Source organism: Sunxiuqinia dokdonensis, assembly GCF_001270965.1.
Lineage (GTDB): Bacteria > Bacteroidota > Bacteroidia > Bacteroidales > Prolixibacteraceae > Sunxiuqinia > Sunxiuqinia dokdonensis.
Genome location: NZ_LGIA01000182.1, coordinates 1 through 57,671 on the forward strand (window position 1 = coordinate 1; position 57,671 = coordinate 57,671).

At 44.5% G+C, this 57,671-nt stretch carries 55 protein-coding genes, 3 tRNA genes and 2 pseudogenes (1 of these 60 running past the window's edge); 28 read left to right on the forward strand and 32 right to left on the reverse strand.

The genetic code is table 11. From position 1 onward, the window contains the following. Positions 1–159: 159 nt before the first annotated feature. The 10 genes and pseudogenes from NC99_RS16545 (at position 160) to NC99_RS16585 (ending at position 10,208) form a co-directional block, all read left to right on the forward strand. Positions 160–630, forward strand: coding sequence for a DUF6448 family protein (locus tag NC99_RS16545; protein ID WP_262509316.1), 471 nt, complete (start codon positions 160–162; stop codon positions 628–630). Positions 631–738: 108 nt separating this feature from the next. Beyond that, positions 739–3,525 (forward strand): aconitate hydratase AcnA, encoded by a 2,787-nt coding sequence (gene acnA / locus NC99_RS16550; RefSeq protein WP_053186247.1) that lies wholly within the window; start codon positions 739–741, stop codon positions 3,523–3,525. A gap of 15 nt (positions 3,526–3,540) precedes the next feature. Beyond that, entirely contained in the window at positions 3,541–3,867 is a 327-nt protein-coding gene (locus tag NC99_RS16555) for a carboxymuconolactone decarboxylase family protein (protein WP_053186250.1), read from the forward strand. Positions 3,868–4,201: 334 nt separating this feature from the next. After that, a pseudogene (locus tag NC99_RS22725) lies at positions 4,202–4,354 on the forward strand (DUF488 family protein, N3 subclade); the annotation flags it as partial. Between the two features lie 285 nt (positions 4,355–4,639). After that, positions 4,640–5,860, forward strand: coding sequence for a hypothetical protein (locus NC99_RS16560; protein ID WP_053186256.1), 1,221 nt, complete (start codon positions 4,640–4,642; stop codon positions 5,858–5,860). A 1-nt stretch (position 5,861) separates the two neighbouring features. Further along, positions 5,862–7,016, forward strand: coding sequence for an acyl-CoA dehydrogenase family protein (locus tag NC99_RS16565; protein ID WP_053186259.1), 1,155 nt, complete (start codon positions 5,862–5,864; stop codon positions 7,014–7,016). A gap of 330 nt (positions 7,017–7,346) precedes the next feature. Further along, complete coding sequence (locus NC99_RS16570; RefSeq protein WP_053186262.1) at positions 7,347–7,577, forward strand: DUF2249 domain-containing protein; 231 nt, start codon at positions 7,347–7,349, stop codon at positions 7,575–7,577. A gap of 221 nt (positions 7,578–7,798) precedes the next feature. Beyond that, entirely contained in the window at positions 7,799–8,614 is an 816-nt protein-coding gene (locus NC99_RS16575; RefSeq protein ID WP_053186265.1) for a DUF2249 domain-containing protein, read from the forward strand. Continuing rightward, complete coding sequence (locus tag NC99_RS16580; RefSeq protein ID WP_053186268.1) at positions 8,615–9,892, forward strand: heme-copper oxidase family protein; 1,278 nt, start codon at positions 8,615–8,617, stop codon at positions 9,890–9,892. Between the two features lie 7 nt (positions 9,893–9,899). After that, entirely contained in the window at positions 9,900–10,208 is a 309-nt protein-coding gene (locus NC99_RS16585) for a metal-sulfur cluster assembly factor (protein WP_053186426.1), read from the forward strand. On the opposite strand, the gene NC99_RS16590 is transcribed toward NC99_RS16585, so the two are convergent. From NC99_RS16590 to NC99_RS16615, 6 genes are all read right to left on the reverse strand, one after another. Continuing rightward, positions 10,205–10,615, reverse strand: a complete 411-nt coding sequence (locus tag NC99_RS16590; protein ID WP_053186271.1) for a hypothetical protein — start codon at positions 10,613–10,615, stop codon at positions 10,205–10,207. The genes NC99_RS16585 and NC99_RS16590 overlap by 4 nt on opposite strands. Before the next feature lie 10 nt (positions 10,616–10,625). After that, a complete protein-coding gene (locus tag NC99_RS16595; RefSeq protein WP_204375036.1) occupies positions 10,626–11,072 on the reverse strand; it encodes a c-type cytochrome in 447 nt (148 codons plus the stop codon). 42 nt (positions 11,073–11,114) lie between these two features. After that, on the reverse strand, positions 11,115–12,050 hold the full coding sequence (nadA, locus tag NC99_RS16600; protein WP_053186274.1) for a quinolinate synthase NadA: 936 nt from the start codon (positions 12,048–12,050) through the stop codon (positions 11,115–11,117). 71 nt (positions 12,051–12,121) lie between these two features. Next, complete coding sequence (locus NC99_RS16605; protein ID WP_053186277.1) at positions 12,122–12,418, reverse strand: hypothetical protein; 297 nt, start codon at positions 12,416–12,418, stop codon at positions 12,122–12,124. 45 nt (positions 12,419–12,463) lie between these two features. Next, a complete protein-coding gene (nirK, locus tag NC99_RS16610; RefSeq protein WP_204375037.1) occupies positions 12,464–13,603 on the reverse strand; it encodes a copper-containing nitrite reductase in 1,140 nt (379 codons plus the stop codon). Between the two features lie 87 nt (positions 13,604–13,690). Then, positions 13,691–14,149: an RrF2 family transcriptional regulator gene (locus NC99_RS16615; RefSeq protein ID WP_053186284.1), complete on the reverse strand. Its 459-nt coding sequence runs from the start codon at positions 14,147–14,149 to the stop codon at positions 13,691–13,693. Between the two features lie 134 nt (positions 14,150–14,283). Here NC99_RS16615 and NC99_RS16620 point away from each other — a divergent pair, with 134 nt between their 5' ends. Next, positions 14,284–15,033: an acyl-[acyl-carrier-protein] thioesterase gene (locus NC99_RS16620; RefSeq protein ID WP_053186287.1), complete on the forward strand. Its 750-nt coding sequence runs from the start codon at positions 14,284–14,286 to the stop codon at positions 15,031–15,033. Beyond that, complete coding sequence (locus NC99_RS16625) at positions 15,015–15,194, forward strand: hypothetical protein (protein WP_053186291.1); 180 nt, start codon at positions 15,015–15,017, stop codon at positions 15,192–15,194. Before NC99_RS16620 ends, NC99_RS16625 begins: the two co-directional genes overlap by 19 nt. 561 nt (positions 15,195–15,755) lie before the next feature. Here NC99_RS16625 and NC99_RS16630 read toward each other — a convergent pair. The 3 genes from NC99_RS16630 to NC99_RS16640 form a co-directional block, all read right to left on the reverse strand. After that, positions 15,756–15,829 (reverse strand) — tRNA-Arg (locus NC99_RS16630). 63 nt (positions 15,830–15,892) lie between these two features. Beyond that, positions 15,893–16,192, reverse strand: coding sequence for a thiamine-binding protein (locus NC99_RS16635; RefSeq protein ID WP_053186294.1), 300 nt, complete (start codon positions 16,190–16,192; stop codon positions 15,893–15,895). Next, complete coding sequence (locus NC99_RS16640; RefSeq protein ID WP_053186297.1) at positions 16,173–16,919, reverse strand: hypothetical protein; 747 nt, start codon at positions 16,917–16,919, stop codon at positions 16,173–16,175. The genes NC99_RS16635 and NC99_RS16640 overlap by 20 nt, the downstream gene beginning before the upstream one ends. Positions 16,920–17,063: 144 nt before the next feature. Here NC99_RS16640 and feoB point away from each other — a divergent pair, with 144 nt between their 5' ends. After that, the gene (gene feoB / locus NC99_RS16645) at positions 17,064–19,520 is read left to right on the forward strand and encodes a ferrous iron transport protein B (protein WP_053186300.1); all 2,457 of its coding nucleotides are present in this window, start codon (positions 17,064–17,066) and stop codon (positions 19,518–19,520) included. A gap of 251 nt (positions 19,521–19,771) precedes the next feature. On the opposite strand, the gene rpe is transcribed toward feoB, so the two are convergent. Both rpe and NC99_RS16655 read right to left on the reverse strand, forming a co-directional pair. Further along, positions 19,772–20,425, reverse strand: a complete 654-nt coding sequence (rpe, locus tag NC99_RS16650) for a ribulose-phosphate 3-epimerase (RefSeq protein WP_053186306.1) — start codon at positions 20,423–20,425, stop codon at positions 19,772–19,774. A 73-nt stretch (positions 20,426–20,498) separates the two neighbouring features. Continuing rightward, positions 20,499–21,365 carry a sigma-70 family RNA polymerase sigma factor gene (locus NC99_RS16655; protein WP_053186309.1) on the reverse strand — a complete coding sequence of 289 codons (867 nt, stop codon included), beginning with the start codon at positions 21,363–21,365 and terminating at the stop codon, positions 20,499–20,501. A gap of 364 nt (positions 21,366–21,729) precedes the next feature. On the opposite strand from NC99_RS16655, the gene rho reads away from it, so the two are divergent. Beyond that, on the forward strand, positions 21,730–23,454 hold the full coding sequence (gene rho, locus NC99_RS16660) for a transcription termination factor Rho (RefSeq protein ID WP_053186312.1): 1,725 nt from the start codon (positions 21,730–21,732) through the stop codon (positions 23,452–23,454). Between the two features lie 57 nt (positions 23,455–23,511). Here the strand turns inward: rho and NC99_RS16665 are convergent, their stop codons facing one another. The 3 genes from NC99_RS16665 to NC99_RS16675 are packed head-to-tail and all read right to left on the reverse strand — an operon-like array spanning position 23,512 to position 26,733. Continuing rightward, complete coding sequence (locus tag NC99_RS16665) at positions 23,512–25,305, reverse strand: aminopeptidase P family protein (RefSeq protein ID WP_053186315.1); 1,794 nt, start codon at positions 25,303–25,305, stop codon at positions 23,512–23,514. Then, the gene (locus NC99_RS16670) at positions 25,292–25,822 is read right to left on the reverse strand and encodes an NUDIX domain-containing protein (protein WP_053186317.1); all 531 of its coding nucleotides are present in this window, start codon (positions 25,820–25,822) and stop codon (positions 25,292–25,294) included. Before NC99_RS16670 ends, NC99_RS16665 begins: the two co-directional genes overlap by 14 nt. Continuing rightward, the gene (locus NC99_RS16675; protein WP_157624987.1) at positions 25,822–26,733 is read right to left on the reverse strand and encodes an alpha/beta hydrolase; all 912 of its coding nucleotides are present in this window, start codon (positions 26,731–26,733) and stop codon (positions 25,822–25,824) included. Before NC99_RS16675 ends, NC99_RS16670 begins: the two co-directional genes overlap by 1 nt. 109 nt (positions 26,734–26,842) lie before the next feature. On the opposite strand from NC99_RS16675, the gene NC99_RS16680 reads away from it, so the two are divergent. Continuing rightward, positions 26,843–27,481: a LysE family translocator gene (locus tag NC99_RS16680; protein ID WP_053186324.1), complete on the forward strand. Its 639-nt coding sequence runs from the start codon at positions 26,843–26,845 to the stop codon at positions 27,479–27,481. Here NC99_RS16680 and NC99_RS16685 read toward each other — a convergent pair. Both NC99_RS16685 and NC99_RS16690 read right to left on the reverse strand, forming a co-directional pair. Beyond that, the gene (locus NC99_RS16685) at positions 27,471–27,881 is read right to left on the reverse strand and encodes an acyl-CoA thioesterase (RefSeq protein ID WP_053186327.1); all 411 of its coding nucleotides are present in this window, start codon (positions 27,879–27,881) and stop codon (positions 27,471–27,473) included. The two genes, NC99_RS16680 and NC99_RS16685, sit on opposite strands and share 11 nt — an antisense overlap. A gap of 9 nt (positions 27,882–27,890) precedes the next feature. Beyond that, positions 27,891–28,694: an SDR family oxidoreductase gene (locus NC99_RS16690; RefSeq protein ID WP_053186330.1), complete on the reverse strand. Its 804-nt coding sequence runs from the start codon at positions 28,692–28,694 to the stop codon at positions 27,891–27,893. A gap of 174 nt (positions 28,695–28,868) precedes the next feature. On the opposite strand from NC99_RS16690, the gene NC99_RS16695 reads away from it, so the two are divergent. The 6 genes from NC99_RS16695 to NC99_RS16725 all read left to right on the forward strand — a co-directional run bounded on the left by NC99_RS16695 (position 28,869) and on the right by NC99_RS16725 (position 32,874). Continuing rightward, positions 28,869–28,941, forward strand: a tRNA-Lys gene (locus NC99_RS16695). 496 nt (positions 28,942–29,437) lie between these two features. Further along, positions 29,438–30,313, forward strand: coding sequence for a YicC/YloC family endoribonuclease (locus tag NC99_RS16705; RefSeq protein WP_053186336.1), 876 nt, complete (start codon positions 29,438–29,440; stop codon positions 30,311–30,313). Positions 30,314–30,361: 48 nt separating this feature from the next. Then, positions 30,362–30,931 carry a guanylate kinase gene (gene gmk / locus NC99_RS16710; RefSeq protein WP_053186338.1) on the forward strand — a complete coding sequence of 190 codons (570 nt, stop codon included), beginning with the start codon at positions 30,362–30,364 and terminating at the stop codon, positions 30,929–30,931. 11 nt (positions 30,932–30,942) lie between these two features. Then, on the forward strand, positions 30,943–31,515 hold the full coding sequence (gene nadD, locus NC99_RS16715; protein ID WP_053186342.1) for a nicotinate (nicotinamide) nucleotide adenylyltransferase: 573 nt from the start codon (positions 30,943–30,945) through the stop codon (positions 31,513–31,515). Between the two features lie 122 nt (positions 31,516–31,637). After that, complete coding sequence (gene kdsA, locus NC99_RS16720) at positions 31,638–32,447, forward strand: 3-deoxy-8-phosphooctulonate synthase (RefSeq protein WP_157624989.1); 810 nt, start codon at positions 31,638–31,640, stop codon at positions 32,445–32,447. A gap of 16 nt (positions 32,448–32,463) precedes the next feature. Next, positions 32,464–32,874 carry a Dabb family protein gene (locus tag NC99_RS16725; RefSeq protein ID WP_053186345.1) on the forward strand — a complete coding sequence of 137 codons (411 nt, stop codon included), beginning with the start codon at positions 32,464–32,466 and terminating at the stop codon, positions 32,872–32,874. On the opposite strand, the gene NC99_RS16730 is transcribed toward NC99_RS16725, so the two are convergent. The 5 genes from NC99_RS16730 to NC99_RS22730 all read right to left on the reverse strand — a co-directional run bounded on the left by NC99_RS16730 (position 32,871) and on the right by NC99_RS22730 (position 36,700). Next, a complete protein-coding gene (locus tag NC99_RS16730; RefSeq protein WP_053186348.1) occupies positions 32,871–34,157 on the reverse strand; it encodes a nucleoside recognition domain-containing protein in 1,287 nt (428 codons plus the stop codon). The genes NC99_RS16725 and NC99_RS16730 overlap by 4 nt on opposite strands. A gap of 296 nt (positions 34,158–34,453) precedes the next feature. After that, complete coding sequence (locus tag NC99_RS16735; protein WP_157624991.1) at positions 34,454–35,728, reverse strand: hypothetical protein; 1,275 nt, start codon at positions 35,726–35,728, stop codon at positions 34,454–34,456. 42 nt (positions 35,729–35,770) lie between these two features. Further along, positions 35,771–36,229: an anti-sigma factor family protein gene (locus tag NC99_RS16740; RefSeq protein ID WP_053186354.1), complete on the reverse strand. Its 459-nt coding sequence runs from the start codon at positions 36,227–36,229 to the stop codon at positions 35,771–35,773. After that, positions 36,216–36,470: a sigma-70 family RNA polymerase sigma factor gene (locus tag NC99_RS22595; protein ID WP_053186357.1), complete on the reverse strand. Its 255-nt coding sequence runs from the start codon at positions 36,468–36,470 to the stop codon at positions 36,216–36,218. The genes NC99_RS16740 and NC99_RS22595 overlap by 14 nt, the downstream gene beginning before the upstream one ends. Then, positions 36,359–36,700 carry an RNA polymerase sigma factor gene (locus NC99_RS22730; protein WP_082326538.1) on the reverse strand — a complete coding sequence of 114 codons (342 nt, stop codon included), beginning with the start codon at positions 36,698–36,700 and terminating at the stop codon, positions 36,359–36,361. The genes NC99_RS22595 and NC99_RS22730 overlap by 112 nt, the downstream gene beginning before the upstream one ends. Before the next feature lie 251 nt (positions 36,701–36,951). On the opposite strand from NC99_RS22730, the gene NC99_RS16750 reads away from it, so the two are divergent. Then, positions 36,952–37,956, forward strand: a complete 1,005-nt coding sequence (locus NC99_RS16750) for a DUF6340 family protein (protein WP_053186360.1) — start codon at positions 36,952–36,954, stop codon at positions 37,954–37,956. Positions 37,957–38,133: 177 nt separating this feature from the next. On the opposite strand, the gene NC99_RS21970 is transcribed toward NC99_RS16750, so the two are convergent. Further along, positions 38,134–38,277, reverse strand: coding sequence for a hypothetical protein (locus NC99_RS21970; RefSeq protein ID WP_157624993.1), 144 nt, complete (start codon positions 38,275–38,277; stop codon positions 38,134–38,136). Between the two features lie 439 nt (positions 38,278–38,716). Then, positions 38,717–39,106, reverse strand: coding sequence for a heavy-metal-associated domain-containing protein (locus tag NC99_RS16760; protein ID WP_053186433.1), 390 nt, complete (start codon positions 39,104–39,106; stop codon positions 38,717–38,719). 70 nt (positions 39,107–39,176) lie between these two features. On the opposite strand from NC99_RS16760, the gene NC99_RS16765 reads away from it, so the two are divergent. Continuing rightward, positions 39,177–39,249, forward strand: a tRNA-Thr gene (locus tag NC99_RS16765). 207 nt (positions 39,250–39,456) lie between these two features. Here NC99_RS16765 and NC99_RS16770 read toward each other — a convergent pair. The 4 genes and pseudogenes from NC99_RS16770 to NC99_RS16785 all read right to left on the reverse strand — a co-directional run bounded on the left by NC99_RS16770 (position 39,457) and on the right by NC99_RS16785 (position 46,842). Next, positions 39,457–41,253 (reverse strand): efflux RND transporter periplasmic adaptor subunit, encoded by a 1,797-nt coding sequence (locus tag NC99_RS16770; RefSeq protein WP_204375038.1) that lies wholly within the window; start codon positions 41,251–41,253, stop codon positions 39,457–39,459. Beyond that, positions 41,253–42,485: a TolC family protein gene (locus NC99_RS16775; RefSeq protein ID WP_053186368.1), complete on the reverse strand. Its 1,233-nt coding sequence runs from the start codon at positions 42,483–42,485 to the stop codon at positions 41,253–41,255. The genes NC99_RS16770 and NC99_RS16775 overlap by 1 nt, the downstream gene beginning before the upstream one ends. Beyond that, positions 42,482–46,345 (reverse strand): annotated as a pseudogene (locus tag NC99_RS16780) (efflux RND transporter permease subunit). The gene NC99_RS16775 and the pseudogene NC99_RS16780 overlap by 4 nt, the downstream one beginning before the upstream one ends. A 122-nt stretch (positions 46,346–46,467) precedes the next feature. Then, positions 46,468–46,842, reverse strand: a complete 375-nt coding sequence (locus tag NC99_RS16785) for an HYC_CC_PP family protein (RefSeq protein ID WP_157624995.1) — start codon at positions 46,840–46,842, stop codon at positions 46,468–46,470. Between the two features lie 112 nt (positions 46,843–46,954). Between NC99_RS16785 and NC99_RS16790 the strand changes: the two genes are divergently transcribed. After that, positions 46,955–48,097 (forward strand): aldose epimerase family protein, encoded by a 1,143-nt coding sequence (locus tag NC99_RS16790; protein ID WP_082326546.1) that lies wholly within the window; start codon positions 46,955–46,957, stop codon positions 48,095–48,097. Positions 48,098–48,186: 89 nt separating this feature from the next. On the opposite strand, the gene hemH is transcribed toward NC99_RS16790, so the two are convergent. The 3 genes from hemH to NC99_RS16805 form a co-directional block, all read right to left on the reverse strand. Next, complete coding sequence (gene hemH, locus NC99_RS16795; RefSeq protein WP_082326539.1) at positions 48,187–49,287, reverse strand: ferrochelatase; 1,101 nt, start codon at positions 49,285–49,287, stop codon at positions 48,187–48,189. A gap of 291 nt (positions 49,288–49,578) precedes the next feature. Then, positions 49,579–49,989, reverse strand: a complete 411-nt coding sequence (locus NC99_RS16800; protein WP_204375039.1) for a response regulator — start codon at positions 49,987–49,989, stop codon at positions 49,579–49,581. Between the two features lie 95 nt (positions 49,990–50,084). Next, positions 50,085–51,875, reverse strand: coding sequence for a PAS domain-containing sensor histidine kinase (locus NC99_RS16805; protein WP_053186377.1), 1,791 nt, complete (start codon positions 51,873–51,875; stop codon positions 50,085–50,087). Positions 51,876–52,365: 490 nt separating this feature from the next. On the opposite strand from NC99_RS16805, the gene NC99_RS16810 reads away from it, so the two are divergent. Continuing rightward, entirely contained in the window at positions 52,366–53,181 is an 816-nt protein-coding gene (locus tag NC99_RS16810) for a hypothetical protein (protein ID WP_053186380.1), read from the forward strand. 45 nt (positions 53,182–53,226) lie between these two features. On the opposite strand, the gene NC99_RS16815 is transcribed toward NC99_RS16810, so the two are convergent. Continuing rightward, the gene (locus NC99_RS16815) at positions 53,227–53,802 is read right to left on the reverse strand and encodes a pentapeptide repeat-containing protein (RefSeq protein ID WP_053186383.1); all 576 of its coding nucleotides are present in this window, start codon (positions 53,800–53,802) and stop codon (positions 53,227–53,229) included. Positions 53,803–53,963: 161 nt separating this feature from the next. Between NC99_RS16815 and NC99_RS16820 the strand changes: the two genes are divergently transcribed. Further along, complete coding sequence (locus NC99_RS16820; protein ID WP_053186386.1) at positions 53,964–54,761, forward strand: phosphatase PAP2 family protein; 798 nt, start codon at positions 53,964–53,966, stop codon at positions 54,759–54,761. A gap of 71 nt (positions 54,762–54,832) precedes the next feature. Beyond that, complete coding sequence (locus NC99_RS16825; protein WP_053186388.1) at positions 54,833–55,984, forward strand: hypothetical protein; 1,152 nt, start codon at positions 54,833–54,835, stop codon at positions 55,982–55,984. A gap of 28 nt (positions 55,985–56,012) precedes the next feature. On the opposite strand, the gene NC99_RS16830 is transcribed toward NC99_RS16825, so the two are convergent. Next, positions 56,013–57,125, reverse strand: coding sequence for a metallophosphoesterase (locus NC99_RS16830; RefSeq protein ID WP_053186391.1), 1,113 nt, complete (start codon positions 57,123–57,125; stop codon positions 56,013–56,015). Between the two features lie 304 nt (positions 57,126–57,429). Between NC99_RS16830 and NC99_RS16835 the strand changes: the two genes are divergently transcribed. Next, positions 57,430–57,671: the 5' portion of an aminoacyl-histidine dipeptidase gene (locus NC99_RS16835; protein ID WP_053186393.1), read on the forward strand. It continues 1,213 nt past the right edge of the window; only the first 242 of its 1,455 coding nucleotides appear in the window; it begins with the start codon at positions 57,430–57,432; the stop codon falls past the right edge of the window.

Below are 57,671 nucleotides of genomic sequence, written 5' to 3' on the forward strand. Positions count from 1 at the left end.
TATTTTGTGTGCCCAATAACGGGTTCAACTTCAAAGGATTACTTCGGAAAATCAAAGAAGAAGTTCTTTGGCTTAAAACTTTACTGGAAATAATCATTAGACAAAAACAATTATTTCCAGTAAATATTAGTTCATAAGGATTAACTAGTTAAAGATGCCATCCATGCTCTTGAAACGAATAATGTCAACTTAGTGTTGAAGTGGATTACGGATGAACAGGAACAGAAAATCGTTCCTCTATTCAATAAGACCTACAATCTAAAAAACGGAGATAAAGAGGTTTACACCCTTGTAGAAAAACATTTTCTTGAAACCCTCGTCCGCTTGCACCGCGAAACAGAAGGTGCTTCTTACAGCGGATTAAAACCAGCCGGAACGACCAAGCAAATTATTCAGATGACTGATAAAGCTCTTGACGAAGGAAATGTAGATGACTTTTTGACGAAATTGAATAGCCACATTAATAAGGTGATTCAGGAAAAATATCAAAAAGTCTCAGAACTTAATAAAGTAAAGGATAATTCAGAAGAGCAAGGAAGAGCCTTTGTAGCAGCTTATGTTGATTATACACACACGGTTGAAGCACTTCATGACGTCATGGAGCACGACGGTAATCATTCAGGGCACTAAGAATGAAGAGGCTTCCGACCCTACAACTGCATTAATTCGCGAATTTATCAAACTAATAATCAGCGCCGCTGTTTATTAGTTCGTTACATTCTCTATACTCTTTTTATTATGGCAAACGATATCTTTCAAATCAGAAGAGCATTAAAAATCGAGGGGAAAGATTATTCCTATTACAGTCTTCCTGAATTACAAAAGCAAGGATTTTCAATAGAGAAGCTTCCTTTTTCCATCCGAATTCTCTTAGAGAACGCCTTGCGTAATTTTGACGATTTTTCGGTAACCAAAGAAGCTATAGAAACGCTTTTAAATTGGACACCGCAAGGTTCCGATAAGGATATTCCGTTTAAGCCCGCGCGAGTTTTAATGCAGGATTTTACCGGAGTTCCGGCTGTTGTAGATCTTGCCTCCATTCGTGCCGAAGTCGCCCGTAAAAAGAAAAATCCCGACAGCATCAATCCGCTCGTGCCGGTCGATCTGGTGATCGACCATTCGGTCCAGGTTGATTATTTTGGGGCCAACTATGCATACAAACGGAATGTAGAGGAAGAATACAAACGCAATAGAGAACGGTATCAGTTTTTAAAATGGGCACAAAAGTCGTTTGACAATTTTAGCGTTGTTCCACCGGGCATGGGCATTTGCCACCAGGTAAACCTGGAATTCCTTTCCAGGGGCGTAATCGCACGAAACGGGGAGCTGTTTCCTGACACCTTGGTTGGTACCGACAGCCACACGCCTATGGTCAACGGGATTGGCGTAGTGGCTTGGGGTGTGGGAGGTATTGAAGCCGAAGCGGCCATCCTGGGGCAACCCATTTATTTCATTATGCCCGAAGTGATTGGCTTAAAACTCACCAGCAAGCTTCCGGTGGGTTCAACGGCTACCGACCTCGTGCTGACCATCGCCGAGCTGCTCCGCAAGCACGGAGTTGTAGGAAAATTTGTTGAAGTGTTCGGCTCCGGATTGAACCATCTTTCGGTACCTGACCGTGCAACGATTGGTAACATGTCGCCCGAATTTGGCTGTACCATCACCTATTTCCCCATCGATGATAAAACCCTGGAATACATGCGGGCCAGCAACCGCAGCGAAGAACAGGTGAAGCTGGTGGAGACCTATTGTAAAACTAACCTGCTATGGCGGGAAGATGAAGATGCAATTAACTACTCTTCGGTACTGGAACTGGATCTATCCACCGTGGAACCTACGATTGCCGGTCCAAAACGTCCACAGGATAAAATTCTGCTGAGGAATGTAAAAGAAAAATTCATTGACTTATTGGCCACCTCTTTTGAAAGGGAATATGTTGAACAGCAAGACCGTGAGACACAGAAATACCTTACCCGGTGGAATGCAGAAGGCGGGGATCAGCTTATCGATACAAGAATTGGTGAAAACAGCGACGCGGAAATAGAAATTCAGGAAAAAGGCGGTTTAAAAACAGTCTGGATTCATCAAGGCGATGAAAAATTTATGCTGTCTGATGGCGCGGTGGTTATTGCGGCCATCACTTCGTGCACCAACACTTCCAATCCATTTGTAATGGTGGGTGCCGGTCTGGTAGCCCGCAAGGCTCGTGAGCGCGGGTTGGACGTAAAGCCTTGGGTTAAAACTTCGCTGGCTCCGGGGTCTAAAGTAGTAAGCGACTATCTGGAGAAAGCTGACCTGATGACAGATTTGGAAGCTTTAAAATTTCATCTTGTAGGTTATGGCTGTACTTCTTGCATCGGCAATTCGGGTCCGCTTCCCCAGAAAATTGCCCAGGCGGTAGAGGAACATAAACTAGTTGTCTCCGCTGTGCTGTCAGGCAACCGAAACTTTGAGGCACGCATTCACCCGCAGGTAAAAATGAATTTTCTGATGTCCCCGATGCTCGTGGTCGCCTATGCGCTTGCGGGTCGTATTGATATCGATTTGAAGAACGAGCCCATCAGTTACGATTCCAACCGGGAGCCTGTTTTCTTGAAGAATATCTGGCCTTCGGATGATGAAATCAATGCCATCCTGAGCCAGGTACTTTCTTCCAAAGATTTTTCAAAAAATTACGGTAAAATCTTTGAAGGCAACAAACTCTGGCGAGAGCTGGAAGTCCCGGATGGGCAGCTATATGACTGGAACAAAGACTCGACATACATCAAAGAAATTCCGATTTTCCGCAACATCTCAAAGCAACCCGAAGCGCTGACAGACATTCAAGGCGCACGTGCCCTTCTGGTATTGGACGATGGTGTAACCACCGACCATATTTCACCAGCCGGCGCTTTTAACGAAAACGCCGCCTCGGGCAAATACCTGTTAGGAAAAGGAGTGAAAAAGGAGAATTTCAACTCCTATGGTTCTCGCAGGGGAAACGATGAAGTGATGGTACGCGGCACGTTTGCAAACGTAAGAATCAAAAATACACTGGCTGACCGGGAAGGGGGATTCACCCAATACCTACCCTCCGGACAAGAAATGTCCGTTTTTGATGCTTCCGAAAAATACCGAAAAGATCATACTCCTTTACTGGTTTTAGCAGGTAAAGAATACGGCAGTGGTTCATCCCGCGATTGGGCAGCCAAAGGTACTTTTTTATTGGGCATAAAAGCAGTGCTGGCCGAAAGCTATGAACGCATTCACCGCAGCAACCTGGTCGGAATGGGCGTATTGCCCTTACAATACAAAAACGGAGAGACAACAGAAACACTGGGGCTTACAGGTCATGAAACCTTCACCATCACCGGTATCACGGAAAATATGGTTCCCCTGAAAGAAGTTCAGATTTTGGCTAAAACAGATCAGGATAAGGTGATCAAGTTTAAAGCAGTAGCACGACTTGATTCCCGGGTAGAAATTGAATATTACCGTAATGGGGGAATTCTACAATACATGCTCCGGCAATTCCTGAAATCATAACTATAAAATTAGATCATGAACAAAGATTTATATCCGAAGATAACTCAGGAGCTGGCTGATCAGCGAACTGATTTAGCACCCGAAATTATGACAGTCTGGAACAATTTCAGTAAAACAGTGCTTAAAGAAGGAGCGTTGCCAGAGAAAACCAAACAATTAATTGCTGTGGCTGTGGCACACGTAACACAGTGCCCGTATTGCATCCGCTCACATACCAAACAGGCCATGCGCAAAGGAGCAAGCAAAGAAGAAATCATGGAAGCAATATGGGTGGCTGCCGAAATGCGGGCAGGAGCGGCTTATGCCCACGCTTCAATTGCGATAGATGAGATGGAAAAATAAGGATACACAATAATAGACAGGAAATTGTTGCCCTGACCTTGGGCATTGTTGCCATTATTGGGAGAAACCGGTTAGCAATTGGATTTCCTGCAGTTTCGGGAACCTACAAACCTCAATAAAAATGCCACGTAGTATGAAGAAATTTAAAATCAAACGAATTGATGATGAATCCTCCGACGATGATGGTTACCGTGTTTTGGTGGATCGGCTCTGACCCCGTGGAATTTCTAAAAAAGAAGCAAACCTCGATCGTTGAAACAAGGAGGTTGCGCCATCTCCTGAACTCCGAAAATGGTTTAAACACAAAGAGACACGCTTTTAGGAGTTTGAATGGAAGTACCAGGAAAAATTAAAGGACAAAAAGGAGGAATTGATTAAATTGAGGCAAACAGCAAAAAATGAAACGGTTAGTTTGTTATATGCTGCAAAAAGTCCTGAGACAAATCATGCTCTCGTCCTAATAAAAGTGTTGCTGAAGGAACAATGAAAGGTGATTTCTGAAAGAAAGATAGCTTGTAAAAAGCACTTTTATTCTTCGCCTGCGACAAGCAAACAATTCTACCTAGCTGCTCCTCAGATTACTGGTATTTCCAGGAATCAAGATAATTCACCGATTTAACTTATCGATAAGAGTAAATGACAATCCATAAAAAGACAGCCGTGTCTTTTTATGGATTTATTTTATATATTTGCACCGCTGAAGGGATTAACAATTTAAGTTATATAAATCCAATTTCCACGAATAGAACTCGTTGAATCAAATTGCATCATTTTGACAGAAAACTGGAATAAAATAAGCTTGGCGTTCTTATTTGTAGTAGCAATTATCGGAACGCTTCTTCGCTCTCCGTATGTTGCTGCGTTACCGCTCAAATATACAAACCTTGTTCACGCACATTCCCACACGGCCTTTCAGGGCTGGATATACACCATTATGTTCCTTCTGTTAACAAGTACTTTTATCACGAAAGAACAAATATTAAAGGGACGATACTATTTGCAGTTCAAGCTAACGGTACTGATCGTTCTGGGCGTGTTAGTTTCTTTTTCCCTCCAAGGGTATGGACTTTACTCCATTATCTTTTCAACGCTTTTCCAGGTCTTGAATTATTGGTTTATTTACCGTTTCCTGAAAGACTCAGGTCAGGCTAAACCCGGTTCCGCAAATTTCATCGCTCTACGTTTTATAAAAACCGGCCTATTGCTGGGCGTATTGTCAACAATTATGCCCTTTGGCATTGGATTTCTTTCTGCAAATGGGCAAAGTGGCACTGAACTTTATCATGCCTTCGTTTATACGTTCATGCATCTGCAATACAACGGCTGGTTCCTGTTTGTAGCTTTAGGACTTTTCTATGAATTCCTCGAAAAAAACAATGTCACATTCAATTTAATTCAAGCCAATCTGTTTTACTGGTTTTTTACCGTAAGTATAATTCCGGCCATTGCCCTTTCCTTACTGGGCATGAGTTTTTCGAAGTATTTTATACTGCCTGCATACTTTTCAGCCCTCCTGCAGATTTTGGGATTGCTTTTCTTCTTATTGTCGTTACCACGGAAAACAGCGGATGTACTGAGACACAAGGCCCCATGGCTGAGACTTTATCTGCTTGTCTTTCTCGCATCATTTCTCGTAAAAAACATCCTACAAATTCTGTCTGCTTTTCCAGCATTTCAGATCTATGCCTTTAATAACAAGCTTGTTATTCTTGCTTATTTACACTTAACGCTAATCGGAGCCATTTCATTTTTGTTTTTAGCCCTGATGATTGAAATGAAGTGGATTGTTGCAGACATATTTGCCAGCTTTGGAAACTCCCTTCTGCTCTTGGGATTTGTATCCACCGAGCTGATCTTGACCCTGGGCGGCTTGGGACTATATTATAGCCATCAGATTTTACTGACTGGAAGCATATCAATGACTTTGGGGATTTTACTATTGGTAATTAGCAGGAAAAACAGGACCACTCAAAATTCACACATACAACTTTAATATGGAAAATAGAATAGAACACCCTGTACTGAAACCTTTGCATCATAATCAGAGAACGAAAGTGCGGGAATTTGCAGAACAAGTAATTAAACCGATTGCTGCAGAACTGGATTTAAAAGCGAAATTCTCAAAATCCCTTATAAAAAAAATGGGGGAATTTGGCCTGTTAGGGATAACACTGCCCAAGGAATATGGTGGAAACGATCTTGATTTTCTATCTTATATTATTTCGATTGAAGAATTAGCGCGCGTCGACAGCAGCCAGGCTGCGACATTGGCTGCACACAATTCACTGGGAATAGAACCGATTTATCAGTGGGGGACAACAGAACAAAAAAATACCTATTTGCCACGGCTTACGTCAGGCGACCATTTGTGGGCATTTGGTCTGACGGAGCCTAATGCTGGTTCTGATGCCATGGGGGTGGGAACCCATGCAGTATTTAAAAATGAGCACTGGCTTTTGAATGGTGTCAAGCAGTTTATAACCAATGCCACTTCCGAAATATCTTTAGGTGTAACCGTTTTGGCAGTTGTTGATGAAATTAATGGTAAAAAGAAGTTCACAACTTTCCTGGTTGATCGTGCAGAAAGCCAATACAAAACCGAAGAACTCAAAAATAAATTGGTATGGCATGCGGTAGATAATGGGAAATTATATTTTGAAGACACCAAGGTTGCAGCCAAAAATATGCTGGGAAATCATGGCGAAGGCGCCAAAATCACACTCAAAACACTTGATAGTGGGAGGTTGTCTATTGCTGCAGTTGGTTTAGGGCTTGCTCAAGGCGTTTTTGAAATGGCATCAGACTATGCCCGAAAAAGAGTTCAATTTGGTCAACCTATTGTAAAAAATCAGGCCATTGCTTTTAAGTTGGCCGACATGGCTACAAAAATAACTCTTGCACGCAACATGCTTTACAATGTTTGCTGGCAAAAGCAAAATAATTTGACTTATACAAAGGAAGCAGCAATGATCAAGCTATATTGTTCTGAGGTCGCCAAAGAAGTAGCAGATGAAGCTGTTCAGGTACACGGTGCCTACGGCCTTTATCATGAATATGGAGTGGAACGTTTTTATCGCGATCAACGAATCTTACAAATTGGTGAAGGCACATCAGAAATATTACGATTATTGATATCAAAAAAGCTTTAGCCAGAATAATTCAGAATTTGATCAATTTTTGGGTCGGAGGAAAACGGTATGGGCATAGAATACCCAAACAATAATCTAATTCAACTCAAAAATTAATAGTGTCTTTAAAAGGTAGCATCAAGCTCACTGTGTGGCGTGTAGAGTCCTGATATAACACATAACTGCTCTCAGAAACGTATGCTCAAAGGGACTGCGAGCACTATAGCAAAAACAGTTTTAAAAGGTTATGCCAATTATTTAAATCTATCAAAAGACATCTATATCTTTTTATAGATTTAAATTACTATATTTGCAGCACAACAAAGTTTCAACAATTTAAATCTTAAAATTATGAAAGTATTAGATGCAACGAAAATCGAACCGAGATTTAAACACCCAACGATTTTTCAAAAATATGAAGATCTGGCTGTTGGTGAATCTTTCATTCTTCAGAACGATCACGACCCAAAGCCACTTTACTACCAGTTCACTGCTGAAAAAGGAAAAGAATTTGGATGGGAGTATCTTCAGGAGGGCCCTGATGTGTGGGAGGTAAAAATCAGTAAACTGAAAGTGGCCTAAAAAGAGGGAAATGGGATGAGCAAGCTGACCACCAATTGAAATATTAGAATTATAAAAACAATCCTAATAGGCATAGTTACTCTAAGTGAAACCAGTTTATTAATATCTGTTTTCATGCTCGTTGTTTGTGCCAGATTTTGAATTGAGGGGAAGCTGCTCTTCTCATTAGTTTAATGAGATAATTCAACAATCACTAAAAAAAGGTTTATACAACTGACACAATGGAAATTAACAGCAAAACGAAAATATCAGCGTTGATCAAAGAAAACCCGGAAACCATTGAAGTGCTAATTTCTGTTAATCCTCATTTCAGTAAGTTGAGAAATCCGATACTTCGTGGGATATTAGCTTCGAGAACTAGCCTGGCAGACGCTGCCCGCATAGCAAAATGCGATATTGTACCACTATTTGAATCGCTTGCAAAAATTGGATTTAAACCTGAATACGAACCATCCAGACACGAAGAATCGATTAAAAGCGGTACAAATTCCAAGATTTCAGAGGCCATTCACCAGTCAAAAATAAACGCGTTGGACGTAAGGCCAACATTGGAACGAGGAGAAGATCCGTTTAGTGAGATTATGGGAGAACTGGCAAAACTTCAGAATGGATATGTATTGGAGGTAATCAACTCGTTCGAGCCCACGCCGCTGATTAAAATTGCACACACTAAAGGCTTCGACAGTATGGTTGAAGTAAAAGGTGATGCTGTTTACACCTATTTCATGAAAACAGGCGAAGCCAAAAAAGAAGTACATTCCGATAACTTGATGTTTAAGATTTCGGTAGCCGAACATGAAATGCGCAAGGCCAATTGCAACAAGAAAATCCACGAAATTGACGTTCGTGAATTGGAAATGCCTATGCCGATGGTCACCATTTTAAGGGAGTTGGAAAAATTACCGGAAAATAGTGCACTCTATGTTCACCATAAAAAAGTACCCCAATACCTACTTCCCGAATTGGCTGAACGGAATTTTAGAACCTGGATTGCAGAGGTGGATGATCAAAATGTAGAACTTCTTATCCACAAATAAATGAACCAGATTGCCAGCCAAAATGCACCATCGCCAAAGGTTGTTGTTCCGCATTTTATTTTCGGGGCGCTGACCTGGCTCATGGTCACAATTTTGATCATTTTTCATCCCGAAGCTTTTACGCAACATTATTTCAATGCAGAATTGCTTGCCATCACCCACCTGTTGGTGCTGGGTTGGATTACGATGATCATTTTCGGGGCTTTATATCAGCTGCTACCGGTCATAATGGAAGTGAAACTCTACAGCGAGACACTTGCTAAAATTTCATTTCTACTAATGGCAATTGGTACAATTCTGCTTTCCTTAGCATTTTGGCATTTTTCCTTTGGTCCATTGATGTTTATAGCCGGCATTTCTATTGTGATTTCTGTCAGCTTGTTTGTAGCCAATGCCTTGCTTACAGCACATTCCTCCAACAAAAATGTGATAGAACGTACTTTCATTGTCAGTTCGGTGATATGGCTGTTGTTCACGGTACTGGCCGGTTTGACCCTGGCAATTAACCTGTCGCATCCCTTTCTGAAAGTTTCGCATGTCGAACTTCTGAAATTGCACGCACATGCAGGCCTTGTGGGGTGGTTTGTTCAACTAATAATAGGCGTCAGCAGTAAACTATTGCCCATGTTCATGGTTTCTCACCATGTGAATACCAAAAAGCTAAACTTCTCCTTTTATACAATCAATATTGGCTTGCCAATAGGTATTATTGCTTTGTACCTGCAATACAAAATCGGGGTCGTTTTCAGCGCAATAATGGTTGTGGCGGGAATTGTTGGTTACTTATCATTTCTCCTGGCAAGCTATAAAAAGCGGGTGAAAAAGCAACTGGATATTGGAATGAAACAATCCGCCCTTTCGTTTGTATTCCTGGTGATCCCCTTATTCCTGATTTTTACACTCCTGCTTAATATCGACTTTCTCAATAGGCTCACCCTACCTTTGTCGGTGGCTTATGGAAGTGCAATTGTCATCGGGTTTATCACTTCGCTTGTAATGGGACAAACCTACAAGACTTTGCCTTTTATTGTCTGGCTGAAAGTATATCAAGGAAAGGTTGGCAAAGTGATACTGCCACTGCCCAAAGACCTTTATTCCGAAAAACTAGCCATTGCACAAGTCTGGCTTTTTGCCATTGGTTTTGGCTTTCTTTTGATCGGAATTTCCACAACAAACACGACTTTAGTGATGGTAAGTGGGATTTTGCTCTTGCTATCGGTTGCATTTTACAACCTCAATATTTTAAAAATAGTTCTACATAAACCAACAAATGAATAATTGCGTGATGGATACTGAAGAAATGAAAATACTTGAAATGCTAAAAAAGGTTATCGATCCTGAGTTGATGGTGAATATTATTGATCTGGGTTTGGTATATGGTGCGACTTTTGATGCAGCGGGCAGACAGATTGATGTTGCGCTGACGCTCACTTCTCCCGGGTGTCCCATGGGCGGCATCATAATTGAAGATGCGCAACAGACACTCGAAAGCAATTACCCTGGCTTCAATGTCAATATCAATCTTGTTTGGGAGCCTGCCTGGTCAATAGAAAGGCTCTCAGCGAAAGGGAAAGCAGAGTTGGGTTTCTCCTAAAAGAAGAATAGTTTGCTCAATTGTTCTCCCTTTTTTATTTGGCGATAGCAAAAAAAAGCAAATGCCAGGGTGACACAAATTCTGAAAACCATCGCTCCGATGGTTTTGGTTTCATGCAAACCGCCTCGGCTAATATGGACAAGCAGGCCGGCAAAGGCGATGAATAAAACCGCGACGGCAACAATTAAGATTTGATACGGCCATTTTTTCAGGCTAACAAGGCCATACGCTGCTGCCAGATAAAGCAGACTACTGATGAAGTTTGCCCAAACTACAAACAATACATAATTTCCCTCCTTAGCCCTGATGCCAAACAAATCAAAAATGACTGAACCACTCAGAAAAAGTGTCAACAGCGCAAATGCTACAAGTAGGGCGGCCAATATATGTGGGGCAGCTTTTCTCATTATTCACCGTTTATTTGATTGAAAGAATATAGTCAACCATCGCCTCTAACTCTTCTGCAGGCAATGCTTTCGTAATAGCTATTTGTGGTTGCATCAAGCTAGCCTGAGACGGATCAACGATGGCCTTACTTTCTCCTTTCAGAAACGCAATCAAACCCGCTTTGTTTCCTGAATAAGCCGCTGCAATATCTTTGGTAGAAGGGCCAACCAGTTTTGTATTCAATTGATGACAAACCAGACACCCGTTGTCAGAATATAGTTTCTGTCCGGTGCTGGAAACTGCCTTTGTGGGCGTAGACTTTTTCTCCACTATTTCTGAGCTTGCACTTTTTTCTGTTGCTGCTTTTATGCTATTTCCCTTGTTCGGTGAGCTGCAGGATAAACCCAATAGTAAAACCAACCCTACGGCAATAAAAGAATATTTTTTCATGTTGATATTTTTCATTTCAAGCTCCATTTTCGAAGTGTTTAATGCATCGAATTTGTAACAAGTTTTCTATTATGCTGACAATTCAAGCATTCTCTGCATCGGTTTCCTTGCCTTCTCCATAATTTCCATATCCAGATTAATTTCAAATTTTTCCTCATTCAGACTGTCGAATATTTTTTGCAAATCATGGAGTTTCATAAACCGGCAATCATTGCATCCACATGTAGAATCAATTGGTGGTGCAGGAATGAATGTTTTTTGTGGATTCCGTTTCCGCATTTGATGAAGGATGCCCGATTCGGTAGCTACAATGTATTCACTTCCTCCGTCAGTTTCAACAAACTTCAGAAGCGCCGATGTTGAGCCTACAAAATCAGCGGCTATCAGAACTGGTCCTTGACATTCTGGATGCGCAATTAATTTGGCTTTGGGGTGACTTTTTAATATAGCCAGCATCTTTTCCAGTGAAAATTCTTCATGTACATGACAGGCTCCATTCCAGAGTAACATATTTCTCCCGGTAATACTATTCAGGTAGTTCCCGAGGTTCCGATCAGGGGCAAAAATGATTTTCTGCTCTTTTGGAATACTTTCGATAATTTGGACAGCATTCGTGGAAGTACAGGTAATGTCGGTCATGGCCTTAATCCCCGCCGTTGTGTTAACATAAGAAACAACCATATGGTCGGGATATTCTTCCCTGAATTTCCTAAACTCTTCAGATGGACACGATTCAGCAAGTGAGCAGCCTGCCTCCAGATCAGGTATAAAAACCCTTTTTTGAGGCGATAATATTTTTGCAGTTTCCGCCATAAAATTGACCCCTGCAAACACAATAATATCCGCATTTGTCTCCGCAGATTTCCTTGACAGATCAAGGCTGTCGCCAACAAAATCAGCAATCTCCTGTATTTCCGGAATTTGGTAGTAGTGCGCCAGGATAACGGCGTTTTTTTCTTTTCTTAGTGAATTGATCTGACCGACCAAAATATCGTGACTGTTCATTTATTCAAGACGTTATACTATTGTGTCATCAGTAACTTCAATATTGAAATACATTTCGGTGAAGAATGTAATTAATCGGCCTGCACATTGCAGTTCAGACATGCCAGCGCGTAAGAGTCATATTCATCATAGGCAGGTCCCGGTATCCCGTTGACGGTGATAATACGATCAACCCGAACCTTGTCACCTGAGTCGAATGTTAAATATTTTTTAAATCCATCTGATTTCACCAAACCAGTAATTTTACCTTTGGCCTCTTCAACATCGTTTCCAGTTACGAAATAGAATACTTTGCTGAATTCCTTTTTTTGTTCTTCTAAAAACATGTCGTAATAATCCGGGGGTATAGGACTAAATTCTGTTTCCATCGTTTTCTCCTTTCTAGAATTAAAATTTTACTTTGGCGTGTTCATTTATGGTATTGCCTCCGGCTCCTTAATTTGTTTCATCAAGTCATCGTTCCAATCTCCTTCCACCTCAAGTTGAGCCACGGCTCCAAAGAGAATTGCCTCTATCAGGTTATGATTCAAATAAGTGTAAGTTCCGGGCTGCCGAAATTGATACAATGCAGCAACCGCCGAACCTCCGACAACGGACCATGATTCATAATTTGTAGCCGGTGCATCATTGAACGAGCCTCCCAACCAAACAAGATCGGCATGCCCGCCAATAAGGTGGATCCGGGTATCGCGGTTTGCCTGTGATGTAATAAAAAGCACCTTTTCACCTACTTTTGCTTCCAGTGCTTTGTCTCCGGTCAAGGCGTTCATTTTTCCATTGAACAAGAGGTGTGTGGGCAAAAGTGTCTTCATTGATGTGATTAAATCAGGAAATCCTTCGGCCGGAGAATCATATTCTTTGTAATTTCCATTTTCGTCTTTTGGAATATAAAAGTCTTGTTCTGCAATGTAGAACGCTTTGTCGTAGCGTACCGGATTGCCCAATTCATCTTTCAAGCCGTCCCGCGGAAGCACCATGATCGCCCCATTCATTCCTGAAACAACATGCAAAGGAACCATAATACCACCAGGAGCACAATGGTAAACAAACACTCCGGCTTTTGTCGCTTTAAACCGGAACGTGACTTGTTCGCCCGGCGCTACATTGCTAATATCCCCACCTCCCATTGCTCCGGTAGCAGCATGAAAATCAATATTGTGGACCATGGTGTTTGTAGCAGCATTGATGAGCGTCAATTGCACGTAGTCGTCTTGATGGACAACGATCAACGGACCTGGTACGGTTCCGTTAAATGTGAGGCCCCAGGTTTTCACACCAGGGGCTATTTCCATCTCCTTCTCTTCAACAAAAAAAGTTACTTCAACAACCACAGGATCACCTTCTGCAACCTGTTCATGTTTTGGCAGTGCTGGTGGAGAGACCATCTCCTGCTTAATATGCTTTAAGTTATCAGCATCAAACAAAGGAGTTTCCGCAAAAACAGACTCTTTAGTATTATTCGGTGATGGGGTGCATGCTGTTAATATACTTATCAAAACCGCAAGAAGTATGGCGTAGTTTATTGTCTTGTTTTTCATTTCTTTTATCTCCATTAGTGCTAATTAAAAAATCCCAAAAATTATTTTCGTCACACAGAACCGAGATTCAGGAACGCTTAGCGTACATCCGATCTCTCATTTCTAATCGATAGAACTTTCTGTTATTTCCAGCCTTTTTAAAACAGCCTTGTTTTGACTAACCTTAGAAGCCAGGGACTGAATGGTGAGTCTGTTCACCAGGCTATAAAATGATTGCCTGACAGCTACGTATTCATCATGCATCGGGCATGGGTTCTGGGCATCGCACGATTTTAGGCCAAACCCACATTTATGAAAAAACTCCTGTCCTTCTGTCACGTTGATGACCTCCAGCAAGCTTAAGGATTTCTCTGAATTATCGAAGAAAAAGCCGCCTCCCCTTCCTTTCATGGATGACACCAATCCCGCGCGGGTGACAATCTGGAGCACTTTCCCGGTAAAACCCTCAGGCGAATCAATATTCCTCGCAATCTCTTTAAATCCGGGCCTCTCACCTTTCAAATTTTGAATATAGATGTACACCAGTGACCGAATTGCATATTCCGTTGTTTTTCCTAACATGACGACAAGCTAAGTTTTCTATTTGTTACGGTGTAAAGGTACAAATTATTTTTATAAAAAGACACACATATCTTTTTATAGATTTTTTTCATTAGCTTTGTTCCATTAATGTTAGATTATTAAAATGGTCAGAGATGCAAAATTACTTTGAAAAACAATTTCAGCTAAGATATTTTGAAATGAATAAGTTCGGGGAAGCTTCTCCAACTACCGTCTTAACCCTACTCGAAGAAGCAGCTGCAGATCATTGTTACTCAATCAATCATAGTTTATATGATCTGGAAAAACAAAATATTGGATGGGTATTACTCTCCGGAGTGATGGAAATGGATCGTTATCCTAAATACAAAGAAAAAATTACTATCAGAACATGGCTGTCGAGCTATTCCAAAATTAAAGGGTTTAGAGAAAATATCATCTATGATGGTCAAGACTGCGTCATTGGAAGAGCCAAAGGGCTGTGGGTATTCTTTGACATTAAAAGGAAAAGGCCTATTCAGATATTAGACGACATAAAGGAGAAATGGGGTAGCGATCGTGAAGAATGTATTGACCACGATATTTCAAAGAAGATTGAGGCAATTGATTCAGGAGAATATGCCAACGAATTTAGAATAAATCGATTTGATGTTGATGCGAATCTGCATGTGAATAACATCCGGTACTTGCAATGGATGATTGAGTCCATGCCAAAAGATATTACCGACAATTATGATTTAAATTATATCGATGGGCGCTTTATTGCAGAAGCTCATTATGGTGACACAATTTTTTCTCATTCAAAGATTGATGTTCATGAACATTCTTTTTCTCATACTATTAAGACGCAAAGTAACATTAAGGACTGTGCCACAGCAAAAACGCAATGGAAGGAAAGAAAATGACAAAAGAAATAAACAACCCAAAAACCAATGAATCTCCTGAGGAGAATGAAGAGATTAAGAAAGTAGTTGTAAAACCAATTGAGGAACCTACCCGTTTGTATTTTTCTTCTCCCTGCCTCCTTTCCGAAATTGAAGACGATGAGGATATTCTTAATCTTTAATGCAGATACCGGTCCCGCAACTTTTATATTCATTCAGACAAATGCTGCCCCCGACGAAATGGTATCGGTGACATGAAGGGGATTCCAATTCCTGAAGTTAAACTGCCTCACGGCTAGACTGACGACAAATCACAATTCATTATTATCAGGGTGTGTCCTCGCTGCCTGTAACTTTAATGGCGAAACAAAGGTTCCAGATTATGCTCAACCCTGTCACAAAATACATTCATTTCCGAAAGACAAGCCCTCCGGGTTTTCAAAAGCTTCCGGCATAAAGCCATTCACTCCAAAATCGAAGGAGTTAATTTTCCCATTTCACAATCCTATGACAAAAAGACTTAACCTACGCAAGCTCCGGTTAAAAATTTTTGCAATCCCGCATTAACACCTCCAATTTTTCCATTCGTTGTTTATTCCTTTTCCTTTTGAAAATCTTCCAAAAATAAAAAGGAGCGGTGTTTACAGGTTTGAGAATCCATGAATTTGGGCTTGTGTGCAAATTGTGTGCAAATAAAAAAAGAGAGTTACAACGTCATTGTCGTAACTCTCTGATTTCTTTTGTGAACCTGGCGAGACTCGAACTCACAACCTCCTGATCCGTAGTCAGGTGCTCTATCCAATTAAGCTACAGGTCCATTGCAAAAGCGCTGCAAATATACTATTTTTTGAATGTAACGATCAAATAATTTCAGCTTTTTTTATCGATTATATTTGTGCATTTTATCCTGTATGGTTACATCTTGTTGAAATACAGTTTGTAGCTTCATATAAGTCATTAATTTTTCTGTTCCATTTTTCTCCAGCTCCTGATGAATTCGCCGCACCAAGGCCATTAATTCGTCAAATTTCCCTTCAATTACGGTTTCAAACGGGCATACCTGGTAGGTTAAACCGGAGTCTTCGATCAGCTTGATGGCCACATCAACCAAGTCGTAACTATTTTTTCCTTCGGCTTGGGGCAATACTTGCAAAGCCAGGTTAATCTTCTTCTCTTCCATCTTTCGTATTGTTAATGAATGCTTTTATTTCTTCAATGTTCAATTTTTTCACGTTGGTAATAATCACATCTTCGCTTAAAAAATTTCCAAATTGGTTGCACTCATCAATAAACGATTTAAAAATGGCGTGCAAATTTTGTCTCAGTGGAAACAAAAATACAGCGGTGACAAATTGCTGGTCAAAGGCTATTTCCTCCAGCTCCCCCTCACTTTCAGACAAGAAAAAACGAAACTCGCTCTCAACAAGCTTTCGTTGGGTGTCATTAAACGCTGTATGGGTATCGGCATGCATCATGGCAACAAAATAGCGAATGTTTTGGCCTTTGCCGCCAAGACCAGTCGAAATGAACACTTGCTGTTCGCCCAGCAAAGAGCTTTGAATAACCATGCGACTTTCCTGAAGAGCCAGCACCGACCAGCTTTTTATTTCGTCGTCAGCCTGTTTATGAAAGGCCTCAATAACCCGAAAGGCCTCCACATCATCGATGGCTGCCAGCTGCACCAACAAGCGCTTTTTCTCCTCCAAATCAACTGCTGCATTGTACAAATCGGCTGTGGCCCGAGCCATGTGCGATTGGTCCATCTCCTCGGCCCGCATCTTCCGGGCCATATCAAAATAAGCGATTTGCAGTTCAATATCGATTTGTTCTTCAAGGACATTGAAATCTTCAGGTAATCCATCGATGGCCCCTTGGATGTGCTTCAAATGATCTTCTTCTTCTTTCATACGCTCTTTTCTTAGTTTGCAAAGTTAAGCGAATCCAAAAATCAGACATGGCTTTTCCCGTATTTTTCAATTCTTTTTTAAAAACTTAAATATCTTTGCACCGTTATTTTAATTTAATTCAAATTAGCATAGAGGAGACGGTGGGTGAGGCTTTCCGAGGTAAAAAATAATGAAACGGTAATCATAACCAAAGTGCTGGGCCATGGTTCTTTCAGGAAAAGAATTATGGAAATGGGATTTGTTACCGGCAAGGAAGTTAAGGTGATTAAAAATACTCCCTTTAAAGGTCCTATTGAATTCAAGATTCTGGACTACAACATTACTTTGCGCCGCTCGGAAGCCAGTTTAATTGAAGTGGTCTCATTTCATGAAGCGAAAGAGCTCGTGAGCACCAACTATGAAGGCGTGATTGATCAGGAGATTCTGAAACGGTCGGCCACCCAAAAAGGGAAAGTTATCAACATTGCTTTGGTTGGAAATCCCAATTGTGGAAAAACAACTTTATTCAATTTTTTATCCGGCTCGAAGGAACATGTTGGAAACTACAGTGGCGTGACGATCGATGCCAAAAAAGCTTCCTTCAAAAAAAATGGTTACCAATTTAACCTGGTTGACCTGCCTGGCACCTATTCGCTAACGGCTTATTCGCCGGAAGAAATTTATGTGAGAAAGTACATTTGGAGGGAAACACCCGATATTGTTATCAATGTCATTGATTCGTCGAATCTGGAGCGAAACCTGTTTCTGACCACCCAATTGATCGACATGGACATCAAGGTGATTTGCGCCCTGAATATGTACGATGAGTTACTGAAAAATGAAAGTGCCTTCAATTACGAAAAGATGGGAAAAATGATGGGGATTCCCATTATTCCGACAATTAGTTCGAAAGGAAAAGGAATTGATGAGTTACTGAATAAAGCGATTGATGTGTATGAGGATCGCGATCCCATCGTCCGGCACATCCACATTAACTACGGGCAGGAGATCGAAAAATCCGTTCAGCGCATCCGGATTAAAGTCAAAGAAAACAAACCAATAACAGACAAAATTTCATCCCGATTTTTAGCGCTGAAATTATTGGAAAAAGACAATGAGACGCTATTCAATCTGTCGCGGTATTCGAATTTTGATGAAATAAAGGCCATTACAAAAGAAGAAACCCGGCGTATTGAAACCCTGTTCAATGAAGATACCGAAACGGTGATTACCGATGCGAAGTATGGATTTATTGCCGGAGCTTTGAAAGAAAACTTCAAACAAAAAATCAATAACGGAAAGTCACGATCCGAGAAAATTGATCATTTTCTAACCCATCCGCTGCTGGGCATGCCCATTTTTGTTGTTCTGATCTTCATTGCGTTTTACAGCACATTTACCTTGGGAAGTTATCCTATGGCATGGATCGAAAGTCTGGTCAGCAGGCTCAGCGGGCTGGTTTCATCGGCACTTGCCCCCGGCATGCTGCGCGATTTGCTCACCAACGGCGTTATTGACGGCACCGGAAGCGTGCTGGTTTTCCTGCCCAACATTTTGATCCTGTTTTTTTTCATCTCCATCATGGAAGATTCTGGTTACATGGCCCGGGCCGCTTTTATTATGGATAAAATCATGCATTCGTTCGGACTTCACGGGCGCTCGTTCATCCCCATGGTGATGGGCTTTGGCTGCAACGTACCAGCGATTATGGCCACCCGGACCCTGCGAAGCCCGAATGACCGACTGCTCACCATGCTCATCATCCCGTTCATGTCGTGCAGTGCGCGCCTGCCGGTTTATGTGCTGTTCATTTCGGCTTTCTTTCCCAACAACCCGGGCTTGGTTTTGGTCGGAATTTATTTTACAGGAATCTTTACTGCGTTTTTGGTTGCCCAACTGTTCAACAAAACCATCTTCAAGAGCAAAGAAACACCTTTTGTACTGGAACTACCACCCTATCGAATTCCTACATTTCGAAACGTGCTGATCCACATGTGGGACAAAACCTGGCAGTATTTGAAGAAAATTGCCGGGGTGATTCTCATCGGTGTAATCATCATCTGGGCGTTGGGCTACTTCCCCCGCGAAACGGTGGAGACCGAAAAACTGTCGACCCAAATCGAACAAGTCCGGAATGATCACACCACCGGTGCCCAGGCAGAAACGCTGCATCAACTTGAAATGGAGCACGAAGCAATCCGTTTACAAAATTCGTATTTAGGACAAATTGGCCAATTGATCGAGCCGGTCATGCGTCCGCTGGGCTTCGACTGGAAAATGAGCGTGGCACTGTTGGCCGGCCTTCCAGCCAAGGAAATTGTGGTAAGCACGATGGGTGTTCTTTACCAGGTAGATGATGATGGCGACATTAGTCTGACAAAAAAACTTCAACAGGAACGATATTTGTCGGGGCCCAAACAGGGCCAGTTAATTATTTCGGTGCCGGTAGCCCTGGCATTCCTTATTTTCATTCTCATCTATTTTCCGTGTATTGGCGTGATTGCCACCATCAAAAATGAATCGGGAAAACTGTACTGGGCGCTCTTTACCATGTTCTACACCACGGCACTGGCGTGGCTGTTATCCTTTATAACCTTGCATCTGGCACGCCTCTTTTTTTAACCGCTCATCAGTCTTAACATAGAATTCGACAGTACAAACCAATGATACAGAGCATTATAACATACCTCATATTGCTGATTACGCTGGTTGTTGTTGTTCGTAAACTTTACCGGCTTTATGCTTCATTGCACAAACCAAAACCACAAGAGGGCAAACTGGCGAAATGCGAAAGTTGCAGCAGCGGGTGCGCCATCAAAGGCCTTAGCCCCCATCCGGAATGTCCTCCGGAACATCTGAATCAACAAAAATAGCTACAGGCTTTTAAACTTTCGGATTGTTGCCACGGGATCGTCGGATTTGAAAATGAAGCTTCCCGAAACCAATACATCGGCCCCGGCATCATAAAGATTGGCGCCAGTCTCAAAATTCACACCGCCGTCAACTTCAATCAGGCATTTTGGATTTTTCGAGGCAATCATCTCTTTCAGCAAACGGATTTTCTTATACGAGTTTTTAATGAAGGTCTGTCCTCCAAAACCGGGATTCACAGACATAATCAGCACCATATCAAGATCGACTATAATATCGTCGAGCACATGAACCGGTGTGTGCGGATTTAAACAAACACTGGCTTTCATGCCCTCACTTTTTATCGACTGGATCGTGCGGTGCAGGTGCGGACAAGTTTCGTAATGTACGGTAAGAATTGAAGCGCCGGCTTTTCGAAAAGGTACGACGAACGGATCGGGATTCGAAATCATCAAGTGTACATCCAAAGGTTTGGTTGCTACTTCGGCCACTTTTTCAATGACCGGAATTCCGAATGAAATATTGGGAACAAACACCCCATCCATCACATCGCAGTGAATGTAATCGGCTTCACTTTCATTGATCATTTCAATGTCCTGGCCTAAATTTGAAAAGTCGGCCGATAAAATAGAAGGAGCTACAAATCGTGTGGTCATGGGCTAAAATTTTAGCACAAAGGTAATTTTTATCGGGTTGAATGGAAATATGAATCGATAGAAAACCCGGCTTTTACTGCCCTAAATAAGCCTTCAATAATCGATTGCGGTAGTTATTTTTTAACCGTTTGATTGATTTTTCCTTAATCTGACGGACCCGCTCACGAGTCAGGTTAAAATGGGAACCAATCTCTTCAAGGGTATGCTGACGGTAGCCACTCAAGCCAAAGTAATATTTCAAAATTTCGGCTTCCCGCTCGCCCAGGGTGAGGAGCGTTCGCTCAATCTCCTTTTTTAATGAGCTGTTCATCAGCTCGTCATCCGGGCTGGGCGACTCGTCATTCAGCATGACGTCGTATAAATTGTTGTCATCTTCGTCCCGCATCGGAGCGTCCATTGACACGTGGTGGCTCGACACTTTCATGGAATCTTCAACCACGTCGGCTGTTGTTTCCAATATTTTTGCCACCTCGGCAGCGGTTGGTTCCCGTTGGTACTCCTGTTCCAGTTTCGAGAAAGTGCGGTTAATTTTATTGATTGAACCAATTTTATTGAGGGGCAACCGAACGATCCGGGCTTGCTCGGCCAAGGCCTGTAAAATAGATTGCCTGATCCACCACACTGCATACGATATGAACTTAAATCCACGGGTTTCGTCAAAGCGTTCAGCCGCTTTTATCAATCCTAAATTCCCTTCGTTAATCAGGTCGGGCAGGCTTAACCCTTGATTTTGGTATTGCTTTGATACTGAGACAACAAAACGAAGGTTCGCTTTAATCAATTCTTCCAAAGCAGCACGATCGCCTTTCTTGATCCGCTTAGCCAATTCCACTTCTTTTTCAGCTGTCAGCAAGTCAACCTTACCTATTTCGTGCAAGTATTTATCAAGCGACAGGGTTTCCCTGTTGGTTACTTGTTTGGTAATCTTTAACTGTCTCATGCGGCTAAGTGTCAGATAAATAGTTAATAAACAATTGCGAAGCAGTCATCTTTTTGTCGAAGTGAAAATAAATAATAAAAGCCTATAAATAGCAGAAAATCATTTTTTTTTCATGAACGGAATGAATTTGCCCGGAAACCGGCTTATTTCCTAAATAAATGAACCAAAAACAGGTATTTTTGTTTAAATTGCTCCTTCACCAAAATTAAAAATTCAGAGAAAATAAAATCTTTTTTGGGGAATCGCGTCATATTAGTTAATATTGCAGAATAATTCGATTTTTCACTTTATCCAGATAATTTTCCAAAAAGCATTTTACGATTCTCCTCCGAGCATTAACAGATGTAATTAATTTTCAAAAAATATGTATGACATTATTGAATTAAGCAAAAAGTTGGTTCCCGAACTGAGGGATATCGCTAAGGAGCTTAACATTAAGAAAGTGGAATCTTTCAAAAAACAAGATCTGATTTATAAAATTTTAGATACGCAGGCAATTATTGCCTCTGAAAAGAAATCAGATTTTTCGCCGAAAGACCGGGGACCAAAAAACAAACCAAACACCAAGCCTGATCTCAAATCAGAACAGAAAAACACACCGTCTGATGATGAGGGAGGGAAACAGGACGGCCAAAAGAACAAAAAACGCAAACGGACAACCGTCATCAAAGCGTCTTCGTTTTTTGACAAGTCGAAAAAATCGGGTGAATCCCCTGATAAACCGGGCGACAACCGGCCGGCTGAGCCTCAAGAAAAAAAGACGGACGAGCCAAATGAACAACAGCAACAAGTTCAGAAGCCCAGTGTAACGGTTAAAAAAGCTGAAAAAGCTCCGCAGCAAGAACACGCCGCTCCAAAACACGCGCCCAAAGAACAAAAAAAGGAGCAGTCCGATCGTAAGCCAAAGCACCCAAAATGGGAAAATAAAGGCAAGCATGGTAACGGCGGCCCCGATAAAGCATACGAATTTGAGGGAATTATTACCAGTTCCGGCGTACTTGAAATCATGCCTGATGGCTACGGTTTTATGCGTTCATCAGACTACAACTACCTGAATTCTCCGGATGATGTGTATGTTTCGCAATCTCAAATTAAATTATTTGGACTAAAAACAGGCGATACCATCACCGGAACAATCCGTCCGCCAAAAGAAGGCGAAAAGTATTTCCCACTCATTAAAGTCGTGGAAATAAACGGAAGGACGCCGGACTATATTCGCGATCGGGTACCGTTCGACCATTTGACACCACTTTTCCCAAATGAGAAGTTCAACCTGACAGGAAATGGGCATGATAATATTTCGACCCGCGTGGTTGATTTGTTCGCTCCCATCGGTAAAGGTCAGCGCGGTTTGATTGTCGCCCAACCCAAAACCGGTAAAACCATGCTGCTGCAAGAAATTGCAAATGCCATTGCCGCCAATCATCCCGAGGTGTACATGATTGTATTGCTCATAGACGAACGCCCGGAAGAGGTGACCGATATGGCACGCAGCGTGAATGCTGAAGTTATTTCATCTACTTTTGATGAACCCGCTGACCGCCATGTGCGTGTTGCCGGCATGGTGCTCGAAAAAGCCAAGCGAATGGTTGAATGTGGACACGATGTGGTGATTTTGCTGGACTCCATTACCCGTTTGGCCCGTGCTTACAATACCGTTGCTCCTGCCTCGGGCAAAGTGCTTTCGGGCGGTGTTGATGCCAATGCCCTGCACAAACCCAAACGCTTTTTTGGTGCGGCCCGCAACATTGAAGAAGGTGGCTCATTGACCATTCTTTCAACGGCTCTTACCGAAACCGGATCGAAAATGGACGACGTGATTTTTGAAGAATTTAAAGGAACCGGTAACATGGAACTCCAATTAGATCGTCGTTTGTCGAACAAGCGGATTTTCCCAGCTGTGGACATTATTTCTTCCAGCACGCGTCGTGAAGACTTGTTGCTTTCAAAAGCGATGATGGACCGGATCTGGATTTTGCGGAACTACCTGGCAGATATGAATTCGTTGGAAGCCATGGATTTCATTAAAACCAGACTGATGCGCACGGATTCAATTGAAGAATTCCTGATTTCGATGAATAGCGAGTAAAAATTCGAACGACTATAAAATACAAAAGCCGGCTGCATCTGCAACCGGCTTTCTTTTTTAGTGAATTTCAGTGGTTAGTTTCTTCAGAAAATCAACCTGCTCCTTTTCCAAAAGGGGTGACAACGTTTTCAATACTTTTCGATGATATTGATTGAGCCAGTCAAGCTCTTCTTCCGACAGAAGCTTCCTATCAACCAGTTTCAGATCAATCGGGCACAAAGTCAGTGTCTCAAAGCCTAAAAACCGGCCAAAGGCTGTCTCCTCCTTTTCGGTGCAAACAATGACATTTTCAATCCGAATTCCATATTCACCTTCGCGATAAATCCCCGGCTCGTTCGACAAAACCATACCCGGTTTGATGGTTTGTTCGTTGTATTCCTGCCGAATGCCCATAGGCCCTTCGTGCACGTTTAAAAAATAGCCGATACCATGACCGGTGCCATGACCATAGTTTAAGCCGTTCTTCCACAGGTGCATGCGGGCGTAGGCGTCCAGGTTACTACCCACTGTTCCTGTTGGAAACCTTGCCATACTTAATCCAATCATGCCCTTCAGCACCAGTGTAAAATCCCGTTTCTGCTGTGTCGATGGTTTCGACAGCGCAATGGTGCGGGTAATGTCGGTGGTGCCACCCAGGTATTGCCCCCCGGAATCGAAAAGCAAAATACCCTCGCCGGTAATTTCGGCAGCGGTTTCCTTGGTCACCGATCGGTGAACAATGGCGCCATTGCTGTTCAACCCAACAATCGGGAAAAAACTGTCCCCCTGAAATCCTTCTTGTTGCGAACGAAAGAAGGCTAGTTTTTCAACCACATCGTACTCTGATACCGGCGATTTTCCAACCGTTTGATCCAACCAGTACAACAGATTGACCATCGCTGCGCCGTCTTTTTTCATCGTCTCCCGGATGTGAATAATTTCGAAGGTCGATTTTTGAGCTTTCAATAAGGTGGGCGCAGAAGTTTGCTCCACGATTTTTACGGTTTTCGGAATAGCCGCCCTGACCGCCTGGTTCGTCCGGGCAGGATCAATCATGACTACACTATCTTCATGCAAATTCGAAACAAAATCATAAAACGCAGCATACGCTTTTAACTCAACACCATCATCCTTGAGTTTTTCAACCAAATCAGAATCAACTTTTTCTGAATCGACAAAAAGAGTCCTTTGGTCTTCGGAAAGCAAAGCAAAGCCAACAAATACCGGGTTAAAATCAACATCCGTTCCTCTGAGGTTGAAAGTCCAGGCCAGGTCATCCAAAGCAGTAATCACGGTTGCATTGGCACCATTTGTTTTTACAAACTGAAGCACGTCCTTGAATTTATCGGTCCGTTTGGTTCCGGCAAATTGCAAATCGTGCTCAACAATTTTGCTCGTTGGCAACGGGGGGCGGTCCTCCCAAATCGGATCCAGCAAATCGCCGACATCTCTCAACACCAGCCCATTCGCATTTAATGCGGTGCTCAGTTGGTTGTGCTGATTGACAGACAGGCAGGCAAAATCTGCTCCTACCGTACCTGCTGCTCCCAGCGTTATCGACAGCCAATCGGCCGGTTCGGGCGTACCGGCTATTCGCTGTTTCATCAGCTCAATGCCCGTACCTTCAAGTTCGGTTGTTGCTTGCAGAAAATAGCGTGAGTCGGTCCATAATGCTGCTCGATCTTTCGTAACAACAACCACTCCGGCCGATCCGGAAAAGCCAGTAATAAAACTGCGAGCTTCCCAATACGCCGGGAGATATTCACTTTGATGAGGATCTGTCCCGGAGATGTAACAGGCCTGGACATTTGCATTTTCCATTTGCGACCTCAATTTTGCAAGTCGTGATTTAATGATTTCAACTGTGTTCATTTAATTTCTTTAGAATGTTTTTCATTGATTGTGCCGGCAACTCATCCAGATTGACTTCGGATGGATGATAAAATTCGATGGCCGAGATATCGTCCATCGGCGTCAACCCCGTCATCGACTCCAGTTCCACAACAAAAGCCATATCGAGCGTAAACACCTGAATGCCAGCAAAGGGGTACATATTTGGGAATGAACAAAAATAGTCCATTTTTTTAACCCCGGTGCCCAATTCTTCTTTTAGCTCACGCGTCAGCGAGTCTTCGGCCGATTCCATTGGATCAACAAATCCACCCGGAAAATCGAGCATCCCTTTATGGGGCTCAATCGCTCTTCGCGTAAGCATGATTTTTCCTTCTTCGTTAAAAATAATGGCCGCCACTGCCGCCGAGGTGTTGAAAAAATAATGAAAGCCACAATGCAGACATTTTTTCGATCGGTCACCACTTTGCCTCAATTGCGTTGAGCCACAACTTGGGCAGTATTTAAAAACTTGGTTGGGATGTTTTGCTTCTGTCATTAGTCAATAATTGCCATCGATTTTAGCCAGTCGATAAACAGCGCCGGCCACTGTGCCACCGGAATATCCCGGTCGGTCATTCCAAAACCGTGTCCCCCTTTTGCGAAAATATGTAGTTCCGCCGGGATGTCATATTTTTTGAGCTCCCTGTAAAACGAAATTGAATTTTCGGGAATGACAGCTTTGTCATCATCGGCCAAAACAAAGAAGGCAGGTGGAGTGTTCGCCGTTACCCACAATTCGTTCGAAAACTGCCGGGCGATATCCCAATCGTTGGTTTCTCCAATCAGGTTTTTGCGCGAGCCCATGTGTCCAACGCCTTCTTTAAAGCTGATGACGGGATAGAGCAACAACATGAAATCGGGGCGGGCGCTCACATTTTGATACGGAGGCATCGCTTTTGGCTCAGCCAAATCGAAGTGTGTTCCGGCCGTGGAAGCCAAATGCCCTCCGGCAGATGAACCTGCAATGCCAATTTTCTGAGGATCAATGCCCCACTCCTGCGCTTTGTGACGCGTAAAGCGGATGGCCTGAAGTGCATCGGTTAATGGTATTTCTGAATTCCCGTAAGGCAAACGATATTTCAGCACAATTCCGGTAACCCCCTGCTCCTTGAGGTACTCAGCAATTCGGAAACCTTCATGGTCAATGGCTTCAATCCAATAGCCACCTCCTGGACAAATAATTACAGCTGCGCCCGTATTTTTCTCTTTCGGAGGTTGATAGACATACAATTCTGCTTCGGAAATATTGCTGTATCGATAAGTGCCACGCTCTTCAAAGTATTCTTCGTCTCCCGGAGGAGTATTCTTGTTGGGGGGACCATCGGGCCACAATTTCAATTGAAAATCTTGTGCCAAAAGAGCTATGGGTAGCACAAAAAATAGGATCAGAAGCGTGATTCGGTTCATTTTTGAAATATTTTTATGATTCAGGTAAAAGTACAAATAATTGCTAAGAAATGAATTTTAGGCTCCTTTCTGTTCGGCCTATTTTTATTCAATTAACTACTTTTGCACCATGTTTTTCGATTTATTTATTACCGGATTAGTGATCGGAGTCGCCGTTTCGATTCCACTCGGGCCAATTGGCGTGCTGATCATTCAGCGTACGGTGAACAAAGACCGGACTGCGGGATTTTTGTCGGGTATGGGCGCAGCCACTTCGGATGCGATATATGCCATTATTGCCGGCTTCAGCCTAACCTGGATTATCAACTTCATCCGGCAATACCAGCTGACTTTTCAAACGCTAGGCGCGCTGATTATTATGCTTTTGGGGGTGCATATTTTTCTGAAAAATCCGGTGAAGGATATTCGCCGCCTACGCCGGAAAGGCTCATCCTATTTTCAAGATTTTGCTTCTACGTTTCTAATTACCTTTCCCAATCCCCTTGTCATTTTTGTTTTTCTGGCCGTATTTGCCAGCACTGGTATTGTCCTGAATATTGACACACCGTACCAATCATTCTTCATTGTGTTTGGCGTATTTGCAGGGGCTTGTAGCTGGTGGTTGTTACTAACCGGGTTGGTTAGTCTGTTTAAGCATCGCTTTAATCTGAGATTGCTTTGGTGGTTCAACAAAATAGCCGGGGTGCTGATCTGGATTTTTGTGATTATCAGCTATACCTATTCTTTGCTCAACCAACTCAAAATTTAAAATGAGGCTCCATAGCTTCACGAAATTTTTGCGGGATCCGACAGGGCTTGTTGGCAATGGCATCAAAGAAAACCAAAACCACTTCTCCTGAATTGATCAATTCATTTTGCTGATTGTAAATTTCCGTTTTGATTGGAAATTTAACTTTCGGAATGGTTTCCACAATGGTACGGATAGTCAGTAAATCATCGTAATAGGCCGACTTCAAATAGTTGATATTTAAGCTGCGTGCTGGAAGTAAAATGTTTGAATCTTCAATTTCCTTGTACGTTAGCCCAAGCTCCCGAATCATTTCGGTCCTCCCAATTTCGTAATAACGCGGATAAACACCGTAATAAACGACACCCATTTTGTCGGTATCTTCGTAGTAAACCCGTACTTGTGTTTCACTAATCAGCATGAGATTCTTCTAAATGAATGGTGAATTGGGTTCTTTGCGCATGTGACTGTAGGTCAACTTATCTAACAATCCGGGCCAAAACTTACCCAGAAAGACCGATAATTTTCCTTCAACAAAAGTGAGAATCAATTCACGTTTCCTTTTCTTAACAGCTTGCGCAATGTGCCAGGCACATTTTTCGGCGGTCATCATTTTGCTTTCATCTCGCGGCGTTTGTCCTTGCGATGAACCATCCTGAGTGAGGGCAGCCTGGCGAACCTCCGAAGCTGTAAACCCCGGAGCAGCCACCAGCACATGCAGGCCAGTCTTAAGATTTTCAACCCGAAGAGCGTCCAAAAACCCGCGAATCGCATATTTTGAAGCCGAGTACCCTGTTCGCGCCGGAAGGCCAACATAGCCCGCAATGGAAATCACACCGACTACCGTTCCTTTGGTTTTCAAAAGATGGGGCAAAGCGCTTTTGGTACAATAAACCGTTCCCCAAAAATTGACATCCATCAGCTTTTTGATGACACCAAGATCCGCATCTGCAAACAAGGCACGCATCGAAATTCCGGCATTGTTAATCAGTACATCGATTCGCCCAAAGCGAACAACGGCCTGATTGACAAGATCCTGACAATCCTCCTCCCGGCTTACGTCAGCCTGAACGACAAGAACGTTGGCATCTGATAAATCATCCTCGATTTGTTTGAGGCGATCAATTCGGCGAGCAGCCAAGACCAACGATGCCCCACGCGACGCAAACTCGTAAGCCAGTGCTTTCCCAATTCCGGAAGATGCCCCAGTGATCACCACCACTTTGTCTTTCATATCGAACAAAATCAGTTTCCCGCAAAAATAGACTTTTTTTATGAGGATCGCTGAAGCTAGGTTGTTTTGAATAAAAATATCCCCTCAGCAACATATTTTCAAGATAAAGTTTGCAATTAAAATCTTAGTTTTTACCTTTGCACCGCCTTTAAACAAAAAGGCAATCTACAGGATGACTCAGTAGCTCAGCTGGTAGAGCACATCCCTTTTAAGGATGGGGTCCTGGGTTCGAGCCCCAGCTGAGTCACACTTCAAGACAACAAAAAACATCAAAAGCGCTTAAATCGAATGGTTTAGGCGCTTTTTTACTTTGTGCAGACATCAAAAACAGGCATAGAATCGCAAAGTAAACGAGACCATATCGAGACCTATCCGAAGAAAACCGCCAATAGGTCTCGGTAATCGATGTAATTTTCTGACGACCAATTCATTTTGGGTGAATTTGTTTCGTTTTGATGCTTGGATATGAGACCCCAAACGGGTAGCTTTAAGTAGGAAAACGAGGCCATTTTTGAACCAAAAAATGAGCTGAGTTATGAGAGTGACCGTAAATTTCTCTTTAAAGAGATCGAAATCCCGCACCACCCACAAACATCATCCTGATCTAACGTTAAAACTCCTTTGAAAGGAATACTAGGTTCCTGTCTCGTCGCGCCGGCACTGCGTCCGGTCAAAAACTTGCAATGGCATGCCCTGCGACTCCTATTAAAATATTAACTTTGTCTGCAACTAAAATTTACCGCATGATCAAATCGATGACCGGCTACGGAAAAGCCGAATTTGAAACCGGAAACAAGAAAATCACCGTTGAGCTAAAAACGCTTAACAGCAAACAGTTAGACATAAACTCCCGAATTCCGGCCCTGTATCGCGAAAAAGATCTGGTGATTCGTAAAGAGTTGAATGAAAAGCTCGTTCGCGGAAAGATGGATTTTTCACTCTACCTCGAAAACCTGGGAACCGAAAGCAATTCAGCCATCAACGAAAATATTGTAACGGCTTACTATCGCCAGTTAAGCACCATCCACGAAAAGTTGGGCTTGCCGGTTTCTGAACAGATCATGGAATCGATTATGCGCTTGCCCGATACGGTGAAAACTGTTTACGAGGAACTGGACGAAAAAGAATGGGAAACCATTCATGCCCAAATACTCAAGGTGATCGACTTGGTGGATCAGTTTCGAACACAGGAAGGCGTCGCCCTGGAGAAGGATATCCGCTCCAATATCCATGAAATCATGCAGTTGCTTGAACAAGTTGAGCCGCATGAAAAACAGCGCTTGGAAAACGTCAAGAGCCGGATTACCGACGGACTGAACGAACTAAAGATGAACGGCGGCTACGACCAGAACCGGTTTGAACAAGAATTGATCTATTACATGGAAAAACTCGACATCAACGAGGAAAAAGTTCGTTTGATCAACCATTGCCATTACTTTTTGGAAACGATGCAAAGCAGCGAAGCCGCTGGAAAAAAGCTGGGTTTTATCGCCCAGGAAATCGGACGCGAAATCAACACCTTGGGAAGTAAAGCCAACGAAAGCAACATCCAGCGGATTGTAGTACAAATGAAAGACTCGCTGGAAAGGATCAAGGAACAAATGCTGAACATTCTTTAACGATCATACGAATAAGCAATTAATTGCTCCGGCAATTTTTAATCAAACATGAAGAAAGGCAAACTAATCATATTTTCAGCCCCCTCAGGCGCCGGCAAAACTACCGTTGTGAAGCATTTGCTCAAGCAGGATTTCGGACTGGAATTTTCCATTTCGGCCACAAGCCGGGCACCACGTCACACCGAAACCCATGGCAAAGACTACTACTTTTTGAGTCCAGAGGATTTTCAGAAAAAAGTGGAAAACAACGAATTTCTGGAGTGGGAAGAAGTGTACCCGGGAACCTGCTACGGATCGCTGAAAGAAGAAGTGGAACGCATCCGAAACAAAGGCAAGCATGTGGTTTTCGACGTGGATGTGGTTGGTGGGGTCAACATCAAGAAATATTATGGCGACGAGGCACTGGCTATTTTCATCCAGCCACCTTCCATCGAAGAACTTCGCAACCGGCTGGTGGGGCGCTCAACCGACGCGGCCGAAGTGATTGAAAAAAGGGTTGAAAAAGCAGCCTACGAACTCACTTTCGCTTCGCACTTCGATGTGATATTGTTGAGTGAAGAACTGCCGGTAACGCTGGCCAACGCCGAAAAACTAGTCACTGATTTTATCAACCGCTAAACGCCCCACACATGAAAGTCGGACTGTATTTCGGAACCTACAACCCCATCCACATTGGCCATTTAGCCATCGCCAATTACCTGGTTGAGTTTTCCGAGATTGACCAGCTTTGGTTTGTGGTTAGTCCGCAAAGTCCGTTTAAAACGAAAAAAAGCCTGCTCGACAATTATCAGCGCCTCGAGCTTGTGAACCGGGCCATTGATCGCGATTTTCGCTTTCAGGCCTCCAACATTGAATTCAACCTGCCGCGTCCCTCCTACACCATCGACACGCTGGTCTATTTGAAAGATAAATTTCCTTCCTACGAGTTTTACCTAATTATGGGGGCCGACAACCTGGTGTATATTGAAAAATGGAAAAACGTTGAAATGATTCTTTCCAACTATAAAATTCTGGTTTACCCGCGTCCCGGATATGAAAAGGAAAAGCTGTTGGCTCATCCCAACATTCAACATGTTGACGCACCGGTCATGGAAATCTCATCCTCATTTATCCGCAAAGCCATTGCCGATGGGAAAGACGTGCGTCATTTTATTCCCCCGAAAACCTGGCAATACATTGAAGAAATGAGTTTCTACAAGTAAAACGCCCATTTTAAAAAATCGCTCACACGCTTTCTGTCCTGTCAATTGACAAGGGATTTTTTTGAAGTAACTGACCTTGGGTTCCCCTTTTCACGGGCAATTTGTATCTTCGCAAAAAAAAGATGATGATTCCAAAACTAAAACACGCGGGTAAAAACTTTCTGTTGCTGGCCGGGCCTTGTGTCATTGAGGGAGAAGAAATGGCTTTCGACATTGCCGCAAAAATTGTGGAAATCTGCGATCGCCTGGAAATACCGTTCGTTTTTAAAGGTTCATACCGAAAAGCCAACCGCTCGCGAATTGATTCCTTCACCGGCATTGGCGACGAAAAAGCGCTGGGCATTTTGAAAGCCGTGGGCGAAAAATTCGATATCCCTACGGTCACGGATATTCATTCGGCCAACGAAGCAAAATTAGCCGCCAATTATGTTGATGTGTTGCAGATTCCGGCTTTCCTATGCCGCCAAACCGATTTACTGATTGCCGCTGCCGAAACCGGCAAAGTGGTCAACATTAAAAAAGGCCAATTCCTTTCGGCTGAATCGATGAAATTTGCGGTGGACAAGGTTCGCGATTCGGGCAACGACCACGTAATGCTTACCGAGCGCGGGACCACTTTTGGCTACCAGGACCTGGTGGTTGACTACCGCGGAATTCCGGTGATGAAACAAAACAACTGCCCCGTTATTCTCGATATCACCCACTCGCTGCAACAGCCCAACCAAACCTCGGGAGTTACCGGAGGAAAGCCCGAGCTGATTGAAACCATTGCCAAAGCTGGCATGGCAGTCGGTATCGATGGAATTTTTATCGAAACCCACCCCAATCCGGCAGTTGCCAAGTCGGACGGTGCCAACATGTTAAAACTCGACTTGCTGGAACAATTGCTCACAAAGTTGGTTAAATTGAAACAAGTAATCGATCAGTTATAAATGCAAATTACATCGTATGAAAAATCGTCGCAGTTTTCTTAAAAAATCATTAGCCGGAATCGGGCTTGTCAGTTTTCCGTTTCTATCGAAAAAAGCCAGTGCCAGCGAAATGAAAATCGCCTTACACGACAGTTTCCTTCACCATGTTTATTTTTGGTTGAAAGAACCAGATAGCCCGGCAGCCTGCAAACGTTTTGAAGAAGGGCTGGCTTTGCTGGTTACGATTCCCGAAATCAAACTATACCACACGGGCAAGCCGGTCAAATCAGACCGCGACGTGGTGGATGATTCCTTCACCTATTCTTACCTGGCCGTGTTCGACAACAAAGCAGATCAGGATATCTACCAGGATCATCCCACCCACCTGAAGTTTATCGAAGAGTACGGCGATTTATGGGATAAAGTGGTGGTCTACGACGCGCTTTAATGGAAGAAAAGATACGCGATCAAAATAGCGGCAATAATTCCGGTGAGGTCGGCAATTAAACCACAAACCACGGCATAGCGGGTTCTTGTAATTCCGACGGCGCCAAAGTACACTGCCAAGGTATAAAAGGTCGTTTCGGTTGAGCCTTGAAATACCGATGACAACAAGCCGGCAAAGGAGTCGGGTCCAAAATTGGGATTGTTATAAATTTCAAGCATGGCTCCTCTAGCTCCACTCCCACTCAAGGGTTTCATCAAAGCCACCGGAAGCGCATCAACAAAGTCCGTGTTCAAACCCACCAGTGAAAACAGGCCTTTGATGCCGTCTATCACCATATCCATCGCGCCCGACGCCCGGAACACGCCAATAGCAACGAGCATGGCCACCAGGTACGGAATAATTTTAATGGCCACATTGAAACCATCCTTTGCTCCTTCAATAAAAGAATTGTAAACATCAATCTTTTTCCTGAAGGCCAGGAAAAGAAAGGAAATAATGATGAGGAAGATGATGAGGTTGCCGCCAAACGAGGAGACTTCCGTAATCTGATCCTGGGTCAAGCTTGAAAACCACCACAATAATCCGGCAATACCCGCAGTAGCCGTTCCGATATAAGCAATTACAGTTTTATTAAAAAGATTGATTCGCTGGTAGATGGAAACCGATATCAACCCGGCCAAGGTGGAAAAATAAGTCGCCAGCAAAATGGGCAGGAAAATGACAGAAACCATCTGCGACTCGGCCGCAACCCGGTAGGCCAGAATACTTACCGGAATAACCGTCAAGCCCGACGTATTCAATACCAAAAACATAATTTGCGCATTGGAGGCTTTGTCCTTTTCAACATTCAGTTCTTGCAAATCCTCCATCGCCTTTAATCCCAGGGGTGTTGCCGCATTGTCCAGTCCCAGCATATTGGCCGACAGGTTCATCATCATCGATCCAATCGACTGATGATTCTTGGGCAACTCCGGAAAAAGCTTGTTAAAAAACGGACCAAAAATGCGGGCGATGATATTCACCGCACCCCCATCTTCTCCTACTTTCATGATTCCAAGCCACAACACCATGACACCGATTAAAGCGATAATCAGGTCAACACTGGCCGTAGCCATCGAAAAGGAGGCATCAACCATATCTTTAAAAACGTGGAGATCAACTTCCGTAAAGATGATGCCCAACGCATCAGCAAAGAAGTCACGAAAAAGATAACCTATCACCCGAATAAGGGCAACAACAAAAGCAACCAGAAAGAATCCAATCCATATGTAATTTAATACCATACCAATAAGCTAATTCAAGGTCCGGAAGTCGAATCTTAGACTTAAAAATAAAACCGAAACTACAAAAAAAGCCTGAGAAATGGGACATGTACCTTGAAGGTATAAAAAAGGTGAGAGCTTAACATTGGAGTGAATTCCTCAACATCCCGCCTGTTTCATCCGCGTTGTTTCTGAAACAAGCACATAAAAGCGGCCGATAGCAAACCGGCCGCTTTAAAACTACACTTACCAAAGATCAACATCCAGGTAAACTACTAACTAACTATTTTAAAAAACTTTTCTGTTTTGATCTGTTCTCATTCCAGTTTAAACCGAACCAATCGTAAAGGGACGCCCGAAGCTTCCTTCAAGCGCTGAAGCGAATAGATGAATCCATCGTGAAACACCATTTTCGACGGATTGATTTCCAACTCATAATCATCGCAAACAAAACTGCTTTGGCCAACAAAGGTTCCCTCGTTGTCGTAAATCCACACATGAAACTGATTCGCTTTTTCTTCTTTCGGAAACTCGAAAATCAGCAAATTATCTTCCGAATCTTTCATCATGGTAGAGAACAACGGAATGGGGATCGGCTCTGCAATCTTTTCCAAATCAGCTTCCATCTCTTTGAGGATGGTTGCCATTGCTTTTTGGTTTTCTTCGGCAGAAACCCAACTGGCAAAGGTCGGATTACGAATACTTTTATACTTATCGATGGCCTTTTGCTGAATTTCCTTTTGCTCCTCTACCGACACATAACTTTCAGCCCAGGAAATCTTGTCTTTCGATACCAGTTTTCCATCCAAATCATGCACACGAATTTCGCCGGTTGTCGGATAAGCCACAACCAGCTTGTTCCCGATGTTGGCAATCTTTGGAGGAGCGGCTACTCCTTGTGTTCTGGAGTAAGGCATGGTACTAAAACCAATCGCGCCACGTTCCTCAAAAGCATACGAATAATTAAAAAGCTGACAATGCTCGTCTATTGGACAGCGATCGGTAAAATGGTCCCAGATGATGTTCTGCTCATTGGTTTCGTAATCAACCACCGCTACAAAATCCCGAAACTTCTCGGCCCAGATCACCCAGCCCACTACGGCGATTTTGTTGTTGGGCAAACCAATCATTTGTTTGGTCATGTAATCCAGCTTCAGCGTTTTCTTGTAATTTCCATCAAAATCGAAACACAGCATATTGCCCATGTTGTCCAGCCCGGTAAAAAAGGTATTCCCTCCAATAATTCCATCAATATGATTGGTTTTCTTGAAAGGCGTCCCATTTGACTTGATCACCTTAAATTCCTTCACAAACTTCCCGTCAGGCGAAAACTTACTGTAATAGTTGTGGTAGGCATGATTAACCACGACCGAGCCGTCGGGCAACACCAACAAGGACTTCCGGTTACCCATCGGTTTTCCGTACAAGGTATCGTAGTAGGTTTCAAAAACCTGATCCCAGTTATTTCCAGCACCATATTCCGTGTCGGGAACCAGCTTGATGCTTTCTTTTTGATACAAGTCAGTCAGACTTTGAGCAGACAAACAGAGCGTTGCTACCAGCAAAAGCGACATTAACACGATTTGTTTCATAGTCTTTTTATTTTATGAAATGAATTCTAATTCAGCATTTATTTATTGCAACACGTATTCGGTAATGTTCCCTTCGGGGTCGATCAGATTGACTTTCAGCCCTTGCTGTCCAATGGGTTGGTTGGCATCCACCGGCCAATCCGTCTGCCCAAGAATGGTGATCTCGTCATCCATGGTCAACTTTTCATGCTGATTGTGATTCCACACCAAAACAACGAAGGCGACCAAACACGCGGCTGATAATGCGAGAATCAATTTTCGTTGACTGCTGCGGAATGCCGGTTTCCTTTTCGTTGGAACAACAAAAGGAGGCACAATAACCGGTTCCTTAACCAATTCACTAATCGCACTTTTCATGCTCCAAGCCAACTGTTTTTGCCGATCTACAAGCCCGGCGCAGGTGGGACACACCGCCAGGTGATGCTCAACCCGTTGGCTTTCTCCGGCATCAAGTTCCCCGTCAATATATCTTTGAATCAGCTCTTCTTCAATACAATTCATACTTTTTCGTTTTTAGTTCTGCTTCCAGCTTCTTTAAAGTTCGTGAAAGGGTTTTTCCAATTGACGAAAACCGGATTCCGGTTGCTTCGGCCATTTCCTTGTACGAAAGACCTTCGCTATACATGACAGCTAGGGCCCGCTCTTCGGGTTTGAGCTTGGCAAGTGCCTCTTGCACACCTTGTCGGGCTTCCTGTTTCTCGATGGTTTGATCCTCAACCCGTTCCTCCGGAGCCAAATCCAACTGCAGAAAGCGCCATTGTGTTTTTGCCTGTCAATACATTTGTTCAAAGTCATGCGATACAGCCAACTTCTGGGATACTCCACCACCGTTCCTTTGTCCATTGTCTGAAAGAGCGTCAGAAACACTTCCTGCACAATATCAGCCGCCTCATCAGCATCGCCCAACATCTTGATCGCAACGCGAAAAACAGTTGTATAATGTTGTTGGTATAATTGATTAAATGCTTTCAAGCGACTTGTTTATTAGTTAGTCTGATACCCAGATGATTTTGTGACATTGGAGGCCAACTATTTTATCTCCGGGCACACAAAATCATGTTCAGCCGCTTAAAGCTAGACAAACCAAACGAATGTTCGTTGAATCAGGACAAAAATTGATCGCTTAATCAATTCAAAAAAATCATCTCGCTGAATACCCTAATCCACAAAATTTTTTGGCAAGTTTGTTGTGTGCTTTGCACTCGGACAAAAAACCTGCTCTTATGAAAAAAGTAAACCTGCTCTTTTGGGTTATCGTTAGCCTCACCCTTTCATCGTGCAGCCGCTATGGCTACGTTCATTTGAATTATCCGCAAGCACCGGCGGCTTATTTGCCCGAAGGAGTGGATGATTTGGCGGTGGTCAACCGCTCACTCACCCCAAAAGAAAATCAACAAACCAAAGTCATCGAATCGATTATGACCGGTGAAGTGGCCGGTTCGGACAGGCTGGCTTCCGACGAGGCGATTAAAGGCGTATACGACGGAATCCATGCGGCTGATGGTGTCCATATTCTAATTCCGAAAAATCTTCGCCTCGATGGAACCGGAACCCGCGAAACCCCTGCTCCGCTAGGCTGGGAGCATGTTGTGGCGATTTGCGATTCGACCGGGGCCGATGCGCTGCTGGTACTGGAAACTTTTGATTCGAACTCCGACCTGCTGTTGCAAACCGCTGCCGGACAAATCGGCTCAATTTTGACAACCGGCAAACCAGGCATCCGGGTTCCGCGGCGAGCCCGCGTTGATGTTCGCTGCTACTGGCGCCTGTATGATCCCCGGACCAAAACCATTGCGGACCAGTTTCAGCAATCGCACTACCTTTCTTTTAATCTCCTGTCGCCGATTCCCCCTTTTCAAGCATTGTCCGAAACCGCTTACGCCGCCGGGCACGAGTACATCCGGCGCTTTTTGCCTAGCTACTACAGCGTGCGCCGCGAGCTTTACAAAAAGGGCAAAGGCCGCGACAAGCACCAGTTTAACACGGGTTGGCGACGCTCGGAAGTGGCCAACTGGGAAGGTGCCATTGATGCCTGGATGCCCTTGGCCAGCAATCCCACCAGCCAACTGGCAGGCCAGGCCGCCCTCAACATTGCTGTAGCCCATGAGGTGCTTGGCGATACCGACCGGGCATTGGAATGGGCGCAGCGGGCTTATGAAGATTATGGCGACAAACTGGCCCGCGACTACGCCAAAACACTGCTCCGAAGAAAAAACATTGAACGGTAATAAATACAATTACTCCCCGCCTGGCGGTAGCATTGACCAAGAGCACACTGGTTTTTTAATGCGGCGCCTGCCGGCTTAAAAAGTGATTGGATACATGATGACTCAAAACCCTTGATTTTAGCGGCCCCCGAGCAGGTATGACCTTCCCCTGAGGCTTTTTTTTTTATCTCAATCGGCTCAATTGATTGTCCCCGAGGCCAATTTTTCGATCCAACGGGCCCGACGCACCCATTCATCAGGCCACTTTTTCAATTCCATTGGCAAAAGAGCCGTTCCCATCGGCAATTTCTCGAATTCAACCACCCGAATTATCCTTCCCATCGGCCAAATTCCGAATTTAACCGGCTTGTTTGACCGGTCCCGAGGCGATTTCTCTTATTCAATCACGACCGGCAATTCATCATCCCGTACGAAGTTCGGGGGTCCGGCGGACAACCATCACAACAAGCTCGAAAGTGGCTTGAATTTAATTGCGACAATTCCTTCTCAGATGTTCAACCCACTTCGGGGTTGAGGCGGGAATGACCTTTTCAACCCCCAAATTCTTTGGGGGTGATGAACATTAAACCCTACGGGTTTCATTCATCCATCTGCAAGTTTTGGAATCCTTACTCTTCGAACAGGAGCCGGGCTGATAACTTGATGTGCTCATCGAAAAAACAACCGGATAATAAGGCCTAACCAATCGAAAATTTTGGCCGAAAAAAAGGGATGCCCTAGTCATTTGAGCAGCCCTTTCAATTTTAGGAATTATTTACAATTAATGTTGATGACCGTGATCATGGTCGTGATCGTGATCATGCGCTTTTTCGGCTTTTGCCGAGCGGTCGTATTGGCAGCAGCCGGGCAACTCGCTATACACTTCGTCACTGGCCTTGTGCTTGGGCGTATCGTGCCCCACTTTGGCGATGGCCTTTTGTACCCGATCCACATCAGTTTCACTTTCGTCAAACACCACTTGAATCATTTTCGTTTTTTTGTCCCAGTCAGCTGACGTTACACCCTCCACTGCGTTGGCGGCTTTTTCGATACGCTTTTCGCACATGCCGCAGTTTCCAGACACTTTAAACTTCTCGGTTTTGCTTTTCGCTAAAACATTTCCGGCACCCATCATGATCAGGATGGCCAGCATCATTACTTTTGTTTTCATTACTTTCAATTTTAATGGTTATTACTTCTATTCATTTATCGGAAAAAAACTAATTTTACGTTTCTCATTTGCCTCTTTAGCTCAGCTGGTAGAGCAGCTCATTCGTAATGAGCAGGTCGTGGGTTCGAGTCCCATGAGAGGCTCACTATTCAATCGAATATCCAATAACGAATATTCAATTCTAAATCTTGAAGGAAGCCTGAGCTTACGAACGTACGAACTTACGTTGATACGAACTCACGCTCTCATCCTCTCATATTCTCACCATCTCACCATCTCACCATCTCACGATCATGCTCCCGAAGGATATTGCTACCTTCCTTTTTTATCGTAATTAATTTTGTCAATATCTATTTCAAGGTTTCCTTCGTCTCTCCACATGTTAACATTTCGTCCCCGAAATAAGGATTTCGTATCTCATCGGTTGCACTAAACCAATAGGCTCCTTTGTCTTCGATGGCCATCGGGCAATATTGGTAGTAGGTCGTTTTGTCTTTCAATCCAAACATCTTCAAGCTTTTGTAGAAGGCCAGATTGAACTCGGCAAATTCGGTTCGTTGCGCGTCCAGGTCCATCGATTTGCTGATGGCGCTGATGGTACGCTCCAGTGTTTTCAACTGTTCCATCCAGTCCATGTGTGCATCGCCTTTCAGCAAGCCCATATCCACCTGCTTCAGTGATTTTTCGACATCCTGAGCGGCAACCATTACCGGATGGGCCTCAGAGTCAACAAATGCGTCCTTCATGACAAGGTATTTCTCATAGACATTCGTCAGCTGCTGCTTAAAGGCGGGATCGGTTTCGACAGGTTCAACAGGGCTTTGCTCTTCCTCCATTGTTGCTGTTCCCATCTCCGTTCCCCCGTGGTTGTGCCCGGTCATGACCGCACCACCTTCGGGACTCATCATGCTCGGTTTGCCCGCGAGCTGAGCCGCAGCATCGATACTGAAAGTACCGTTTACGGCGATTTCTTCGCCCTGCTCCAGTCCGCTCCTGACGACGAAGCTTTCGCCCAGCGAAGGCCCCAGTGTGACTTCCCGCATGCGGAAATTCACGCCCTGCTCGGTTGTGGTCTTCACGTAAACCAGCGAACGTTCGCCGGTCCACATGACTGCCGTTTTGGGAACCACCACGGCTTCCGGATCGGCTGTCAATTCGGCCTCAACCGTTCCTGACACAAACATCTCAGGTTTCAGTTTTAGGCCAACATTATTGAATTCCACCCGGGCTTTGGCCACCCGTGTTTGAGGATCAATCACCGGATCGAGCCAGGAAATGGTTCCTTCAAACGTCTCGCCCGGCAAAGAAGCGACGGTAAAATTGACGCGGTCGCCCCGATCAATCCACGCCAGGTCGGATTCGTACACATCAAAGAGCACCCACACGCGCGAGAGGTCAGCAATTTCGTAGATCGCCTCACCCCTGCCGATGTAATCACCCAGTTTCACTTTCTTTTCCATGACATAGCCGGAGCCCTCGGCGTAAACCTCAAACTCCTCTTTCGAAGTCCTTGAAGCCAGCAGGGCTTCAACCTGGCTATCCGACAGCTTCCAGTTTTTCAGCTTCTCTTTGGCTGCACGGAACAACTGGGGCTGTGTCTCCTTGATTTTTTGGGCTTCAAACAATTCTTCCTGGGCGGTAACCAGCTCCGGTGAATAGACTGCTGCAAGAGGCTGCCCCTTGCGGACAAACTCGCCGGTGAAATTCACCATCAGCTTTTCAAGCCGCCCGGGTATGTGCGAGGACTGGGAAAAAACCAAGCGCTCGTCGGCCTGCACCTTGCCGCTCAGCTGGACTGATTTGACAGGTTCGAGCGTACCCACAATCGCCGTGCTGACATTGGCCAGCTGCATGGCCGTTGCCGACATCCGGATGGCCATGGGATCCTGCTCACCCTCCTCGTCACTTTCCATCGGAATCAAATCCATCCCGCAGATGGGGCAATCGCCCGGCTCCTCCTGCCGGATTTGCGGGTGCATGGAGCAGGTCCAGGTTTCCGATTCGCCGGATGTCTCTGTTTCATGATCGTGCCCTTCGTGTCCGACTTCACTTCCGGAGCCACCAAAAATCAACCAGCCCAGCAACACGCCTGCCAGCAAGGTTACCAAGACCGTTAAGATTGTTTTTTTATTTGTTGTCTTCATCATTATTCAGTTTTTGCAGTGATGTAATGGAGTTTGGCCAGCGCGATCTGGTGTTTTGTTTCCGCGGTCGCCTTCATTTTTTCGTATTTCAGAACTTGCTGCTGCATGCGCAACACCTCTTCGAATTCCTTTCCAGAGTTGCCATAGGCGCTGAACAGTAGATTGAGCGATTGCTGTGTGGTCACCAGTTGGCTTTCGTACAACTCAATCAATTCCAATTGTTGCTGCATGTCAAACCATACAGTTTCGTAGCCCGAGCTAAGCGAATTGACCAGCTCTTCGCGTTGCAGCGTGTAGCTTTCCTGCATCAAGCGCGCTTCTTTTACCGCTGCCTTGAATTTGCTCCTGAAAATAGGAATGCTCACCGAAACCATCGGCATGAGGATGTCCTTGCCATTGTCGGCCAGGCTCATGTCGCTGCGTTCAGCCACAACCGCATAATCCAGTCCAACGCCTAACTTGGGCAATCCCTGCTTTTGAGCAGCCTGCTCACTGGCTTCGCTGGCCTGGATTTTCAGATCCAGCGCTTCCAAAACCGGATTGTTGGTCAGCAGCGAATCTCTTCGGAAATCAGCCGACAATGCCTCCGCTGCCAACGAATCCCGGATCAGCACCGCCTCGCCTTCCTCCCTATTGAGCAGTTGGTTGAAGTGGGCAAGCAAGGGCTTTCCCTTCTGATTCAAAATGCTGAGGTTGGTTTCGGCATCCTTCAGCATCAAGTCCACCCGCAGCACATCCACCATGGGAGCGGTTCCGCTTTTAAACTTCGAATTGGCAATGGTTTTATACGATTGAAGGATCTCGATATTCTTCTGCTCGATCTGTTTCAACCGATTGAGTTCGTACAGCGGATAGTAAGCCGCTGCCACCTGGTAATGCAATTGGTTACGCGCATCCAGAAAAGACTGGTATCGGGATTCTGCCATCAGCGCAGCAGCGTCGCGTTGCGCTTCCAATGTGCCAAACCAGGGAAACATTTGCGTGAGCGAAAATTTGGCCCGCTGCGGCCCTACCCGCGTTTCAACCGGCGACACAAAGTAGCCGAACGAAAACGAAGGATCGGGCAAGCTACCCACCTGGGGCACTTGTTCCAAAGCGGCTTCAAACGCCTTGTATTTGGCCTGCAATCCGGGATTGTTTTCAGAAGCAATCCGTTGGTAATCGGCAAGACTTTGAGCTGAACCCATTACACTTCCGAAAATCAAATAGATGATTAGATTGATAATGATCTTCATGATACAAATTTTTTGAGTTTTCGCTCTTCACGCATGCTGTATAAAACAGGCACAATAAAATAGGTGATGGCTGCAAAAATCATCCCGCCGAAAGCCGGAATAGCCATCGGAATCATGATATCCGCACCGCGCCCCGTTGATGTCAAAATCGGAAGTAACGCGATAATGGTTGTTGCCGAAGTCATTACTGCAGGCTTAATCCTTCGGTATCCGGCTTCAACCACCGCGGCACGGATGCCTCTTAAATTGTCGGTTTTGTTTCTTTCGAAACTTTGGTCGAGGTAGGTCGCCATCAACACCCCGTCGTCGGTGGCAATGCCAAACAGGGCGATAAAACCGACCCACACGGCCACACTCAGGTTCACCGTATGCATTTGAAACAAGTCGCGCATATTGGTTCCGAAGAAGGAAAAATCGACAAACCAACCCTGCCCGTAAAGCCACAACATCATAAAGCCCCCGGAAAAAGCCATGGCAATTCCGGTGAAAACCATCAGCGAGGTAGTAACCGACTTAAACTGAAAGTAAAGGATCAGAAAGACAATCAGCAGCACCACGGGAACGATGATGGACAGTCGCTTTTCGGCCCGAACCTGGTTTTCGTAACTTCCGGAGAATTTATAACTAATACCTGCCGGCACGGTTAAATCGCCTGAATCAATACGAGCCTGAATGGCCTGCTGGGCGTCATTGACCACACCCACTTCGGAAAAACCATCGCGCTTATCAAACAAAACATAGCCCACCAAGAAGGTATCTTCGCTTTTAATGGCTTGTGGTCCGCGCTTGTATTCAAAATCAACCAACTGGCTGATGGGAATTTGTGCACCGGTTGGCGTAGGAATAAGTATTTTGCCCAGCGATTCGGGATCGTCACGTAATTCTCGGGGATAGCGAACCCTGACCGGGAAACGTTCACGTCCTTCCACAGTCGAGGTAATTTTCATCCCGCCAATGGCCGTTTCGATGGTCTGCTGCACATCTTCAATATTCAGCCCATAGCGCGAAATTTAGTCCCGGTTGATATTGAGATGCAGGTAAGGTTTGCCGACAATCCGGTCAGCAAAAGCCGCTTCGGCCTTCACCGAGGGCACTTCTTTCAGAATGCCTTCGAGTTTCATTCCAAATTCCTCAATCGTATTCAGGTCGGGCCCGTACACCTTGATTCCCATAGGAGCACGCATGCCGGTCTGTAGCATGACCAAGCGCGTTTCAATGGGCTGTAGTTTGGGTGCCGAGGTGACTCCAGGAATTTTCGCCACCTTCACAATTTCATTCCAAATATCATCAGGCGATTGGATGTGCGGCCGCCAGTTGCGGAAATAATTACCCCACTCATCGGGCACCAAATCCTTGCTGGTCACCCCGCGTTCCAAGGCTTCCTCATTGCTAAGCGTGTCACCACTGCTCAATATGAAACGATCATCCCGATCAACCTTAAACCGCACGCGATGTCCTCGTTCATTCAGCAAATATTCGGGCCGGTAGTTAATCACGTTTTCATACATCGAGATGGGTGCCGGATCCAATGCCGACTCCACCCGGCCCAGTTTACCGACCGTCAGCTCAACTTCCGGAATAGCTGAAATCAGCATATCCAGTTGCCCCAAAACCTTGCGGTTGTATTCTACGCCGGAATGTGGCATGGAGGTTGGCATCAGCAGGAAGCTGCCTTCGTTGAGCGAGGGCATAAACTCTTTCCCCATGCCTGGGAAGGTATGTGCCAAACCCGACCAAACCTTGGTGGTTCGCACATTCCAGCCCACCGCATCGAATCCCTTGGCAGCAAAACCAAAGATGGTGTTGAAGCCCATCCAGGTGGTCGCTCCAAAAAGAATCAGGAACGCGGGAATCAGCAAAAAGCTGACTTTATGATCCAAACACCAGCGAAGGATGGGTTTATAGAAATACTCCAGCAAGGTGAAGGCTCCCAAGATCAGGATCACCATCATGGCCACAAACACCACATTGAGCATCAAACTTTTTGCTGGTCCCAAGGGCAGCCAGTACCTGGCCAGCAACCAAACGACGCCCAATACAACCAGCACGATTTCGGCATGATCCAACAGCCAGTACCCAGCTCTACGCAAGCGTTGTTTCCCGGATGAGGTCTGTTCATCCGTACTTTCGGCTAATTCTCTTTTGGGCCCAAATATCTTCAGAATTCCGACCAGCCCAAAAGCGAGCAACATCAGGCCACCCCAAATTTGTCCGAGGAACAGGAAAACGATTCCCAGAGGAACCAAAGCAATGTTCACCCATTTCCGGATTCGGTCACTTTTGATTCGTGCCCCAAAAAACCAATGGGCCAGGGCCGGCAGGATAAACAGTGAAACAATCAGCGCGGCAACCAGCGCAAAAGTTTTGGTGAAGGCCAGCGGACCGAACAGTTTTCCTTCGGCAGCCTGCATGGTAAACACCGGAATAAAACTGACGATGGTAGTGGAAACAGCTGTGAGAATCGCAGAACTGACTTCGGACGCGCCATTGTAAACGGTGGTAATCAGTTTCTGCCCGGGCGGCGCTTCATCCACATGCTTGATGATGTTCTCCGACAAGATGACGCCCAAGTCGACCATCGTTCCAATGGCAATGGCAATTCCCGATAAGGCTACAATATTGGCATCGACTCCAAAATAGCGCATGGCGATAAACACCATCAATACGGAAATTGGTAACAAGCTGGAGATTAAGAAGGAGGCCCGCAGGTTGTACACCATCACAATCACGACCAGAATGACAATTAGGATTTGAAGCGAAATGGCTTCTTCCAGCGTTCCCAAGGTTTCGTAAATCAATCCGGATCGATCGTAAAAAGGAACGATCGTTAATTGACTAACCACGCCGTTTTCCAATGTTTTTTTTGGTAGCCCGGGCGAAATCTCCTTGATTTTCTCCTTCACATTGTTGATCACCTGCAATGGATTAGCGCCGTAGCGGGCAACCACCACGCCACCCACCACTTCGGCGCCGTCCTTGTCCAAAGCACCCCTTCGGCTGGCGGGCCCTAAACTAACAAGTCCGATATCCTGGATGCGCACCGGGACGTTCTCCTGGACAGCGACAACGGCTTTTTCAATGTCTTCCACATTTTTGATATAGCCCAATCCACGTACCAAATACTCCGCCTGGTTAATCTCAATGGTTTTAGCTCCTACATCCCGATTCGACTTTTGCACCGCCTGCATGACTTTGTGCAGCGGAATGTTGTAAGCTTTCAGCGCATCGGGGTTAACATCAATCTGATATTCCTGCACAAATCCGCCAATGGAAGCTACCTCCGACACCCCTTCGGTGCCATTCAATCCGTATTTTACATAGAAGTCCTGTACCGAGCGTATTTCATGCAAATCCCAACCGCCAGTCGGATTGCCATCCTTGTCGCGGCCTTCGAGCGTGTACCAATACACTTGCCCAAGTGCAGTGGCATCGGGCCCCAGCGCAGGCTGCACCCCCTCCGGCAGCAAACCCGAAGGAAGCGAACTCAGCTTTTCGAGAATGCGCGAACGCGACCAGTAAAATTCAATGTCTTCTTCAAAAATGATGAAGATGCTGGAAAATCCGAAGATGGACGAACTGCGGATCGATTTGACACCCGGAATTCCAAGCAAATAAGTGGTTAGCGGATAGGACACCTGGTCCTCAATGTCCTGCGGCGACCGGCCCATCCACTCGGTGAAAACAATCTGCTGGTTTTCGCCAATGTCAGGAATGGCATCCACCGGAACCGGGTCAGAAGGCAAGGCTCCAATTTCCCATCCAAAGGGTGATGTAACGACTCCCCAAGTGACCAAGCCCGTCAAAATCAGCATGGTCACCAACTTGTTTTCGAGGAAGTACTTAATAATTTTATTCAGCATACCTTTTGATAATTTTGAATGATTAAAATTTCTTTCTCAGAAATGCAGCGTGCCGGCTACAAATGAATGCGCCCGCAATACCCGGATTGGCAAAAACAACTCAATCCGAAATCATTCAAAAATTATAAACGGTAAACCTGAATATCGGCAAGAAAATGCAAAACCGTCCGCGGAGGCGGCGATTCTCCAAAGCTATTTAAAACTATGCTGTTTGAAGTTTCCCGTAGCTCAATCAAAAACTCAGGAATTTCGAAGATGACAAAAGCAAAATAATCGACCTGATTAAGGACCAAAGGAGCCGTGTAGTCTTCCTCCAACTGGTAGGTCTGCTGCTCATTATGGCAGCAGCCATCTTCCATATCGCAGCAATTTTCCACTTCGCCGGCAATCGATAAATCAATTAAATCGCCGCCACAGTAGTGTTTTGTGATGGTGAACCCCATGGTAGAAACCACCATAATGACTAATATTGCGATATGAAAAACTTTTCTGGTCATCTGTAGTAATGGAACGCAAAGTTATATAAATTTGTTTACTTCAATAAAAGTAACTTCAACCTTTTAAAAATTCAAAAGAATATCAATAAATTAATCTAAAATGAATTCACCTATGAAAAAACTCGCATTTCTGTTCCTGATTGCAGCTGTTGCCTGCCAGCAACCTGCAAAAAAAGAAGAAGCCCAGTTGTACAGTAAAGCCGACTTTGAAAGTACAATCGACGGCAAACAAACGACCTTGTACTCCCTCGAAAATGCCAATGGCATGAAAGTGACCCTGACCAACTATGGGGCAAAAATCGTGTCCATTATCGTTCCGGACAAAGAAGGCAAAATGGACGACGTGGCCTTGGGCTTCAAATCGATTGATGAATACCAAACATTGGACGCCGGACAAGGTGCCGTAGTGGGACCTTTTGCCAACCGAATTGGCAATGCTAAATTCGAATTGAATGGCGAAGTTTATGAGTTGGAAGTGAATAACCACAACGCGAACCTACACTCGGGAACACAAAGTTTTTACAGACAAGTGTACGATGCCAAAGAAATTCAGACTGAAGATGGCCCAGCCGTTGAAATGAAACTTCACAGCCCGGACGGGGAGTTTGGTTTTCCCGGCAATAAAGATGTGACCGTAACCTATACGCTCACCGACGACAACGAACTCAAAATTGACTACCAGGCAACGACCGATAAGGCGACTCCTTTTAACCTGACCAATCATGTGTACTTCAATTTAAAAGGCGAAGGGAATGGCGATATTTTAGATCACATTGTGGTCATCGATGCGGATTCAACAACCGAAGTGATCAACAACGAATTGATCCCGACCGGAAACATCGTTTCGATAAAAGGTACCGACATGGACTTTACTGCACCGCATGCCATTGGCGAACGAATTGACTCCGATATGCAAGCGTTGGCTGTGGCCGGAGGTTACGACCACAACTACATCTTGAACAAAGATCAGGAAGCTGGCGAAATGACTTTCTGCGCCAGCGTTTACGAACCTGTGTCGGGTCGTTACATGGAAGTGTTTACCACCGAACCCGCCGTTCAGTTTTACACCGGAAATTTCCTGGACGGAACCTTAACCGGACGCAGCGGGAAAGTGTACGAACACCGCTATGGTTTATGCCTGGAAACACAACATTACCCCGACTCACCGAATCACCCAAATTTTCCAAGCACGATTTTGGAGCCGGGAGATACCTTGAACTCAACGACGATTTACAAATTCTCGGTAAGGGAATAATCCGGAGTCAACGAATTAATAGAAAAACAAAAGACCGGCAACTGATTGTCGGTCTTTTGTTTTAAGCAGTCTTGTTATTTCTGTATTTGCTAATTGGCCCCAGCCATCTGGTTCAAGTCCGAAGGAAAACGAACGGATGATCCTGTGCTTAATTCCGCCGACAGCCCCATCTTCTCGCCGATCAAGGCGTGAACGGTTTTCACCCAATCATCATCCGCATTCAGGCTTTCGGTAAAATGAAATTCCGTACCGCCAAGCTCCATGAACAGCTCACGATACTGCTCGCCAATCTCCAGGGTGGTTTCCAAACAGTCGGCTACAAACGATGGCGATACAACCAGCAATTTCCCAATGCCCTTCTCTGCAAGCTCCTGTATAGTGGCATCGGTGTAAGGCTTAATCCACGGGTCTTTCCCCAGTCGGCTTTGAAACGAAGTGGTGTATTTTGTTTCATCCAGGTGCAGCTTTTGCGCGATCAAATCGGAAGTTTCGAAACAAGCCGAACGGTAGCAATACGGTTTGCGTGCGCTGCAATGCGCACATTTGTTTCCGGTGTGGCTACACCAGGCTGTGCCGGCTTCATTCATGTTGTCCAGGTGCCGTTCCGGAATTCCGTGGTAGCTAAACAAGATGTGATCGGGCTCATACTTCAACAGATCCTGCTTCACCTTGTCGGCAAAGTTCTGAATATATTGCTCGTTGTTGTGATAACTGTTTATGAACTGGATGCTTGGAATGACATTCCAATTTTGCACAATGGCCATTACTTTTTCAGCAATGGAACCGGTGGTTGCCGAGGCATATTGAGGAAAAAGCGGAAAGACAATGATTTCGTCGACCTGGGCCTGCCGGAGTTTTTGTAAACCCGCTTCGATGGAAGGATTTTGGTAACGCATCGCCAGTTCAACAGTCACCTCATCTGAAAAACGCTCTCCCAATTTTTCAACCAGGGCTTTCCCGTACACCAACAGTGGCGAGCCCTCATCAAGCCAAAGTTTTTTATACTCCAGCGATACCTTGGGCGCCCGGAAGGGGACAATGATCAGGTTGACCAACAGCCAACGTTTCCAAAACGGGATATCGATGACACGGCCATCCATTAAAAATTCGCGTAAGTACACCCCGACATCTTTTGATTCCGGTGAGTTTGGTGTTCCGAGATTTACTATTAAAATTCCTGTTCGTTTCATACTGGTTTTTTAATTTTTTTTTGAACGATCCGGGTTTTCACCCGCACTTCTATAAATCAACACATTCATATTTCCAGCTGTTCAAAGCCAGTGTCTACCAAAATAATAAACAAACAACAGCACAATTGTTCTTTTCAGACCTAAAAAACCTTGGCTAGCGCCAGGCGACAAGCAATCCGACTTCAACCGCACAAAGCTATACGATAAAACCAAAATTCACCTTAACTGCGTTGAAAAAAGTGCAAAGCCTCTATTCAAAACACCATTCTTCAGCATAGGCCCAAGACTTCGTCAACACCTTCCGGGAAAAAACTCTCTTATAATTTCTTCCAAAATAAGTTGAGACAATGGCTTATTGACATACCTGGAGATCTCTGGAATCTGTTTGGCTTTTTCCTGGTCGTCGGGATTGGGCGATGTGGTCAACATCACCGCGACGATTTGGTTTTCCCGGGCTACCTGCATTTTCTTATATTCTTCCAGAAATTCCCAGCCATCCATCCCCGGCATGTTAATATCCAGGAAAATAAGATCCGGCGGCGAATGCAAGCCTTCTTCAGCTTGCCGAAGGTAGTCCAGGGCTTCCTGCCCACCATTTACAGCGACCACCTGCTCGGTACAGCCAGCGTCGCGAATAACCAGCTTATGGAGAAAATTATCGGCTTCGTTATCATCAATCAGTAAAATACTTCTCAATTTCATTTTCATCGTTTTCGTTTCTCAATGTTTATCGTAAAAACCAGGTCACTGAAAATAGTCCCATTCGCTGAAGGTCACTACTTCCTTTGCCTCGATTGTCAATTTTCAGCTTGAATTGTAAAGAAAAAACTGCTCCCCTCGCCTGGCTTGGAATTGACCCAAATTCTACCACCATGCAGATCAACAATTTTCTGACAATGTGCCAGCCCAATTCCGGTTCCCTCATATTTGTCGCGGCTGTGCAAGCGCTGAAAAATCACAAATATTTTCTGCCTGTGTTTATCCGCTATGCCGATACCGTTGTCCTGCACTTGAAATTGCCAGAAACTGTCTGCTTGTTGTGCCGAAATTTTAATGTGCGGCTGGCATCCTTCCTTGCGAAACTTTATGGCATTGGCTATTAAGTTTTGAAAAAGCAAGCGAAGTTCAGTTTTGTATCCGCGAATCACCGGCAAGCGGTCGATCTCGAAGCTTGTTTTGGTATCGTCAATGCGCGACGACAAATCCTGCCGAATATTATCGATCAGCGTTTGACAATTAACCGAGGTCATTTTTTTATTTTGACCGATACGCGAATAGTCAAGTAAGCCGATGACCAATTCTTCCATTCGCGTGGTGGCCTGCGAAATAAATTTAAAATACTGCGCTGCATTTTCATCGAAAAGTTTGGAGTATTGTTGATCCAATAGCCCGACAAAATTTTTCACCGTACGCAGTGGCTCCTGCAAATCATGAGACGCCACGTAGGCAAACTGTTCCAGCTCCTTGTTTTTAATTTTCAGCTGTGTGTTGTACGTATGAACTTCTTTTTCAGTCTCTTTTCGTTTCGTTATGTCGCGGATAGCCGCACTCACCAAAACACCCTCCTCTGTTTCCAACGGACTTAGCGAAATTTCAACAGGAAATTCGTGCCCCTTTTTGTGCAAGCCAAACAACTCCAAACCGACTCCCATCGGGCGGATTTTCGGATTGGAGAAAAAGCTTTGCCGATGGTTGCCATGTTGTTGCCGAAATCGGCTTGGAATGAGCATTTCAACCGGACTGCCAATAATTTCTTTTTTCTGATATCCAAAGATGTTTTCAACCTGGGCATTTACCAATTGAATCAGTCCCGACTCACTCACAATCACCATCGCATCGGGCGCACTTTCAAGCAACTTACGAAACTTCGACTCGGCCCGCTTTCGATCGCTGATGTCGCGGATTGCCGCCGAAACAAAAGTTCCCTCGGCAGTAATCAATGGGCTGAGCGAAATTTCAACAGGAAAAGTTGATCCATTCTTTTGCTTGCCATGAAGCTCCATTCCTTGCCCCATACTTCTTACTTTTGGATGCTGGATATATTGCTGTCGATACTGTTTGTGATTTTCGATAAAAGAGTCGGGAATCAGTATTTCAACAGTTTTACCCAGCAGTTCTTCCTTCCGAAAGGAAAACAGGCGCTCGGTTTGTGCATTCACCAGCACAATTTGTCCTTGCTGGTTGACAATGACCATGGCGTCAGGAGCAGTTTCAAGTAAGTTCTGGGCCCTGCTTGATGCCATTTCAAAATGGTTCAGCTTACGAATCACCTGCGAAATCCCAACAAGCATTCCTTCCGCATTGGTCATGGGCGAATATTGAACAGAAACCACAATACGCTCGTTGTGCTTGGTTAGTCTGTGTGTTTGAAAAGGTTCTGAAGATTTATTGAAAAGAATAGCTTCTCGTGCCACTTCAAAATCATCGGTGCCGTCGTCGGGCAACAAACATCGCTGGTTTTTACCCAGCAGTTCCTTATCATCATAGGCCAGCAATTGACTGGCTGAACGATTATAATAAGTGATTTCTCCTGCCAGGTCAAGACCAATGATGGCATCGCCGGCCTGGTCAATAATGAAATGATTCATTTCTCATCGCGCTTTAAAAATTACCCTTCCGCGGCTGTGACCCGTTCGATAAAAGTCACACAACCTGCTCGTTCAGTCCTCATCTTTTCACCAGTCCCTAAATGTGAAAGTAGATTCAGATTGTCCGTCACATGGATCGCATCATTGAGAAAACTACGTTTAGAAACATTCCAATTCAATAATTAGTTCGAACGAAATTTATGATTTATAACACAATTTTATTTTATCAACGATGCATGTCCACCAGTTAGAAAACCTGTTCATCGCATGTCCGTAGGCCATTCCCAATGTAAATTAATGCCAAACTGTTAATTTGGGTTGAACGATACTTTATCCGGCGGAACCACTTCGCCGAGCCGGTGTTGTTTGATCGGATCCGGGAGCGTCAAGCAAAAAATTCGCATGATCGTCTTCGGGACGGTATTGATTCGCAATGAAAATTTTGCTAGTTTGGCTTTCCGAAATTGATTCCATTTAAAACAAGAAGATCATGAAAAAATATTTCATCCTGGCCGGATTGATGATTGTCAGCCTGCTCGCGTTTCCACAACAACCATACAAGTACATTATTATTCCCGTTCAATTTCCTGAGATTGGCGAAGATCTTAATCCATATGGTGTTAGCACTGCCCTTCAAAAAGTATTGAACGAAAAAACGCTGGCTCATGCTTTTCATGCCCCCGACATGGATGAAGATTATTGTGACGCGCTGACGGTGAACCTCGTTCCGATAAAAAACATGTTCAGAAATAAATTGAAGGTAGAATTGAAGGATTGCAGAAACCAGGTCATTTGGTCGCGCGAGGGAACCGGACGTTCGAAAGATTTCAGGAAAGGCTACGCGGAGGCCATCGAAGATGCGCTGAGCGAACTGGACGACATTCCGGTCAACGCCAATGCCACGGCCCCAGTTGCTGCGACCAAAGAAGTTCCCGCGGAAAAGCCAGTTGTTGCTGAACAAGCACCACCGCAGCCGGCAACCAAACCGTCCAATGCAGATCAAGCTGAAGAAAGCTTGTATAAACCCACCAACCTTTTCTACAACTACACTTATTTTATCGATTTGGTTGATGCTGAAAACGGGAAGAAAAAGCTGGTTATTCTGAATGGCGAACTGCTTGGGTACGAGAATTTGGCATGGATCGGAACCCTGACTCCATCGGGCCTCGGCGATGTTTTTACCTTGGAATGGAAAAAACCCAATGGCGAACCGGTGCGTGGCGTAGCCAACTTAACAACTCAGGTACTGAAAATTTCCTTGCCGGAAGGTGAAGCCTTGAAAGTGATTACGCTTCAGAAATACTAATTCAGCCAAAATAAAATAAGAAAGGGCAGGCTAAAAATTGACCGATCAAGCTTCAATCCGAAGATCGTATTTCTCCAGTAAGCCAGCCAGGCCAGCCTGCGAAAACCGGGCCTTTTTCAGGTGGTTTTGGTCCGGGTCGATGGAAAAACCAATGGCTGTTCGAAAATCAGCCTTTGTCAGCCCGCTCCGATAGAATGTTGAGCCTGTCAAAATACAATCATCAAACACAGATTCAGTTAACTGACATTCCGTAAAATCGCACTCAACTAGAGAGCACTGGCGAAATGTCGTTTTCTTCATCTTCTTTTTGGTGAACAGTGCGTAGTCCAGCTGGCACACGTCAAACTCAACCTGAAACAGAAAATCGGAGCACAGAGTGAAATCAAAGCCCATCAGTTTACATCGTTTAAAACAGACATCTTTTAGACCAGTTGCATTGAGTTTTACCAAGGTAAAATCACAATCTTCAAAGCTACAATCCAGAAAGTCCGTGTCGGTCAAATCGCTGGCAGAAAAAGAACAATTAACAAATCGACATTCAATAAACTCACACCCGGCAAGCTGTTCCTTCGAAAAATCCACCTGCTGGAAAATTTCATTGTCATTTTCCTGTTCAATCATGTGCTTCATCATTTTGCCGGTAAAGTTAACCGAATTTACTTTTTCAACCCGAAAAATCCCTTCGGCAGCGGTATATTTGTTTCCTTCACTAAAAGTTAAGATTATTGCAACTGAATTCAGGGCTGTGCATCAGCAATGAAGTCCTGTTAGCTAAACATGCTATGAAAAAAAGTAAAATCCTGCTGTTTTTGTTTTTGACACCGCTTGTACTGACCGCCCAAATTGATACACTTCGATTAAACCAGGCTTTTATCAGAAAAGGTTGGGGCGATACCAAAACCTTATTTACTGCGCCAGCCCACTGGGACGGACGCGACTGGGCAACTTTTGGTGTGGTTTCGGCATCGGTAGCCGCCCTGTTTTTGGTTGATGACCCGGTAAACGAAGCCTTTCAGAATTGGAATGAACATGCCGGACGTTCAGGTGAGCGTCTATCGGCCAACTTTTTGGAGCCTTGGGGTGCCGAATATTCGCTGGCTGTAATGGGTGGTTTAATGGGCTACGGGCTGCTGGCAAAGGATGGCAAAAGCCAGTCGACCGCTTTGCTGGCCGGCGAAAGCTTCGTGTTGGCCGCGCTGTTTCTGCAAATTCCCAAGCGCCTGATTGGCCGGGCACGACCAAATGCCACAGACGATCCGTTTCAGTTCAATGGCCCATTTCAAGGGTCGGCTTTGCCATCGGGGCATACCACAGCGGTTTTTGCGGTCGCTTCAGTTATCGCCAACCAATATTCAAACAAACCGGCAATTCCGATTCTATCCTATACCATTGCCTCGGCGGCTGGCTTATCACGCATTTACGACAACCGACACTGGTTGAGCGACGTGGTTGGTGGCGCTGCACTGGGTATTGCCGTTGGTAACTTGGTGAGTGGCAAACACAACGAGACAAAGCGGATTGCTGTCGTTCCTTTTTCGTCGGGCCGAATACAAGGCCTGCGCCTGGCTTATACCTTATAACAGAAAATAGAAAACGCTTGAAAAAAATAATTACTTTTAGCCAGTTCAAATAAAAAAACAGCGTAGGACTTATGAAAAAATGGGGATCTCTTATTCTAGTTATTTTTCTGCTTGGTGCCTGCTCATCAGGGAAAAAAGCATTGGATCGCGGCGATTATATTGAAGCCATGGAGAAAGCGGTAAATCGCCTAAGCAGCGACCCAAACAACAAAAAAGCCAAACAAGTGGTTAGTGATGGTTACGCAGTAGCGATGGATTATTATCAGGAAGAAATTGATCTTATCCTGAGTGGAAATGACGCTTTTAAGTGGGGAAAAACGCTCAACATCATGAACCGGGTGAACCACCTGAGCAACCTGATCCGGCGGGTTCCGGCTGCACGCAGCCTGGTGCCATCGCCCAAAATGTATGCAGCCGAACTCAGCGAAGCAACCGAACGGGCTGCTGAAGAGCGCTACCAAGCCGGCCTGATCAGCCTGTCGCGTCCAAGCCGCGAAGATGCCAAAGACGCCTACTACCATTTTTCACAGGCCGATAAGCTGATTCCCTCATACAAAGATGTCTTGGAGAAAATGTTTGATGCCAAACAACGTGCAACCATTCATGTTATTCTCGAATCTGTTGCCTTGCCCCTGAAGCGCTATGAATTATCTTCCGAATTCTTTTACGAGCAAGTGATTAATCGAATGAAACAACGATTCCCAAGCTCTGGATTTGTGGCCTTCTACACTCCCGAAGAAGCTGAGAATCGACAAATCCAATATCCCGACATGGTCGTTCGAATGGAGTTTTACGACTTTTTTGTCGGACAGCCTCAGCACTTCGAAAAAGAGGAAAACCTTGATCGCCTGGTAGAGCGTGAAGTGGAAGTGAAGGTAAGCCGCGACTCTACGCGCATTGAAAAACGCCAGGAACGACTGAAAGGCAAAATCAAAATCATAACAGACGAAGTGGCATCACAGGGACTGCTGAACGTAAAAATTGAAGAATTTGAAACCCAAAAACTGATTTTGAGCGAAGAAATCCCCGGTGAGTTTTTGTGGCGGAATCAGTATGGCATTTTTGTTGGCGACGAAGGCGTATTAACTGAGCAGCAAGTTCGAATCATCAATAACAAAGCGGTTCCGCCTCCGGGACCGCAGGATTTGTTTGTCGAATTTACCCGGCCAATCTATGCCCGCTTAACCGATCGTTTAAGTCAGTATTTCAACAAGTACAACTGATTTAATAAGTAAGTTTGGATGCAGGCCGCTATTCGAATGTGAAATCGACCACCATAATCTCCGATTTTCCGGCGGTTTTTACTGGTGGGCCCCACAAACGCAAGCCGCTTGTAACAAAAAAGTGCGTATTGCCAATCTGCTTATAGCCCCAGCTCAGCTCATACATTTGCCGAATAATCAAGTTGATGGGAAAAAGCTGACCGTTGTGCGTATGTCCCGAAAATTGCGCATCCACCGAGGTTTGGCTCACTTCCTGCAACTGCGTAGGACGATGATCCAAAAAAATAATGGGCAAATCGGGCGTAATTGTTTCCATAATTTCACCAACAGCTTTACGGCTTTTCAGGCGCTCGTCGTACCTGCCACCGATATAAAACGAACGGTCAATATCAACGATCGTATCGTACAACATCGTGATGCCGGCTTTCTGAAAAAAAGTGCTGAACTCCTGGCCGCCATAAAACTCATGATTACCAACAACTCCGAATGACCCGTATTTTGACTGAATCCTTCTAAAGGCATTTTCAATCTCAATGGTCGTTTCATTTTCACTGTCGCCCTCCACAATATCCCCTCCAAACAACACAATGTCAGGCTTCGTCGCATTCAACTGGTCCACAAAATGTTCGATGTACCGGAGTTTGGTACTTTCAAGCATATGAATATCAGCAACAAATGCTACCCGAAGTTTCTCAATTTTCGAATCCTTCTTCGGAACACCAATTTGGTAATTTGAAACCCGAATGGTATTCAGGTTGATGACACCACCCACAACCACTAAAACCGAAAGCAAGAGGATTGTCGAAAAGGTAAAAAACCGAAATCGGAAACGCTTTCTTTTTTCGCTCGAAAGAAATTTTAAAAATAGGTTGGCCAATAATACCAGATCGAAAAGAAGAACGAACAGAAACAGATACAAATAAAAGGGTAGCAAATAACCGGCAATGCCTGATATGATTTGAGCCGTAAGATTCTGGCCATCATCACCCAGATTCCGTGAAAGTGGGTAAACTGCAAAAAATACCAGGTAAATAATCGTGTACCACAATTTGTATCCTTTGCTAATAAATAATTGATTTATCCTGGCAAAAACGTAAATATTCGGAAACACATAAGCGAGCGTAAGATAGAGATGAAACATCGGCTAGATTTCAAAAATTAAATGCGATGAAGATATAAAATTCCGGCCAACTAAAACAAATGCCCGATTATGAACCTCTTAAACAGATGAAACCAGAAGATCTCACACCAAATAACTTGATAAAAAAATCGGCGTCCGGGATTTTTCGGCCAAAATCATTGGATAGCTGAAAAAAACACGGTTATTTTATTCTTCGGAAAAACAGAAGTGACTTTTACTTTTGAGAATTGTGCCCAAAATTCGTGGCCACAACTTCCGATCATTCCAAGCGAAAAATTGTTTATTGTTAGAAATATTACAGCACATGAATAAACTTGATAAACTTCAGCCTCAACCTTTGTGGAACTATTTTGAAGCCATTTGTCAGGTTCCACGCCCATCGAAAAAAGAAGATAAAATCCGTGCCTTCCTGCTCGATTTTGCGGCTCAAAATGGGTTGAAGTCAAAAACAGACACCATTGGCAATGTGCTGATTTGCAAACCGGCAACAACAGGAAAAGAAAACACACCGACTGTTGTGCTTCAGTCGCATATGGATATGGTTTG

Bases quoted from the DNA above. Each gene is read 5' to 3' on its own strand.
- acnA (WP_053186247.1), top strand. From the start codon at position 739: ATGGCAAACGATATCTTTCAAATCAGAAGAGCATTAAAAATCGAGGGG.
- NC99_RS16555 (WP_053186250.1), top strand. From the start codon at position 3,541: ATGAACAAAGATTTATATCCGAAGATAACTCAGGAGCTGGCTGATCAG.
- NC99_RS16565 (WP_053186259.1), top strand. From the start codon at position 5,862: ATGGAAAATAGAATAGAACACCCTGTACTGAAACCTTTGCATCATAAT.
- NC99_RS16570 (WP_053186262.1), top strand. From the start codon at position 7,347: ATGAAAGTATTAGATGCAACGAAAATCGAACCGAGATTTAAACACCCA.
- NC99_RS16575 (WP_053186265.1), top strand. From the start codon at position 7,799: ATGGAAATTAACAGCAAAACGAAAATATCAGCGTTGATCAAAGAAAAC.
- NC99_RS16580 (WP_053186268.1), top strand. From the start codon at position 8,615: ATGAACCAGATTGCCAGCCAAAATGCACCATCGCCAAAGGTTGTTGTT.
- NC99_RS16585 (WP_053186426.1), top strand. From the start codon at position 9,900: ATGGATACTGAAGAAATGAAAATACTTGAAATGCTAAAAAAGGTTATC.
- NC99_RS16590 (WP_053186271.1), bottom strand. From the start codon at position 10,615: ATGAGAAAAGCTGCCCCACATATATTGGCCGCCCTACTTGTAGCATTT.
- NC99_RS16595 (WP_204375036.1), bottom strand. From the start codon at position 11,072: ATGGAGCTTGAAATGAAAAATATCAACATGAAAAAATATTCTTTTATT.
- nadA (WP_053186274.1), bottom strand. From the start codon at position 12,050: ATGAACAGTCACGATATTTTGGTCGGTCAGATCAATTCACTAAGAAAA.
- NC99_RS16605 (WP_053186277.1), bottom strand. From the start codon at position 12,418: ATGGAAACAGAATTTAGTCCTATACCCCCGGATTATTACGACATGTTT.
- nirK (WP_204375037.1), bottom strand. From the start codon at position 13,603: ATGGAGATAAAAGAAATGAAAAACAAGACAATAAACTACGCCATACTT.
- NC99_RS16615 (WP_053186284.1), bottom strand. From the start codon at position 14,149: ATGTTAGGAAAAACAACGGAATATGCAATTCGGTCACTGGTGTACATC.
- NC99_RS16620 (WP_053186287.1), top strand. From the start codon at position 14,284: ATGCAAAATTACTTTGAAAAACAATTTCAGCTAAGATATTTTGAAATG.
- NC99_RS16625 (WP_053186291.1), top strand. From the start codon at position 15,015: ATGGAAGGAAAGAAAATGACAAAAGAAATAAACAACCCAAAAACCAAT.
- NC99_RS16635 (WP_053186294.1), bottom strand. From the start codon at position 16,192: ATGGAAGAGAAGAAGATTAACCTGGCTTTGCAAGTATTGCCCCAAGCC.
- NC99_RS16640 (WP_053186297.1), bottom strand. From the start codon at position 16,919: ATGAAAGAAGAAGAAGATCATTTGAAGCACATCCAAGGGGCCATCGAT.
- rpe (WP_053186306.1), bottom strand. From the start codon at position 20,425: ATGACCACACGATTTGTAGCTCCTTCTATTTTATCGGCCGACTTTTCA.
- NC99_RS16655 (WP_053186309.1), bottom strand. From the start codon at position 21,365: ATGAGACAGTTAAAGATTACCAAACAAGTAACCAACAGGGAAACCCTG.
- rho (WP_053186312.1), top strand. From the start codon at position 21,730: ATGTATGACATTATTGAATTAAGCAAAAAGTTGGTTCCCGAACTGAGG.
- NC99_RS16665 (WP_053186315.1), bottom strand. From the start codon at position 25,305: ATGAACACAGTTGAAATCATTAAATCACGACTTGCAAAATTGAGGTCG.
- NC99_RS16670 (WP_053186317.1), bottom strand. From the start codon at position 25,822: ATGACAGAAGCAAAACATCCCAACCAAGTTTTTAAATACTGCCCAAGT.
- NC99_RS16675 (WP_157624987.1), bottom strand. From the start codon at position 26,733: ATGAACCGAATCACGCTTCTGATCCTATTTTTTGTGCTACCCATAGCT.
- NC99_RS16680 (WP_053186324.1), top strand. From the start codon at position 26,843: ATGTTTTTCGATTTATTTATTACCGGATTAGTGATCGGAGTCGCCGTT.
- NC99_RS16685 (WP_053186327.1), bottom strand. From the start codon at position 27,881: ATGCTGATTAGTGAAACACAAGTACGGGTTTACTACGAAGATACCGAC.
- NC99_RS16690 (WP_053186330.1), bottom strand. From the start codon at position 28,694: ATGAAAGACAAAGTGGTGGTGATCACTGGGGCATCTTCCGGAATTGGG.
- NC99_RS16705 (WP_053186336.1), top strand. From the start codon at position 29,438: ATGATCAAATCGATGACCGGCTACGGAAAAGCCGAATTTGAAACCGGA.
- gmk (WP_053186338.1), top strand. From the start codon at position 30,362: ATGAAGAAAGGCAAACTAATCATATTTTCAGCCCCCTCAGGCGCCGGC.
- nadD (WP_053186342.1), top strand. From the start codon at position 30,943: ATGAAAGTCGGACTGTATTTCGGAACCTACAACCCCATCCACATTGGC.
- kdsA (WP_157624989.1), top strand. From the start codon at position 31,638: ATGATGATTCCAAAACTAAAACACGCGGGTAAAAACTTTCTGTTGCTG.
- NC99_RS16725 (WP_053186345.1), top strand. From the start codon at position 32,464: ATGAAAAATCGTCGCAGTTTTCTTAAAAAATCATTAGCCGGAATCGGG.
- NC99_RS16730 (WP_053186348.1), bottom strand. From the start codon at position 34,157: ATGGTATTAAATTACATATGGATTGGATTCTTTCTGGTTGCTTTTGTT.
- NC99_RS16735 (WP_157624991.1), bottom strand. From the start codon at position 35,728: ATGAAACAAATCGTGTTAATGTCGCTTTTGCTGGTAGCAACGCTCTGT.
- NC99_RS16740 (WP_053186354.1), bottom strand. From the start codon at position 36,229: ATGAATTGTATTGAAGAAGAGCTGATTCAAAGATATATTGACGGGGAA.
- NC99_RS16750 (WP_053186360.1), top strand. From the start codon at position 36,952: ATGAAAAAAGTAAACCTGCTCTTTTGGGTTATCGTTAGCCTCACCCTT.
- NC99_RS21970 (WP_157624993.1), bottom strand. From the start codon at position 38,277: ATGGGAAGGATAATTCGGGTGGTTGAATTCGAGAAATTGCCGATGGGA.
- NC99_RS16760 (WP_053186433.1), bottom strand. From the start codon at position 39,106: ATGAAAACAAAAGTAATGATGCTGGCCATCCTGATCATGATGGGTGCC.
- NC99_RS16770 (WP_204375038.1), bottom strand. From the start codon at position 41,253: ATGATGAAGACAACAAATAAAAAAACAATCTTAACGGTCTTGGTAACC.
- NC99_RS16775 (WP_053186368.1), bottom strand. From the start codon at position 42,485: ATGAAGATCATTATCAATCTAATCATCTATTTGATTTTCGGAAGTGTA.
- NC99_RS16785 (WP_157624995.1), bottom strand. From the start codon at position 46,842: ATGACCAGAAAAGTTTTTCATATCGCAATATTAGTCATTATGGTGGTT.
- NC99_RS16790 (WP_082326546.1), top strand. From the start codon at position 46,955: ATGAAAAAACTCGCATTTCTGTTCCTGATTGCAGCTGTTGCCTGCCAG.
- hemH (WP_082326539.1), bottom strand. From the start codon at position 49,287: ATGAAACGAACAGGAATTTTAATAGTAAATCTCGGAACACCAAACTCA.
- NC99_RS16800 (WP_204375039.1), bottom strand. From the start codon at position 49,989: ATGAAATTGAGAAGTATTTTACTGATTGATGATAACGAAGCCGATAAT.
- NC99_RS16805 (WP_053186377.1), bottom strand. From the start codon at position 51,875: ATGAATCATTTCATTATTGACCAGGCCGGCGATGCCATCATTGGTCTT.
- NC99_RS16810 (WP_053186380.1), top strand. From the start codon at position 52,366: ATGAAAAAATATTTCATCCTGGCCGGATTGATGATTGTCAGCCTGCTC.
- NC99_RS16815 (WP_053186383.1), bottom strand. From the start codon at position 53,802: ATGATTGAACAGGAAAATGACAATGAAATTTTCCAGCAGGTGGATTTT.
- NC99_RS16820 (WP_053186386.1), top strand. From the start codon at position 53,964: ATGAAAAAAAGTAAAATCCTGCTGTTTTTGTTTTTGACACCGCTTGTA.
- NC99_RS16825 (WP_053186388.1), top strand. From the start codon at position 54,833: ATGAAAAAATGGGGATCTCTTATTCTAGTTATTTTTCTGCTTGGTGCC.
- NC99_RS16830 (WP_053186391.1), bottom strand. From the start codon at position 57,125: ATGTTTCATCTCTATCTTACGCTCGCTTATGTGTTTCCGAATATTTAC.